Below are 57,671 nucleotides of genomic sequence, written 5' to 3'. Positions count from 1 at the left end.
TAAGCCTCTTTTTCAGAAAATGAATCAAAAACAGATTATTGCCTCGCGCAGGTGTTTTTAAGTACCGTAAGCGAAAGCAAGCTCTTCGGAAACGGGTTAGTACCCCAAGGCGGTATCATCTCCCCTGGGGTCGGCCCCTCCTTCCCAGGTGCCGTCTTTCAGTCTCAGAATACCGTCTACCGCGCCGTAGTTGCCTCTGTTTTGCAGGGCATGGCCTTTCTTCTGGAGCGCTTCCCTTACTTCTGGAGAAAGGGCCTTTGCTTCTGTCTCAATGCGGTCTGGTAACCATTGGTGGTGAAAACGCGGCGCGGCTACCGCCTGCTGCATGCCCATCCCGTGGTCTACCACGTTTAAGATGGCCTGGAAAACCGAGGTGATGATGGTAGAACCACCGGGGGTGCCTACTACCATGAAAAGCTCCCCGTCTTTCTCCAGAATGGTGGGGGTCATAGAACTTAGCATGCGTTTGCCGGGGGCAATGGCATTGGCTTCCCCTCCTATCAACCCAAACATGTTGGGCACCCCAGGCTTGGCGCTGAAATCATCCATCTCATTGTTCAGGATAAATCCGGCTCCTTCCACTACTACCCTAGAGCCGAAGTTACCGTTCAACGTGGTGGTCACTGAGGCCGCGTTGCCCCACTGGTCTACAATGGAATAATGGGTAGTCTGGTCGCTTTCCCGGGCCAGCAGTTTCCCCGCCAATACCTGCGCCGAGGGGGTGGCCCGCTCCATGTCAAAGGTGGCCATCCGGCTTTTCAGGTACTGGGTATTTAAAAGATCAGCAACGGGTACTTGAAAGAAATCTGGGTCTCCCAGGTAGGTAGCCCTATCGGCGTAGACTCTGCGTTGGGCTTCGGCCATGACATGCACGGTGGCAGGCTGCTGCCAGCCCCATTGCTTCAAGTCAAAAGGCTCCACCATGTTAAGCAACTGAAGCAGTGCTATTCCGCCGCTGGAGGGCGGTGGCATAGAGATCACTTTGTAGCCGCGGTAAGTACCGGTAATGGCAGGCCGCCACACAGATTGGTATTCTTGAAGGTCTTGATGGGAGATGATGCCCCCTCCCCGGCGCATTTCCTTCACCAACAGATCGGCGGTTTCGCCTGCATAGAACCCGTCCCGCCCTTTGTCCCGAATGCGCTCCAGTGTACTGGCTAATTCTGGCAACGGCAATACGTCTCCCTTTTGCCAGGGTGCATTTTTCACCACTGGCGGCGTAAATTTATTTACCTTAAGAAAGCTTTCTCTGGTATTGTTGAGCAGGCGGGCTTCACGCGCCGTTAGAACCACTCCATTGCGAGCCAGGTCAACGGCGGGTTGTACCACCTGCGCCCATGGCAAGCTGCCCAGTTTCTGGTGCATGGCCACCATGCCGTCTACTGCGCCGGGTACACCAACCGCCAAATGCCCCAGGGTGCTGGCATCGGCGATCACATTGCCCTGGGCGTCTAAGTACATGTCACGGGTGGCGGCTTTGGGGGCTTTCTCGCGGTAATCTAAGGCCCCTATTTCCCCATCTTGCTTGCGGTACACCAGAAAGCCGCCGCCGCCAATGTTGCCGGCTACGGGGTACGCCACCGCCAAAGCGAAACCGGTGGCAACGGCGGCATCATAGGCATTGCCGCCTTTCTGCAAAATCTCCAGACCAATGCGGGACGCCTCTGGGTGGGCGCTTACCACCATCCCTTTCTTACCCGTAGCCCCGGTTTCGGTTTGGGCGGAGGAACTAGGTTTCTCTGCTGGTTTGCAGCCGGTGAACTGCCAGAGGAGCCACAGACATATAAAGGAATAGGTAAAAAGTTTTTTCATAATGGTTTTACCGGAGTTTTGATGAAATCAGCCCTAAAACAGAACTTCACAGAAGGTGTAAGTAAGGAAATATATCGGCATAAAAAAAGCCTGCCAGAAAGGTTCTGGCAGGCTTTGAATTTGAAGCCTGGCAACCCAAACAATACCCGCTTTCTCAACCTGCCGCAAACCACCCAAAACAACTACTTTCAACACCTGCTAACAACCTTATAATTATTTCATAAATTACTGATTATCAATACAATATCAAACCAAAAATATTAGTAAACATGCAACTCAACCTCCTTCAAATATGTTTTAAAAACATGAAGAAGGTACTAGATGAAAACGTGATCCCGCTCTTCCAGGAGGAGCAAAAACCACAGGATTCTGCCTGGCGGAAATCTATTCCGGCCCAGGTATTCCTGAACTATTTTTTTGCCATCAACTACCACATCAGCCATAGTCCGGAAGAAGCGGGCCTGAGGAACAATGCCTTTTTCAGACAACATTCCGCCAACTTATCTGAGCAGGAGCTGGAGGCACTTGCCCGCATTTTGCACAATAGCTGGAGTACGGAGTATGCCTTGCGCGCCACCGCCGAGCTAGGCGATGAAACGTATCTGCGCAATGCCCTGCACTGGACGTTTCCGCAGGCGTATTACTCCATCTTTGCCGGCTTGCAGGCTTTCCTGTACACGCTGGGCACCAAAACCAACCATGAGGCCGCTATCAAAAGAGAAGCAGGCCGGTTGGTGGTGAAGAACGCTTACCCCAGGGCCATTGGGTATTATGCCGCCGGTGCGTACAATGATTTCAGCATACACCGGTTGCCATTGGCGGGCTATAAAGCGGGGTTGCAGATTGCCGGCAAAGAGATTGAGGCCCAGGCCCAGATTGGGCAGTTTCTGCGCACCACCAGAAAACTGACGGCCAATGCTATCCGGCAGCAGGTGCAGAAGAATCCGGCCACGGCTATCAAAAGCAGCAAAACCGGGAAAGTCTTAGACAAATGGTCTTCGCAGCACTGGCAGCAGATTACCTGGCGCATGGGCTACACCACGCTGTTTGATCTGCTGAGCCGTTTGCGCATTTCGTCTACGCAGAAAGAGATTGAGCGCTTTGTGGAAGCCCAGATAGACTTCAAACTCTTCCATGAGTGCCTACTCTCTATTGTCAGCTACATGAACGGACTGCACGAGAGCTACGTAGCGCAAGCGATTGGTTTGGAGAAATACCGCAAAGTGGTGGCCGAACTGCCGGAGCACTTACGCAGCAGCTTTGTAAAGAACCGCTTACACCAGATGGTAGAACCTCTCTTCCCTGCAGGAACTACTACCCTGCAACTCTCTGCCGCCGCTTAATGGAAGAAGTGCACGGAGAAATATATCAACTAGCTTTTCGGCCTGTTTTCATAAAAACAGGCCGAAATCACTTTAGGCCCGCCTGTCCATTCCCGTCTAATTCTGCACATCTTCAAATCTGCACATCTTCAAATTGAACCGCCTACTCATGGCTGAATTTCTCAATCTGCACCCCCTTGGCACCGGCAAGTTTCAGGGCTTCAATGGCGCAATGGTTTATCTGCCGCAGCTTCAGTTCATGTCCCTCAAAAAGCGCTAACACCTCTGGCTCAACCGATCCGGGGTCAGCGGCGGACTGCATGTGCCCGGCTTGCTCAATGGTAAAACAGATGGACTTGATTTTCTCGCCTTTCACCCGCACCTGCGCCGCATTGAACTTGATAAGGTTTTGTTTAAGGTAATCACGCACGAAATCGCCCTCGTCAATGTCTGTCTCGGCCAAACGGAGCACCTCCTGGTAGCTGCGCTTGTGCAGGAACTCCTTCAAGGTAGGCTGTAGCATCTTGCGTACCGGCGGCTCACTTATCTGGTGGGCGTAAATCAGAATATTAAAGATCCAACGGAGCGTGCCGTCGTTTTCCTCAAAGATTAGACTTAATTCACATTTCATAGCTTGGGGATATGTTTCACTCTTTAACGGCTAAAGCCGCTGAAGGATAAGCCTTCCCTTCTCCCCTTTCGGGAATAATCCAGAAAAGATAGGCTCCCCCGGGCAAAAAAAGCTGTTTTGCTCCTGGTTTGGTACGGCCTTGTACTTCTAGGGAAAAGGGTAGAGTGCACCTGCCATACCCACCGACCACAATGCCATTGTGGTGCCATTTTCCAAACGGCTTTCCCAGACGAGCCCCAGCCTCTCAGATGCCCTTTTTATAGAGATAAACTGAAACTACTGCACCAAGGCTTCATTTTCAGCAGTTTAAGACCTCCTATTGCGTTTCGGGGCTGTTCTTCTAAAAACAGCCCCGAAACACTTTTATGCTATGTCCAGACTAAAAGCTTGTTTACATTTGAGGTTTGCTGGCGAAAATGACCAGAGAAAGGTTCTGCGGAAGCGTTTTTTGAGCCGCGTAGCAGCGCTACGGGGCGAGGGAAAGGCGAACGCAGGTTCTTTTTATGGTCATTTGCAGCGCAAAGATGAAATTTAAACATGCTCTAACAGAATGAATACTTGGGAGATCGTGGAGCGCCAGAACCCACCCCTCCAAGGAGGGGAATACACTTTTACAGGAAAATACAGGCATTACAATCAATAGCTGCTAGTATTTACCTTCTTCCATTGGTTTCTGGCGCGAGCGTCCGCTTGTGTCCGCACACATTCCTAAACCTCTGTTTTAGAAAAACCTGTTTCCAGCCTCTTTTCTTAAAAATACACTAAAAACAGCGTTTCAATCAGATCAAATCCCTAATCAGCCATGCGTGCGGACAAAAGCGGATGCTTGCGCCAGGAGGCATCTCACCAGTGATGGAAGATGCTTTAGGTGATTGGGTTTAATATGCGCCACCTCCTTCCATTACTTACTTTCCCTGTTCCAGTCTTCCCTGGGCGCACGAAGGGAAACCATGCAACAATCCAGCATAAGGGCTCCGCAGAAAGCCGCCGCCACGCTAGCTATACCAAACTAAGAAAAACGAATTGCAAGGATTACTCCCGTACATCTCCATGTATGGGAATAATTTCCGAAATTCGCGCTTTGATTTTTAGAAAAACTGAAAGACCGTTTCCATGCATTTAAGCGAACAGGAACTACGCCGGCGCCATGAGCGCGAAGAGCTCCAGAAGATGGGCATCAACCCCTACCCTTCCGAACTTTTTGACGTGACCGCCACGGCCAAGGATATAAAGCAAAACTACGATCCGGAGCAGAACAACTACCAGGAAGTGAGTCTGGCGGGCCGATTGATGAGCCGCCGCGTCATGGGCAAGGCTTCGTTTGCCGAACTCATGGACAGCTCGGGCCGCATCCAGATCTACGTATCGCGTGATGACATCGCCCCCGGCGAAAACAAAGACCTCTACAACACCGTGTTCAAGAAAATGCTGGACATCGGGGACTTCATCGGCGTGAAAGGCTACGTGTTCAAAACGCAGGTGGGTGAAACCTCAGTGCACGTCACAGAACTCACGCTGTTGGCCAAGTCTTTGAAACCGCTGCCTATTGTAAAGCGGGAAGTAGACGAGAACGGCGTAGAGCACGTCTATGACGCGTTCACCGACCCTGAACTGCGCTACCGCCAGCGGTACGTAGACATGGTGGTAAACCCAGACGTGCGCGACACCTTCATCAAACGCACCAAGCTGGTGAACACCATGCGCGCGTACCTGAACGAGCGCGGCTACCTGGAGGTGGAAACCCCAATTCTGCAGCCTTTGTACGGTGGTGCCGCCGCCCGTCCGTTCAAGACGCACCACAACACCCTGGACATGACCTTGTACCTGCGCATTGCCAATGAACTGTACCTGAAGCGTCTGATTGTGGGTGGTTTTGACGGGGTATACGAGTTCTCCAAAGACTTCCGGAACGAAGGCATGAGCCGTTTCCACAACCCGGAGTTCACGCAGGTAGAACTGTACGTAGCCTACAAAGACTACTATTGGATGATGGATTTGGTAGAGGAAATGGTGGAGAAAGTGGCCTTGGCGCTGCACGGCACCACCGAGGTACAAGTGGGCGAGAACGTCATTAACTTCGCCCGCCCTTGGAAGCGTTTCACCATGTTTGAAGCCATTCAGCACTTCACCGGCATTGACATCTCGGTGATGGACGAAGCCCAACTGCGCGAAACCGCGACTGGCCTGGGCATCAAACTAGACCCGAACATCGGGAAAGGCAAGATCATTGACGAGATCTTCGGGGAGAAATGCGAAGGCCAACTGATCCAGCCCACCTTCATCACCGACTATCCGGTAGAGATGAGCCCGCTGGCCAAAAAGCACCGCAGCAAAGAAGGCCTGGTAGAGCGTTTTGAGGCGATCTGCAACGGCAAAGAAATCTGCAACTCCTTCTCTGAACTCAACGACCCGATTGACCAACGCGCCCGCTTTGAGGAGCAACTAGAGCTGGGCAAACGCGGCGACACGGAAGCCATGGTACTGGACGAAGACTTCCTGCGGGCGCTGGAGTACGGCATGCCGCCCACCGCTGGTTTGGGCATTGGGATTGACCGCCTGAGCATGATCATGACCAACTCCCAATCTATCCAGGACGTGTTGTTCTTCCCGCAAATGAAACCGGAGAATAATTAATGTGCTGATTGTTTCATGTGCTGATGCGCTAATTTACTTTCAGCCCTAAGCCAGGAAAGGCCGCTTCATGAAGCGGCCTTTCCTGGCTTAGGGCTGTTTTCACTCGGTATACGTTTGCCTGATTTGCAGAAAACAGGTTGGAAACGGCATCGGCGCAGACGCTCGCAAGTCTGAAGACGCTGTGAGGTCTTTGGAGTTGGCGGTGTTGCGTGGGAGACAGAACCCACCCCTCCCCCTCCCAGGAGGGGAATACGCCTTTGCGGTAGAATAGGGGCAATACAACCAGTAAACCCAATCACCAAAGTACCTTCCGCCACTGGTTAGATGCCTCCTGGCGCAAGCGTCCGCTTGTGTCCGCACGCATGGCAAATCAGGAATGCGTACGGACACAAGCGGACGCTTGCGCCAGAAAACCATAGGAAACGGGTAAATACTAGTTGATATAACTACCTTCTACTTCCTTTACTTACTTTCCCAGTTCCAGTCTTCCCAGAGCGCGCCTCGCTTTTGGCCATAGACAAACACCAACTAAGAGCAATAGACAGTTCAGGCCGAAAGGGCAGTGCGAGAGGGGAAAACGGGCCCCCGCGGCCGTGAGCGCTTACCGCCAAAGATGAAACAACAAAGTATTTGCACCCACGCAAGAAGCAGACAAGCCAAGGGAACAGCAAAAGCAAGATACATGCCTAAAAACAGAACAAAATAGATTGACCCCAAGGTAAAAGCTTTTGACTCATTATGGGCAAAACAGGCTATAAACGCAGAAAGCCTTCCCGTCTGGGAAGGCTTTCTTATATTGGTTAAATAACTTCTACTCGCTACTCCATGATGTGACTTTCATCTGTGTTACTAAGCTATTCTAGTATCCCTCAAAAAGTTTAACCATTCGGCCAATTTTATTTAAGTTTCAACGTCATCAAACAACTTCGCTTTACGGCATCTGTTTCGCGATTTCTTATTTAACCAATCATACTTTCTCTCTTTAACGGATCTACCTACGCAAGGTTACAGTCAAAGCCTGAAACTATAAATTAAGTAGTGGTAGAGGTGTCAGCCCCTGTACCGGTGTTGCCGCTTTTAGAGGCACCTTTCGCTTTACTGGCTCTTTTAGGCTTTGTAGTGGCACCAGTGGTAGTTCCGGCGGAAGTAGAGGTCGCATTTAGATCAGTATCGGTTCCCAGGGTACCAGCATCGGCTCCCAGAGCGCCGGCGTCAATTCCGGCACCTACGTCTGAAAGGGCTGTTCCGGTGGTGTTATCCCTAGGATCATCGCCCGTCATTGCCTCTACGTTTCCGCCCGTTGGGTTATTGTCCAGGTGGGAAGTTGCAGTGGTGTTAGAACCCAGGTTCACAATATCTGGATCTCCTCCACCTGCTGGCTTCCGGCCCAGTAGGGCACCAGCGCTGGAACCAATGCCAGACAGTGTAGATCCTAAACCTGAGCCCAGTTTTGAGGCTGATTTCTTCAGGTTGCCGCGGGTAGCTTCTCCGGCCTCGGGGGCCATTAATATACCTGCCACTAACCCCGCGCTAGCGCCGGCCAGCATGGCCAGAAGCACTCTTCCTTTATCGTCTTTCATGAGCTTTATTTTTAGAGGAACCACCGTTCCGTTATACTACGTCTGTTTCTTCTTAACGATAGCCAACACATTTGGTTATCCCTCCGTTTTACCTTATCTGGCGCTCAAAGAGGGTTAGGACTGCGAACCAGTGCTGGCAGCGTCGTTCGCGTTCTCACCGCCCGCTGACTGTGCACCAGCGTTTCCGCCTTCCGCTTTACTTAACAAGCTGGTTAAGCCACTCAGTTTTTCAAGGTACGGCGCAATCTGTCCGTTTACGCTTTCGGCCAGCTGGCCAGCGGCTTTCTTAAGGTCTTTACGAGAGTCTTTTCCGTTGCTTGGAGCCATCAAGATACCTGCAACCACACCAGCAGCGGCACCAGCGGCGGCGGCGATCAAAATTTTTGAATTGTCATTTTTCATAGTAAAAAAGGTAAAGGTTGAAATTTGATTTGGGTCATGTGCCCCGGTGTCTGTACAACGTACGCCAATGCACCCGCAATATGCTAAACAATAAATATATATTGTAATATATATTAAAGCGGTGTACGGATTTATCCGGAGCAGGTTAAGGCATTCCCCTCCTTTCTGAAAATAAAGGCAAAACCGGGGGTTGAAATCACCGGGGTGGCTAGCAGTTGGCATATTTGCGTATATTTCACCTGACTAGACTACCTATGAAAAGACAACTTATCATTTCGGCTTTTTTGCTTTGCACCGTGGCCATCAGCTGTAAAAGCAACCAGCAGCAGACGGCCTCGGCCTGCATTGATCCCGCCAAAATAGACAATGAGCGCGCCTGCACCATGCAATACGAGCCCGTGTGCGGCTGTGACGGCAAGACCTACGGAAACGCCTGTACCGCAGAAACCAAAGGGGTAACCTCTTACACCAAAGGCGAATGCCCCTCCAAAGGCACTAACAACTAAGCCCATGCGCGAGAAAAAATTCCATCTACAGACGGCTCCCTTCAGGGTGCCTACCCCCGACGGGAAACTGATTGAAGAACACTTTGGCCTGGCCAGCACCCGCACCGAAGCCTTCAGTGTAGCCCACATGGTAGCCCCGCCCCACTGGAGTGAGCCGCACCAGACCCCAGCCTTTGACGAGGTCACCATTCTCCTGCGCGGAAGAAAACAGATTGAAATAGACGGTGAAACCGTGGTGCTCTCTGCCGGACAAACCCTGCACATAAAAGCCGGAGCCCGCATCCGGTACTCCAATCCCTTTGACGAGGCGTGCGAATACTGGTCTATCTGTGTGCCTGCCTTTGATATCAATACCGTGAACAGAGAAGACGGGTAACGTACTTCTTTTTCTCAGAAAACAGCGGCGTCAGGGCCAGGCAGGCTTTCTGTTTTAGGCCTCTTTTTAAGAAAACAGACTCAAAACAAGAACAGGCTGAAAACGGAAAGCCCGCTGCTATTTGCCGCGGGCTTCCCGTGTATTAATTGATATTACGCAAAACTGTTGGTGGTTCCCGGCGAGTCTGGAGACTCGCTTCCTCCCATGTCACGAGACTGGAGTCTCGCGCCAGTTTACTTTAAACCTGTGAGGTCTTAAAGACCTCACAGGTTTTTGCGTTTTAAGCCTGTTTTCCGCAAAACAGCCTTAAAACGCATCCAAAGGGCTCCCTTCTCTGTGGGGGAGGCTCCCTTTTTGCGTTAAGTCAGCAAGTAAAATGTGTTTGGTAGTCCTTTGAAAGTAATGATTTCACTCGCGGGACGCGAGCGAGATCATTACTTTCAAAGGACTACCCTGTGTATGTTATCGCGTTTCAGGCCTTATTTGGCAAAAAGAGGCTCAAAACAAGAAAGCTCTACCCCCTAACCAGCTATCCATTCTTTGGAAAATTCCTCCTTCTTATCAGGCACTCAAGGCTAGCAGTTCCTTCGCACTCTGGAAAGCGTTTTCTGATGGATTGGCCCCGGCGATCATCTGCGCGATCTCCACTACGCGTTCCTCGTGGCTCAACTGCCGGACACGGCTGATGGTGCGGTCGGCGCGGTCTTCTTTGTAGACGAAGTAGTGCGTATCGCCCTGGGCTGCCATCTGGGGTAAGTGCGAGATACAGATCAATTGGTGCTTCTGGGACATCTGCTGCATCATTCTACCTACTTTCACGGCAATCTCCCCTGAGATACCGGTGTCAATCTCGTCAAAGATAATGGTGGGCAGGGCCGTTTTATCCGCGAGCAGGTACTTCACGCAGAGCATCAGGCGGGAGAACTCCCCCCCTGAGGCTGCTTTGCTCAGCGTCTGCGGCGCGGCACCCTTGTTCGCGCTGAACAGGATGTTCACTACGTCAACACCGGTAGCGGCCGGGGCCGAGGTTTTATGCTCCAGTACCACGCGGGCGTTCGGCATCCCTAGCTCGGAGAGCAAGCTGTGCAGTTCATCCTGGAAAACCGTGAACACGCCGGTGCGGCTTTGGGACAATGCTTGCGAACGGGTCTCTACTTCCTGCAGGGCGGCGGTCAACGCTTTTTTGGTGTTCTCAATGGCGGCATCCAGGTTATGGACACTGCTCACCTTGATCTCCAACTCGGCCTGAAGGGCTAACAGGTCTTCAACCGTGCGCACCTGGTGCTTGCGTTGCAGGGTATAGATCAAATCCAGACGCTCCTGCAGTTGCTCGGCGCGCTGCGGATCGGCCTCGGTTTTGCGTTCGGCGTCTTCCAGTTCGCCGGCAATATCATTCAGTTCAATGAAGCAGCTGTCCAGGCGCTGTTTCAAAGTCTGGAAATTCTCTCCGTACTCGGTTACCTGGCCTACCAAATGGCTGGCGTCTTTCAAAGCACCAGTGGCGTTGTACTCGCTCTCCGAAATGTATTGCAGGGCCTGGCTCAGCTTTAGCTTTATTTCCTCGGCGTGCTCCAGTTGCTTCAGTTCCGTTTCATGGCTTTCCTGTTCCTCGGCTTGCAGATTGGCCTCTACCAGCTCGTTCAGCAGGAAGCTGTTGTAGTCCAACTCTTTCTGGGACTGCGCTAATTGACCCTCCAGATCTTTGTATTCCCGCTCCAGCTTTTTATAGGTGCGGTACGCTGCGCCGTAAGGGGTGCGCAGCCCTTCATTCTGGGCATACAGATCCACAATGTTGAGTTGGTAGCTTTGGTCACCCAGCATGAGCGTATCATGCTGCGAGTGGATGTCCATGAGTTGCTCACCAATGCGGCGCAGTTGCTCCAGCGTAACCGGCGTGTCATTCACGAACGCCCGCGACTTGCCGCTCGGGCTGATTTCGCGGCGCAACAGGCTAATGGGTTCAAAGTCCAGGTCTTCCTCTTCAAAAAAAGGTTGCAACTGGTACTCTGAGATGTTGAAGGAGCCCTCAATGACGCACTTTTCGTTCTGGTTGAACAGCAGTTTGGAGTCGGCGCGGTTACCCAGCAGCAAGCCAATGGCCCCCAGCATAATGGATTTACCGGCACCTGTCTCACCGGTAATAATGTTCAGCAGCGGCGATGGTTGCAGCTCCAGCTGCTCAATAAGGGCGTAATTTTTTATCTTAAGGTCTACGAGCATAAGGTAGGATGCCTCTTTCGGTTTGGATGGTAGTGGTGTACTCCAAGAGACAAATATGCTAATTTATTTAGTCTCATAACTAATAAATATAGCCAATTTTATTTCTTTGGAGGTTCTTTTTAGAAATACAAGACAATAACTTTCCAGAACCTGACCTTGTTGTACGCGCGGCACAGGTAAAAGGACAGGCATTGGTTTCTGTGATAGAAACTTACAAGTTTTGCAGAGAGTTTCAAAAAGCCACCCCTTCTTCTGCCTTTCTTAAGGAGAAAGGCTGGGCTATTGGCGAAGGACACAGTTCTCCCTTGGGAAGAGATCAGCTTAAAGATAAAGGATGAACTCCGTTATCGTTTTAGAGCTGTTTTCCTGAAAACCCAGGCAAAACGGACGTTTAGCGTTGCACTAAGGTCTCGTACCTGGCGCGGTTGGTGGGGTCTATCTGGGTAAGGAGGTCAAAGGCCTGTTGCTTTTGGGCGGGCGTGGCCGAGGCAAAGGCATTGCTCAATTCGGTGGCTTTGGCTTCAAAGAAGGAACGCAGGGCCGCTGATCCGGAGCGGATGCGGGCTACCTGTTGGATGTTGCGCAACGCCTCCAGTATATTCTGACGCGCTTTCTCCGGGTCTTGCGCCATCAAGTCCAGGCCTTGCCGATGGTAGAGGTAAATGGCCGAACGAAGCGGCTCAAACTGGGGATCTTGCAGGTTATTGATGAGCCAATAGCGGTTACGGGTATCGGCGGTGGCGCTCCAGCCACCGCTGGCGGCCCCGGCCGAAGTCACCAGGTTGAGAATGTTGCTGGCCTCGGCCAAGGCATTAGCTCCTCCTAAGCGCGAAAAGCTGTCGTTGTCCATCCCAATAATGGTGTAGGCATAGAAAGACAGAATGGCGGTCAGGTTAGAGGTATAGGTGTTGGGCGCGTATTGCAGCGGCTGGGCCGGATTGTACTCAAACTCAAATTTGGTGTCTACAAAGGAAAGCACGGTGGTTTCATAGCCGGTACCGTAGGTTGGGCGGCTGGAGATAATCTGGGTGTTGGCCTCGTACACGCCTATCTGGGGCATGGCCCTAAGCGTGATGAACATCTTGCACCTAATGCGTTCTTCGTTCTGGTAGACATCACTTGTCCAGCGGGTGTTGTTCATGATCTCAGAGATGGCGTTCTGCATCTGCTGAAACACCTGACGGTCGGTGGCCTGTACCTGATCACTGTTCACGGTTACCTCACAGCGCAATTCCTGCGCCTGCGCCCAGAACGGAAACAGCAATCCCAGAACAACCCAACCTATTTTTTTTGCAAACATGCCCATTCAGCTTTAATGGATTCCAGAATATCTTGTGCTACTTCGTCTTTGGCCTTCAGGGCGTACTCCTCTACGGTAGACGGCTTGACAATGGTGATTTTATTGGTGTCATGCCTAAAGCCCGCCCCAGGATCACGCAGGGAGTTCAGCACCACCATGTCCAGGTTCTTTTTGAGGAGTTTACCGCGGGCATTCTCCAGTTCCTGATCGGTTTCCAGGGCAAAGCCTACCGCAAACTGATTTGCGCGCTTCTGTTTACCCAAAGTAGCTGCTATATCAACGTTCTTCACCAGTTCAATAGTAAAGGAGTCGTCATTTTTTTTTATTTTGGAAGTAGCAGGGTCCTTTGGTTTGTAATCGGCCACGGCCGCGGCAAAAATCCAGAGGTCGGCTTCTTCTGATTTCCGTTGGCAAGCGGCAAACATTTCATCGGCGGTCATCACGGGCATCACCTGCACCAGAGGGTGTGACAACGTCAGGCTGGTGGGCCCGGCAATGAGCGACACCGCCGCCCCTTCCTGGGCCAGGCACCGCGCCAAGGCGAAACCCATTTTCCCGGTAGAATGATTGCCAATGAAGCGTACCGGATCAAGGGGCTCATAGGTGGGCCCGGCGGTAATCAGGACTTTTTTGCCGTTAAACAAGGTTGCGTGCCGTAAAATGCTGTTGTAAAACCTGAACAATCTCCTCGGGCTCTGCCAGGCGCCCCTGCCCCACTAAACCGCTGGCCAGCTCTCCGTGTCCGGCTTCCATGATGTGGTTTCCGTAGGAGCGCAGCAGCCGGAAGTTCTCCTGCACGGCCGGGTGCTGGTACATGTCCAGATCCATGGCCGGGGCCACAAACACCGGGCAGCGGGCCGAGAGGTACGTTGCCGAAAGCAGGTTGTCACACAAACCACGGGCGAATTTCCCCACGGTGTTGGCACTGGCCGGGGCCACCACCAGCGCATCGGCCCACAGGCCCAGTTCCACGTGGTTGTGCCAGAGACCAGAGTTATCGCTCCGCACAAACTCGGTGAGCACCGGTCTTTTGGAGAGGGTGGCTAAGGTGACGGGGGTTATAAAAGCAGAAGCAGAAGTGGTCAGGATTACCTGCACTTCTGCTTCTGCTTTGATGAGGAGCCGCACCAGCAACGCCGCTTTGTAGGCCGCAATGCTTCCGCAAACCCCCAGGAGTATTTTCTTATGCCGAAGCATTCAGAAACGGGAGATTAAAACGCGGAAGAGGTTTGCTCTTCATCATCGGCGTTCCGGAAGTAAACTTTTCCTTCAATGAACTCCTCAATGGCCATGTTGGTAGGCTTAGGAAGACGCTCATAGTATTTAGAGATCTCAATCTGCTCGCGGTTTTCAAACACCTCTTCCAGGTTGTCAACCGTGGTGGCGAACTCGGCCAGTTTAGAGTTCAATTCTTCCTTCACCTTTACGGCAATTTGGTTTGCCCGCTTAGAGATGATGGAGATAGACTCATATACGTTACCGGTCTCAACCGCCAGGTCAGAAATGTTACGCGTTACGATGGATGCTGGTACTTGGGCCATATGTCTGGTGAATTGGGTTTTACAAAATTAATTATTGGTGGCCGTGGTAGCGGCCGCTGTGGTTTTGCTGAGTCTTTCCAACGCTTGTCGGCTAGAGTCATAGATATTCTCGGCAGTACGCAGGTATTTGCTTTGCGGATACGCATCCACAAACGTCTGGTACATGGTAACTACCTCGGCATAACGATCCCGCTGCTTTGATTCTATGCTTTCTCTGGCGTAGTTGTACTGGGCATCTATGCGCAGGTAAGCGGCTTCTTCATTGAAAGTGGAAGACGGAAAGCTCTTCCGGAAGTTCTCCAGGGCTACTACGGCCGCTTTGTAGTACTGCGGGTCATAGTTGGTGAGTTTGTAGTACTGCTTGGCTACGTCAAAGGCCTTTAACTCAATTTTACGGGAAAGCTCATCATAAATGGTGTTGGCTTCGGGCATGTATTTGCTTTGCGGGTAGCGGCGCATGAACTCCTGCAAGGCCGCCATGGCCTGCGCGGTGCTCTGCTGATCCAGGTTCACCGACGGGGACTCATTGGTCAGCGACTTGGCGTTCATGAAAGCGGCCTCTTCGGCGTACTGGCTGCGGGGGAACGTCTGCCCAAAAGAGGTGAAATGGAAAGAACTCTCCAGGTACAGTTGCTGGTGGTACTTGGTATAGGCGTACAGGAAATTAGCCCGCTCATACTCGCTACGCCCTTTCAACAACGGCATAAGGTCTTCCAATAAAGCACCGGCTTTGTCATACTCTTCCTTTTCATAGTAAGAGAGGGCCGCGGCGTATTTTTTATCTACGTCGTCGCTTTTCAGGATTTTATTGTATTGCCCACAGGCGCCCAATAGCACAACTAAGAGCAGAATAGGCAAATAAGAAAGAATGCGGTTGGTCATAATCGCGCAAAAATAACAAAATTCTTTTATAAATACACTTAACGAGGAGCAAAGCCCCCAAGTATAATAGGACTCTATTTTAGGAACCCTTCTTGAAACCAGACCCAAACCCAACCGCTCTTTTTTTAGCGGGCGGTGGCGAGGCGGGTTTAGGTGAACTTGGCTGGGTTTGAGGGCCTGTGGAACGGGGCTCCGGCTTGACCGAAGCTTCTGCGGAAGCTCTATTGCCCTTTGCCGCAGCTTTGGTTGTGGTGGCCGGAACTTGGGTGCCCGTGGCTTTGGCGGCAGCTTTCTTAGCCCCTCTTTTCGCCAGCACAAAGGCACGGGTAGGTTTTTCGTCACTGCGCCACACAAACCCTTTCAGGCGGGTATCTGGCTCCTCCAGTTCATGGGGCGGAATGAGTTTGGCGTCGGGCTGTTCCAGGAAAGTGATGGTCTGCACCTTGCCTTCCTCAAACATCAGGCGCATGTCACTGCATACGGCCCGGTTCATGCCCATGGTGGCAGTATCGCCCTGCAAGGCAAAGTAGAGGCTTTCGCCGTTTCCGTTTACGTCTATGCGCCTGATCTTTCCGTCGGCAAAGCGCGCGATCATATTGCGGCCTTTCACCTGGTTGTAGTTTTCCAGCGTATCTATAGAAATGGCGAACGAATTCCCGTACATGCGCATCTGATCCAGGGTGTTGCCGCGTAGTTGCAGAACCACGCTATCAGCCGTCATCTGGTTTTTATTCGCCCATAGACGCGGATTGCGGTTCATGTAGATAACAGAGTCATTCTGGTCGTAGGTAAGGGAATCGCACAGTCCCTGCAAATCAGACTTAAAGATGCGCACATCATGGTAGGCGTACAGTTTGCCTTTCTTGGTTTTGTCTTTCACGTTCTCCACCGAAACCAGCGTATCGGCCGACAGATACATGGTGTCGCGCTTTTCAATGGTACGCATCACGGGAGAACCAAAGACCTTTGCCCGACCTTGAGCGCGCCAGTACAAAGCGGTCTGTCCGGTAATAATGGCGGTATCTTTGATGGCCGTCATGGACACGTTGCGCGAAGCGGTGTAGTATTCCTTGGCTTTGTCGTAGGTCAGGGTCTCGCCTTTAATGAGGTAATCTGGGGTTTTGATGCTCGCATTGCCCCTAAAGTTAGACTCGCGGGTAACGGTGTTGTACGTGCCGCGGTTCGCGCGCAGCGTACCGTCCGGCGACTTGATGGTGGTAGGCCCAAAGAACTCCACCACCTTGGTCACCGTGTTATAAGACATGGTATCGCTCAGCACCTCGGCGTTTTGGCCTACGTATTTAATGTTCTTTTTAAACGTGAGCACCTTATCATCTGAGGTGTAGGTGCCCAACTGGCTGTTAATGGTGTAATCTGGGCCTACAATGTTACCGGTAGTGGTGTAATAGGCGCGTTTGGCGTTCAAATCATAGTCCAGCGAAGGCGTGGTCAAGGTCATCTGCTCATCGCGCAGCGTCACGTTGCCCCGCATGGTGGCAATGCGCCGGGTACCGTCATAGCTGGCGGTGGTACTGGTGGCATCCATGCCGGGCTGGGTAATGTGCACGTTGCTGAACACCTCCAGCTTGTTGCGGTCACTTACGTACTGGTACGCCGAGTCTGAGGTTAAGGTAGTCTGGCCCTGGCGCATCACCACGTTCCCCAGCAGCCGGCGCACTTCCTCGCCGTTGTATCGGCCGGATTGCAGCGTATTCGCTGATACTTCTACCGGTTGCCCGCCTCCCTGCGGGGCCGGGGTACCCTGGCCGAAAGCCAAAGTAACCGAGAACAGGGAGAAAAGAGATACTAAACCTATCTTTGTGAACTTCATCAATGCATGTAATAGAAACAAAATTACTAAAAATACCCTTCCTTCACTGATGCTCCAGAAAGTTTTACATTATATAGACACCCACCAACTCGCCACGTCTGAAACCAGGATTCTTGCCGCCGTCAGCGGAGGTCTGGATTCGGTGGTACTAGCCGACCTCCTGCACCGCGGCAAGTTCCCCTTTGCGGTGCTGCACTGCAACTTCGGGCTGCGGGGCGAGGAATCGGACGCCGATGAATTGTTCGTGCGCAAGCTGGCCAAACAATACGAAGCGCCTTTCTACAGTGAGCAGTTCCAAACCCAAGCCTTCGCCCAGCAGGAGGGTATCTCTACCCAAATGGCCGCCCGCACCCTGCGCTACCAATGGTTTGAGCAGATGCGCCAGCAACTGGGGTATGACGTCATCGCCACCGCCCACCACCAGTCTGATGCCTTGGAGACCGTGCTCCTGAACCTGGTGCGCGGCACTGGTTTAGCCGGACTTCACGGAATTCTGCCCAAAAGCGGCAACCTCATCCGTCCGCTCCTGGGCCTCACCAAAGATGATTTGTATGAGTGGCTGGTAGCCAAACGTTTGGCGTGGCGGGAAGATTCCAGCAATGAGAGCCGTAAATACAACCGCAATCTGGTGCGCCACGAAGTCATTCCGGTTCTGAGGAAACTCAATCCCAACCTGGAGGAAACCTTCACCCACACCTTGGAGCGGCTGCAAGGCGCCGAGGCCGTGTTTCTGGCCTCTTTTCAGGAAATCAAGGCAAAAACGCAGCGCCAGGAGAACGGCGCTATTTACCTATCCATTGCGCCGCTGCAAACCAGCCCGGCCCCGGAAGTCTTGCTGCATGAACTGCTAAAACCGTTCCAGTTTTCGTATAGCCAGGCGCAGGAAATTGCGGCGGCTTGGGACGGCCTTTCGGGCAAGACGTTCTCCTCCCCTACCCACGTGCTGGTGAAAGACCGGGAGGATTTGGTCATCACCGCCAAGCCGCTGGAGCAATTCGGCAGCATCACGGTTCCTCAAGAAACCACCGAACTCCAGTTTGGGCCTTATTTGGCCAAAATAGCCCGTAAACCCGCCGAAGGCTACAAAGTCCCCCGCTCCAAAGACGTGGCCGCCTTAGATGCAGACCTGGTGAAATTTCCGCTCAAACTTCGCCCCTGGAAGCAGGGCGATTGGTTCATCCCCCTGGGCATGAACGGCAAGAAGAAGGTAAGCGACCTGCTCATCGACCGTAAAATCCCCGCCAACCTGAAGCCCGATGTCTGGGTGCTGGTCTCTGACGCGTCGCTGACCTGGGTCATTGGCCAACAACTGGACAACCGCTTCAAAGTCACCGAGAACACCCAGGAAGTGCTGGAAATTACCGTCACTAGGAGGAGTTCTTAATCATTAATTGCTGATTGCTAACTCAACCTGGAAAACACTTCTTCTTAGCGGCGAGCCGTAGCTATTCTGCTCTTAGGGCTGTTTTTAGAAAACCAGGCTAAAAACAACAATCAGCAATTGACAGTCAACAATCCTCAATAACATAGATATTCCCGTGCTTTCAGATTTATCAATCTGAAAGCACTCGCTCGGGATTAGAAATCCTGAACAGCAACGTTGGTAAAGGTTCCCCTACCAGATGAGCTCCCAGGAGGAGAATTCCGCAAAGAAAGAAAAATTCCCCTCCTGGAGGAGGAGGCTGACTAGGGCTATCCGTTTGTTCAGCTTTTGCAAAGCGCAACTTGGGTTGATAAGTATAACAGGCTCTACCAACAGGCTGAATAGAAACCCGTTTTGGGGCTGTTTTCTTAAAAATGCGGCAGAAACAGGTAGGGAAGCAGGTACATGTTGTTTCCAGAGAGTACCGGAATACAACTCGCGCCAGCACTGCCCCCTATGGCCGAAGCATATTCTTGTAGAATAATGTGGCGCTGCGGTATTTTTTTAGTATACTTGGTATACGATGACTGCTGAAGAAGAGTACAAACAAAATTGGATAGCCATGTGCCAAGGCGATAAGCAGGCACTATTCAGCCTATACAACTCTTTCTACTTTCATCTGCTCAGGTTTGGGCTGAAGACCACCGCCGATGATGAGTTGGTCAAAGACTGCGTTAACCAGATCTTCCTCAACCTCTGGGACAAGAGAGCCCACCTTCACCCGGTAGACAACGTCAGGAATTACCTCTTTACCACCCTCAAGCATACCATCACAGATGAGGTGCGCCATCGTAGTCAGTTAGATGTAGCGGTGCAGAAAAAGCTTCTTGACGAAGAATGGGATGAGATGCCGTATGAGGAGATCATCATCAGGCTACAGCAGGACGTGGAGGTAAAACAAAAACTACAGCTTGCCCTGCAAAAACTCACTCCCCGGCAGATGGAGTTGATCCAGCTTAAATTCTTTGACGGGCTAAGCTATGAACAGATTGCCCAACGTACTTCCCAATCCGTAAAAACGGCCTACAACACCATTTATGATGCTATTAGGGTGCTGCGGAGAATTTTAAACTAATATTTTCATAAATATCTCACTATTTCCTTAGGAAAAAACCAAGCAAACGCCGTCTACTCTGTAAAAGCGATAGACAATGCTTGTATCTTCCCAGATTTCAGTTGAAGAATTAGTTTGCCTGGAAACCTTTCAGCATTACTGCCTGGGGGTGAACATGGCAGATCAATTATTCTGGGAAGATTGGATCAAGGCTAACCCGGCCCGGGCCGAAGATATAGAAGAAGCCAGAAAGCTGATTTATCTCCTGAGCGCCCGCCAGGGCAACCGTCTGGAGCAACTCAGCCAACTGCGGGCGGGCATTCTACAGTCTGAGCATTTTAAGCAACTTTTGGGGCAACCTGCACAACGTAACCGGGGGGAAAAGGAAAACCGGATTGCTCCTACTACCCATTTCTTCAGATACGCCGTAGGGCTTGCTGCCAGCCTGGCCGTTGTGGTACTAGCCTATCTATTCTTTTTCAAGCCTGCTCCCTCGTTGCTGGCGCAGCAACCATTCCCATCCAAAGAGAACCTACGCATTCAGGCGGGAACCGCGTCCCGCAAAACGGTGGTGTTGGCAGACGGGTCTGTGGTTACGCTCCGCCAAAGCAGCACCCTCACGCTCCAACCTGCCTTCAACCAGAAAAACCGGGAAGTCTGGCTCACCGGCGAGGCCTTCTTTGATGTAAGGCATGATCCAGCTCGCCCCTTCGTGGTTCATGCCTTGTTCACCCAAGTGAAGGTGTTGGGTACCGTTTTCAATTTAAGGGCCCATGCCGGAGATACTGCCACAGAGACGTCTCTGCTCACCGGCCGCGTAGAAGTTAGTTCTGCCGCCCAGCCCGGCAAACCCGTCATCCTCAAACCCAATCAAAAGCTCATCAGCAGTCTGTCCGGCAACCCTTCCCAAAAAACATCCGCCGTTTCATTCAATGTCCTGCCGCTTACATCCGCCAAAACCAACCCGCAAGAGACCGCCTGGGCTAGAACCAGGCTGGACATAGACAATGAACCTCTGTCACAAATTGCCCAAAAGCTGGAGACATGGTACGGCATCAACATTGAGTTTACAGACCAGGAAGTGAAGGAATACCGCTATTCTGGGGTTTTCGAGAATGAAAACGTAGTCCGGGCTCTGGAGGCATTACAGCTTTCCTACCCTTTCTCTTTCAAAGTGATGCAAGATAAAATCATGATAAGTAAATAAGAAAGCGGGGAAGTGCTGGCACACGTCCCCTTGTTCAGATCCTTCCAATTTAAAGGCAAACTCAAACAGTAACCACCTAAACTAACAACCCTACTTTATGGAAATCTTTGTGTTTTTGGAACACTTGGGCAAGCGCGCCTTGCCTGGGCGAATAGTACTTGCCATGAAACTAACTTCCTTTTTCCTACTTGTGCTGTGCCTGCAGGTAAGTGCGGGCAGTTTCGCGCAACAGAAAATTAGCCTGAAGCTCTCCAACGTCAGTATCAAAAAGTTACTGAAGGAGGTAGAGCACCAGAGCGATTACCGTTTCGTTTACAGCCACAATACGGTGCCGGCCGACAAAAAGCTCTCCATCAACGTGCAAGAGGCTTATCTGGACGAGATCATGCGAACGGTGCTGGCGAAAACCGCCCTTACCTATGAACTGAAGGAAAACAGTTTGGTGGTGATCTACCCGGCTGCGGCAGAGGCGGCGGCCCAAGATCTGGTGGTGCGCGGCCAGGTGCGGGACGAGGAAGGCTCTCCGTTGCCAGGTGTTTCAGTGCGGGTCTCCGGGTCTACCGTAGGAACCTCCACCGATGGCAACGGCAACTACAACCTCTCTGTCCCGTCTACCGCCAGCAGCCTGGAATTCACGTTTATTGGGTATATCACCCAAGTGATTCCCCTAGCCGGTAAAACCAATATCAACATTGCCTTAAAAGCAGACACTAAATTATTACAGGAAGTTACCGTTACCGGCTACACCAACTACGCCAGAGACCGCTCGCCTAGCGCAGCATCCGTAGTCACGTCAGAAAGCATCAACCAAGTGCCGGTGGCTTCGCTTGACCAGATTCTGCAGGGCCGCGTACCGGGCATGAGCGTGATTGCCTCTTCGGGCCAACCGGGCAGCAGTGCCACCGTCACCATTAGGGGAATAGGCACTATTAACGGCAGCTCTGCTCCTTTGTACGTGATGGATGGTATTCCTATTGAAGCCAGTTATTTCCAAAGCATCAACCCCAATGACATTGAGACGGTCACTGTTCTGCGGGATGCCTCTGCCAAAGCCTTGTACGGGTCAAGAGGTTCTAACGGAGTGGTGGTGATTACCACCAAGAAAGGGGATACGGGCAAGATAAGCGTCAACTACAATACCCAGTTTGGCTTCTCTGACCTCACCTCACCTAACTTTATTATGATGGATGCCGAGCAGCGCCTCCGTTTTGAGGAAGAGGTAGGCTTGGAAATTGGGAGGAACATAGGCCCTGGCTGGACTCACTCTTCCTTAAACCCGGCCTACGCCACAAAAACCCCAGAGCAGAGACTCCGCTCAGACTTTATCCTGGACAGCTTGAGGGGCATTAATACAGATTGGCGCGACCTTTTCTTCCAGCGGAGTAAGTTTCAGGAACACCAGGTAAGCATCAGCGGCGGGAACGACAACATCCGTTTCTACAACTCCCTCAACTATTATGACCAGGAAGGGATTGCCCGCCGTACGGGTCTGGAACGTTACACCTTGCGAAGCAACGTAGACTTCAACTCAGAGAAGTTTTCCGGGAACGTCAACCTTTCTCTGGGTTACTCCAGCTCAAGCTTTACCGAAGGGGAAGGCGGCACCGGGGTGGGTACTTCCATGGCTTCGGTGTATTATGCGCTGCCGTATGAATACCCCTATGCCCCCGACGGCACCATGATTCTGCCTGGCAACAAGGCGTTTCCCGTGTTAGATTTGAGGGAAGGCACGCTGGGTCTTGAGCGGCTGCAGAACTCCTCCAGCGAGACAGACCAGATCAAAACCATTCTGGGCGTGAACCTGAGGTACATCATTCTGCCAGGCCTGGTGGCTTCTACCCGGGCCGGGGTAGATTACCGCAGTTCCACTGATCAGGTGTACATCAACCCAGATTCCTACTATGGTTCCAGAAGCAACTCCAACACGCTGGGCGGGAAGGGGCGCTTTGAGGAGGGCCTGCGCCGAAACTTCGGCCTGATTTCCACCTCTGGCCTTACGTTCTCCAAGACCATAGACCGGCATGACTTTGAGACCTCGGGCTACTTTGAGTACGTGTATGACAACTACCGCGCTTTCAATTACACCGGCTTCGGGGTTGACGCCCGCCTACCGGAAACCCCGGCAGGGATAACCCGAGGCAGTGCAACGTTCCTGCCGGGTTTAGGCGGTGGCAGAACCGAAAGTGCCCTGATGTCTTTCATGGGCGTGGGCCGATATACCTTTAATGACAAATACACCCTCACTGCCAGCTACCGCTATGATGGTTCCACCAAAGTGCCAGAGAAAAACCGGTGGCACGGGTTCTACTCCGTAGGCGCCAACTGGAACGTGAAAGAAGAGAATTTCCTGAACACCGTTGCGCTGGTGAATGAATTGCGCCTGAGAGCCAGCTACGGAACCACCGCCAGCCCGTTTGGGGGCGACTTCCTTTACCTTGCCACTTTCGCGGCCAACACCACTTACGGCGGGCAGGCCGCTTTACGGCCCGTTGCCGCCGGAAACCCAGAGTTTGACTGGGAATATATTGATGAGTTCAACGTTGGCTTTGACCTGGGGCTTTTCCAGAACAGCCGCCTCCGCATCATGGCCGATTTCTACAACAAGATCACCCGTAACATGTTTGTGAACCAACCTTTGTCGGCTACCTCTGGATTTAGCTCCCTATCGCTAAGCACTGGTAAAATGAGAAACCGTGGGGTGGAAGTAGACGTGCGGGGCGAGGTCATCAGCAACGGGCCGTTCACCTGGACGTTGGGTGTCAATGGAGCATACAACAAAAACGTGATCCTTGACCTGGGCAACGGCCTGGACAACGTGCCAGACGGAGATACCCGTATCCTGAAAGTAGGGATGCCCTATGGCACGTACTACGCCCCCAAATGGGCAGGGGTGAATCCGGAGACGGGAGAAGCGCAGTACTATAACCCAGATGGCACCATTACCACCACCTATAATGTAAATACCCAAAGCGTAACCGGCCACGGTAGTCTGTACCCTACCCTCACCGGCGGGGTTACCTCAGGCTTTAGCTGGAAAGGCATTACCGCCGACATCCTGTTCACCTTTGTCTCTGACGTGATGCGGTGGAACAACGAGGACTTCTACAACGAGAACCAACGCTACATGACCAGTAACCAGTCTATCAGGATGCTGGAAGACCGTTGGAAGAAACCCGGCGACAACGCCACTCTGCAACGGATAGACGTTCCGCGCAACTTTACCTCCAAAGATATCCAGGACGCCTCTTTCGTGCGGCTGCGCCATGTGAACGTGGGCTATACGCTACCGGCTTCACTTATTGAGACTCTACGCGTGGTACGCGGGGTAAGAGTGCTGCTGCAAGCCCAGAACCTCTACACCTGGACTGATTGGCGCGGACTGGATCCGGAGAACAGCGGCGTTTCGGGCCGGTTCCAGTACCCGGCGGCCAGAACCTATACGGCAGGTCTTAACATCAACTTTTAACTTCCATGGCCATGTTTCCTACCTCTATTAAAAGATCCGTTTTTCTGCTCGCGTTAGCTACCTCTTCTTTAGCGTGTGACAAATTAGACCTTGCCCCCTCAGATAGCATTGACCCTTCCAAGGCCTTCCGTAACATCAATGACCTGAACATGGGTTTACTGGGAGCCTACGCGGTACTGGACTACACCCTTATTTCCAGCAACGCCACCGTTTCAGACGAGGTCATGCTGCCCACTGAGAATAACGTGAGCAACACAGACGCCCACCGTTGGCTGTATAACGCCGGTAGCGGCTCCGTGACCTCGGCCTGGGGCCAATATTATACCACCATTGATCGCGTAAACCGGGTATTAGCCGCTCTGGATCAGGTAACCGTTCCTGCCGCAGAACAAGCCTTGAAAGACCGCTATCAAGGTGAACTTCTTGCCCTTAGGGCCTACTCCCACTTTGAACTGCTGCGTGCCTATGCGGCTTCCTATGAACCAGAAGCGTTAGGGGTGCCTTATATGAAGGTTTCTGTCATTGGCACACCGGGCAGAGATACGTTCAAGGCGGTGATTGACAACGCGAAAGCGGATTTGATAGCGGCCAAGGCCCTGATCCCGGCTTCTTTCAATGACAAAACCAGAATCACCAAAACCGGGGTTGCGGCCATACAGGCCCGGGTGGCGTTGTACGAGAAGAACTGGCCCGATGCCATTACCTACTCCACGGAAGTGATCCAAGCGACTCCCCTGGCCACCCGCGCCCAGTTCCCCGGCATCTGGACAGATGCCAACGAAGCTGAGGTGATCTGGAAACTGAAACGGGTGGTGGGTGATGCCCGCATCGGGGATTTCTTCTTCCGCCAAAACGGGAGTATTGTCTTGTTTGCCCCGGCCTTCAAGCTCATCAACTCGTTTGACGCGGACAATGATGTACGCTATGCGCCCTATATCAAATCTGATGCGAACCGGGGTGCTGGTAAATCTACTTATTTAGTAAACAAATACATTGGAGGAACGGCATCTGCCCCAGGCCTGGCCGACATCAAATTATTCAGAACCGGTGAAATGTACCTTATAAGGGCAGAGGCCCGGGCAGAAACCGCCGGCGGATTAGCCGAAGGCGCCAATGACCTGAATGCCTTGCGCACAGCCAGAATTACCGGGTATACCCCTATGGCCTTTGCTTCCAAGGAGGCCTTGATCAGCGCAGTGTACACCGAGCGTTTTAAGGAACTGGCATTTGAAGGGCACCGCTTCTTTGACCTCAAGAGAAGAAATCTTCCGGTGGAAAGGCTGCCCGCTGATGCCATCAATACCTCGGGGGCGGTGCGCCTGGAGCCTACGCAGGCCCAGTACTCCTTCCCTATTCCAGCCCTGGAGATATCCGTAAACAAGAACATCATCCAAAACCCTAAATACTAAGCTATAGAACGCTGTCTTACCTGCGTAGGGCAGCGTTTTTACTTTCTGTATATGAAATATATTTTCTGGCTTTCATTCTCATTGAGTGCGCTGGGTCTCTGGGGCTGCAAAGCCACCCCCCTGCCACAACCAACACCGCTTCCTCCCACCCCTTCCAGCACAGTTAGACCAGCCTCCCTCGGGATAGTGGGCGACTCTACCGACGTCAAAACCCCGGTGACGGGGGGCTTGGTCTTAATGGGGGGCGGCAAAGATGTGGAATCTGCTTTTAAATGGATGATCCAGCGAAGCGGCGGCGGCAACGTAGTGGTGATTAGGGTGACCGGCACCAATGCCTATAACCCGTTCATTGCAGGCTTGGGCACCGTCAAATCCGTGGAAACCCTTAAGATTGACACCCGCGACCTGGCCAACAATGACACCGTGGCCCGCATTATCAGAAATGCCGAGATGCTGTTCATTGCCGGGGGTGACCAGTCTAAGTACATGAACCTGTGGCGGGGCACCAAAACCCAGGAGGCCATCAATTACTTACTGCAAACCAAGAAAGCACCCGTGGGCGGAACCAGCGCAGGCTGCGCCATTATGGGAGGCTTCTATTACAGCGGCGAAAGCGGGAGTTCTATCTCTACCACCGCCCTGGCCGACCCGTACCATAGTACCATCACGCTGTATAACAATGATTTTGTGCAGGCCCCTTTCCTCCGCAATATCATCACCGACCAGCACTACCTGGCCCGCACCCGCGAAGGTAGGCACGTGGCTTTTCTGGCAAGAATCAAGAAGGACTGGAACGTTGCCGCCCAGGGCATAGCCGCCGATGAGCGTACCGCCGTTTGTATTGACCAGCAAGGGATGGCGCAGGCATTTGGCAGCAGCAAAGCCTATTTCCTCCTCCCCAATGACGCCAAAGCTCCCGAACTGGTAGAAAAAGGGAAACCGTTACTCTGGAAACGCAACGAACAGGCGCTTGCCGTCTATGAGATTACCGCCTCTGACACGGGCAGCGGCCAGTTCAATGTTGATACGTTCCACCCAAGCTCCGCCGCCGGCGGCAAATGGTACTGGTGGTGGGTAGAAAACGGGCAATTACACAAAAAAGACCAATAATAACTTTAATCACACACATGCACTTCACTTTGAAAAACAGTTGGTGGGCAGCCTTGGCTTTCCTGTTGGCTACCTCCTGCACATCCAAAACCAACAACGAGCAAACTTCCACTGGCACTACGGCTGCCTCAGACACAACCAAGTACGTGCTGGTGATCCATGGCGGGGCAGGTACAATCCTGAAAAAGGACATGACCCCAGAGAAAGAGGCGGCGTACACCGCTGCGCTTACCCAAGCGCTGCAGGCAGGGTATAGCCTCTTGAAACAAGGAAAAAGCAGCTTGGACGCCATTGAAGCCACCATTCATGTGCTGGAAGACTCTCCCCTGTTTAATGCCGGAAAAGGAGCCGTTTTCACCCATGATGGCAAAAACGAGCTGGACGCCTCCATCATGGACGGGAAAACCCTGGGGGCCGGCGCGGTGGCGGGTGTCACAAATGTGCGTAACCCAATCAGTGCGGCCCGGGCGGTCATGGAAAAGTCTGAGCACGTGATGATGGTGGGGCCAGGGGCCGAGAAATTCGCCAAGGAAGCCGGGCTGGAAATTGTGGCCCCTGCCTATTTCTTTACCGAGTCGCGTTGGGAAGGACTGCAGAAAGCCATTCAGGAAGACTCCACCAAAAGTCAGCTGGACCATGACGGCAAAACGGCGCTTAAAATGGGCATTCTCAACAAAGACAACAAATTTGGAACCGTAGGTGCCGTGGCCCTTGACAACCGGGGCAACCTGGCGGCGGGCACCTCTACCGGCGGGATGACAAACAAAAAGTACGGCCGCGTAGGCGATGCCCCCATTATTGGCGCGGGCACGTACGCCAACAACCAGACCGTGGGCATTTCCTGCACGGGTTGGGGTGAGTTCTACATCAGAAGCGTGGTGGCCCATGACATCTCGGCCCTCATGGAATACAAGAACCTTTCCGTGGCCGATGCTTCCCAACAGGTGCTTGACAAAGTGGGCAAACTGGGTGGCGACGGCGGATTGATCGCCTTGGATAAAAATGGCCGGGTAGCCACTCCTTTCAACACCGAAGGCATGTACCGCGGCACCATCACGGCAGACGGCAAAATTGAGGTCAAAATTTACAAAGAGTAGCCTTCTTAAACGTTAGAGCCCAGTTTGAATGCTTAACCTTCCTGAATAGCTGTTTTAGGTCTGTTTATGGCAAAACAAGCCTAAAACGGCCATCTTGAAATACCATTCGGCCGCAAATCCCTTCCTCTGGTTTTCTCTGAAAGCTTCTAATCACAAGAGATCTAGGTCAACCTTAACCTCCCTATTATGAAACGATATTTGTTTTATTTCTTTCTGCTGCTGACGTCATCAGCGGCTTGGGCGCAACCTTCGTCCCCTAAGGGAAACCTCTTCATTATTGGGGGTGGCACACGCTCCCCGGCCCTGATCAAGGAAATGGTGGAAACCGCTGGGCTGCAGAAAAAAGATTACATAGTGGTACTCCCCATGGCCAGTGCAGAACCCGTGGAGTCATACGCAGCTATTCAGAAGCAACTACAGGCGGTCACCAAAAACAAAATAACCTGCTTCAACTTCACACCGGCCACTGTCCTAAACAAAAAATGGCTTGATTCCCTGCGGCAGGCCAAACTGATTTTTATTACCGGCGGCAGCCAGGACAGGTTCATGCAGGTAGTGCACAACTCGCCCGTCTATACTGCCATCCATGCGGCGTATGCAGGCGGGGCCACCATTGCCGGCACCAGTGCGGGGGCGGCCGTTATGAGTAAGTACATGATTACCGGTCAGCAGTTGGCGGGTGACACTACCTACAAAGAAACCTTTGATAAACTCTGGGACAAGAACATAGAATTCAAACCCGGCCTGGCCTTGCTGGATTCTGTCATCATAGACCAGCACTTCATCAAGCGGAGCCGCTACGCCCGGTTATTTTCTGCCTTGGCAGCTTTTCCTTCCTTTGACTGTGTGGGCATTGATGAAGGTACCGCGCTGGTAGTGCTCCCCGGCCGCATGAAAGTGGTAGGCGACAGCCAGGTTATCCATTTTTCAGAACCCAAGGGTTTGCAGACCACTCCCCAGGGATTGATCAAAGTGCAGGACATGAAGATCAGCATCTATGCAGACGGAGATTATTTCTCTTTTTAAGCAATTCAGCTTGCCTGCTTACTTTCATTTTAGCGGTGTTTTCCTCAAAACAGGTCAAAAGCTTCTTGGCGGCAGAACCTAAGGTTCAAAAGAATACATTCACCTATTACCCCTACCCTATTAGATCTCAGTTTATGGCTTCTTTTCTGAAAACAGGCCATAAACTGAAATCCCTATTGATACCTTTCTGCGGTTTAGCTTCTTGGAAATGGTTTCATTGGAGGGGTTTGTAGGTGCACGTCTTTTGCTATTCCACTGGCGGGGCCGCTTTTTGCGTGGGTGCAAGTACTGTATTGTTTCATAGTTTCCGCTAAGCGCTCACGGCCGCGGGGCCCCGTCTTCCCCTCTCGCACTGCCCTTTCGGCCTGTGAGGTCTGCCTCTCTTAGTTGGTGTTTATCTATGGCCAAAAGCGAGGCGCGCTCGGGGAAGACTGGAACTGGGGAAAGGAGCAGAAGTAACGGAGCAGAAACAGTGATGATGGAATGCGTAGAGACCAGGCATGCCTGGTCTCTACGCATTCCTTTCATTAGCAAAGGCGTATTCCCCTCCTGGGAGGGGTAGGGGTGGGTTCTGGCTTCCCATCAACTCCTTCCAAGGCGCACCAATCGTTCAATTATGATATTAGATGACAACGGTTCTACCAGAAGTTCTTCCCTTCGCGGAAACCAAGAGATTACAGGGACAATAACAGCGGAATAATAACGGTTGGTGTGCTACTTCTACTAACCTGGCGCACAAGATATTCCCGAAATAATTTTCCGGTGACGGCCTTTTTCCTAATTTCACCGCGTAGTAAGTAATTGGACAGAAATAACTATATCTTCTTCTCTCTTGTCATCCTGAAAGGATCTCGGTGGCGAACTAGAAAAGCTCTTATTGAAAGTAATTGCCGTTCGTGGCCAAGATCCTTTCAGGAAAACAAAATAGATAGTTTAATTTGTCCTGCTACTTATATCATCTAACCAAACCTAAACAAATGAAAGTAACCGTAGTTGGAGCCGGTAACGTAGGGGCCACCTGTGCCGACGTGTTGGCGTACCGCGAGATTGCCAATGAAGTAGTGTTAGTGGATATCAAAGAAGGCTTCGCCGAAGGCAAGGCCCTGGATATCTGGCAGAAATCGCCGATTAACCTGTATGACACCCGCACCGTGGGCGTTACCAATGATTATACCCGTACCGCCAACTCAGACGTGGTGGTGATTACTTCCGGACTGCCCCGCAAGCCCGGCATGACCCGTGACGACCTCATCAGCACCAACGCCGGTATCGTTCGTTCTGTCACCGAAAACGTGATCAAGCATTCGCCGGAGGCCATCATCATTGTGGTATCTAACCCGCTGGATGTGATGACCTACGCCGCGCACGTAACCTCTAAACTGCCCCGCACCAAAGTGATGGGCATGGCCGGCATCCTGGACACCGCCCGCTACCGCGCGTTCTTAGCCGAAGAACTGAATGTGTCTCCTAAGGACATTCAGGCGGTCTTGATGGGCGGCCACGGCGACACCATGGTGCCGCTTCCGCGCTACACCACCGTAGGCGGTATTCCCGTAACCGAGCTGATTGACGCTGCCAAACTGGATGCCATTGTTGACCGCACCAAAAACGGCGGCGGTGAGCTGGTGAAACTGATGGGCACCTCGGCCTGGTATGCGCCGGGTTCAGCCGCTGCGCAGATGGTGGAAGCCATTGTGCGTGACCAGAAACGCGTGTTCCCGGTGTGTATCAAACTGGAAGGCGAGTACGGCATTACCGGCACGTACCTGGGTGTACCGGTAGTGCTGGGTAAAAACGGAATTGAGAAAGTAATTGAGCTGCAACTAAACGAGGACGAAATGGCCTTGTTGAAGGCCTCTGAGAAAGCCGTGCGTGAAGTGATGGACGTGTTAGACAACATGCCTGCCAACGCGTAGGCACTTGTTAGAGCTTGTTTACATTTGAGGTTTGCTGGCTCAACTAGCCAGAGAAAGGTTCTGCGGAAGCGTTTTTTGAGCCGCGTAGCAGCGCTGTGGGGCGACGCAACCGCTTCCGCAGGTTCTTTTTATGGTAGTTTGCAGCGCAAAGATGAAATTTAGACAAGCTCTTTATGAACCTGTTTAGAGTTTTCCATTAACCGGCATTTAAAGCAATTCCTCTAGGCAAGTATTCGGTTATGCCTCTGGTTTTCAGGTTACTTTTATGAAAACAGGCCAAAAACAAGAGGCCGTTATTGGCCTACTGCCGCAAACATCCGCTTGTACCGCCGTTTTCAGGGTGTTTTTAGGAAAACAGGCGCAAAACTCTAAACAGCTTTGATTATAAAATTGGAGAGCCTGGCCTGTTGGTCAGGCTTTTTTATTTCCGTTTTGGGCTTCATTTCCAGAAACGAGCTCCAAAACGCATTCTTCTGTACGGGCAGGTCACGACCTGTCCTAAACGGCAGCCGAAGCAAATGGCCAACAAGAAAACAGTGCCGGTGCCAACGCAAAACTTCCAAAGCCACCAGCTAAAGAAGGCAATGCCTGGTTGGCCAGGGCAAGCCCTGTCCGCACCCTAGGAATCCCGCCGCCTTGCACAAACGCTTTATTTTCACTATATTACTGACATAACATTCAAGAATATGGAATTTGAGCTTTGGTGGCTTTGGCTTATAGCAGGCATCCTACTTTTGGTAGCGGAGATGGTCACAGGTACCTTTTATCTGCTGTGGCTGGGTATTGCTGCGTTGGTAGCCGCCGTGCTGGCGTACCTTTCCCCCCAGAACCTGTGGCTGCCTCCCCTGGGGGCCAGCGTTACGGGGCTGCTGCTTACCCTGCTAACCAAGCGCTTAACGGCCCGCCTGCACAAAGTCCGGGGGTTTCATGACCCGGTTTACCAACTGGTCAACAAGCAAGGCGAAGTGGTGGAACCCATTATGCCCGGCCGTTTGGGCATTGTGCGCATAGGAAGCGAGGTTTGGTCGGCGAAAGCGCAGGAAGAGCTGCCGCCCGGCCAGCGGGTGCTGGTGGTAAGCCAGAGCAGTACGGTTCTACAAGTGGTCCCTATCAAATAAAGATTTTACGGAGGGTTATTCGTTTGTCTCTCATTTACGCATTCACTTACGCACTAAAACTATGACCACCTCTCTTATTATCCTTGCCGCCGTTATTGTGCTCATGGCACTCTCTATCCGCATTATTCCGCAGCAGCGGGTGGGGGTGGTAGAGCGGTTGGGTAAGTTCCAGCGCCTCATGCACCCGGGGCTGAACCTGTTCATTCCTATTGTAGACCGGGTGCGCGTGTACCACGATTTGCGTATCCAGCAGACGAACGTGCCGCCGCAGTCAGTGATTACGCGCGACAACGTACAGGTGCTCATTGACACCATTGTGTTCTACCAGGTAGTAGGGCCGGAGCAGGCCACCTACGGCATCTTTGACTACGTGCTGGGGGTACGGAACATCACCACGGCTACCATGCGGCAGATCATCGGGAACCTGGAACTGGATGAAACCCTATCGGGCCGCGAGCGGATTTCTGCCGAGATCAGGACTGCCCTGGACGAAGCCACCGAGAAATGGGGCGTGCGCATTGAGCGCGTGGAGGTCATCGACATCAAACCACCTTTAGATATTCAGGAAGCCATGGACAAGCAGATGAAAGCCGAGCGGAACCGCCGCGCCACCATTCTGGAAGCCGAGGCGGCCAAGCAAGACATGATCCTTCGGGCCGAGGGCGACCGGGCCAGTAAAATCCTGCGGGCGGAGGGTGATCGCGCTGCCGTGGAGTTAGATGCCCTAGGCCAGGCCAAAGCCATCACCGACATCGCGGAGGCGGAGAAAGCCCGTATCCGGTTACTGATTGAGGCCGGCCTGGATGAGCGGGTGCTTACCTATCGTTCTTTTGAGGCGCTTGAGAAATTAGCCATGGGGCCAGCCAACAAGATTTTCATGCCATCGGCAGCCGTAGAGACCTTGGGCAACATAGGCGCCATTGGCGATATGCTGAACAGCAGCAAAAGTTAAGCTGTTTTAAGGCTATTTTTTAGAAAAAAGCCTTAAAACAGGCACCTAAAATAAAAGGCCCCGCAGATTAGATTTGCGGGGCCTTCTATTTTAGGTTTTCTTCTTCCCCTCCTTTTTGTCCTCCTGAAAGGATCTTGTGGACGAACTAGAAAGGCTTTTAGTAAAGGTCAATTGCACAGAATTCCCGTTTTTGCTGCTGACGCAGCGAGGATAGTCAGAGACTATCCCTTATCCATAGGCACGGGTCTGTAGACTAGCGCCAACTACGCTTCTTAAAATTTTAGAGACCAAAAACTGCTTTGGAATTTATGCGTTTTAGGCCTCTTTTCCGAAAATGGGGCCTAAAACTAACAACCAGCAACTCACAACTACTTCTGGCTGGCCTTGAACAGCTTCTGCTTCTCTTCTTTGGTCAGGCTTTCATACCCCGAGACGGAAATCTTGTCCAGAATCTGGTCAATCTCCAGTTGTGAGGGGTTCGCGGCGGTATTGGCCGCGGCAGAAACGGGAGAGGCCGATGAGGAGGTGAAAGGCCGGTTTGGGTTTTTATAGGCCACTTTCAACGGAGAACGGCGCTGGAACAGGCCACTGAAAAAGCCTAGTACTGCTTGCACGGGCCTTCCCCAGTCTGTGCCTTTTTGCAGTTGCCGTACGTAGAAGAAGCCTAAAAGGGCACCGCCTAAGTGAGCAATGTTTCCGCCTGCGTTGCCGCCGGTGGCCCCAGAAATGGAAAGCAGCACCATCACTAGGGCAATGTATTTGATCCGGATGGGGCCAATAAGAATCAGGTTGAAGGTGTAGTTGGGCAACAAGGTAGCGGCGGCCACCATAATCGCGATCACGCTGCCAGAGGCCCCCATCATGAAAGAACCTTCGGCGCGTAGTTGCAGGTACGGAATGGTGTTGTAGCTGATCAGATAGATCAAGCCACCGGCCAGACCACCTAGCACATACAGGCTCACCAACCGCTTGTCGCCCAGGTACTCCCTAATCAGCATCCCAAACCAGTAGAGATTGAGCATGTTGAAGAGAATGTGGAAGAACTCCAGGTGGGTGAAGAAGTAGGTAAGAATAGTCCAGAAGCGGTAAGGAAAAGACGGCAGTTCGGAAGGTATGCTCAAGTTGGAAGGCACGCTCAGGAAGGTCATCAGGTAAGCGAAGGTGCCGCCCGAGCCGCTTAGCGTCATGACCGTGCGCAGGATGATCAGCACCGCAAACACCACCACATTGATGAAAATGAGCTGGTGCAGGGAATTGTTGCCCCTGCTGAACGCCGAACGGATATCGTCAAAAATACTGGTCATAGTTTAGTAAAAGTTGTTACGTTGTCGTTCCCAAAGTTTCAGTAAAATATACGCAAAAAGCATTCCGCCCAAATGCGCGAAATGCGCCACATTGTCACCCGGCATCCGGTTCAACCCAGAGTAAATCTCAAACGCGCCGTACATGAGCACAAAGTACTTGGCTTTGATGGGAACCGGGAAAAACAGCAGCATGAGTTCTGTGTTGGGGAACAGCATCCCGAAAGCCATCAGAATCCCGAACACCGCACCAGAGGCGCCCAGCATGGGGCTGTTGACCATCACATCAGACAACCGGGCCGCAAACGCCTTGGCTTCCGTGATCATCTGCGCATTGGTAGGGTTCCGGTTGAAATCAACCAGGAAAGATTCCATGCCCCGCACGTCAATGCCCCCTTTCTCCAGCAGGTTTTTGAAGTCTATAGGGTCTGGGTTCTGCATAAACGCCACAACGCCTTCCATGACCTGGGTAATCTCATAGTAACGCACCGCCGAGTAAAGCAGACTGGCCCCCAAACCGGTAATCAGGAAAAAGATGAGGAAGCGCTTTTCACCCCAGTACCGCTCCAGCATGGGCCCGAAGATAAACAAACTGAACATGTTGCTGAACAGGTGCATGAGGTTCCCGTGCATGAACATGTGGGTGACAAACTGAAAAGGCCGGAAATAGTCTGACCGGATATCATGCAAAGCAAACAATTGCGTTGGGAACAGCCTGTCGCTTAAAATGAACATCAGCACGTTCAAAATAAGCAGGTTACGCACCATGGGCGTGATGGGTGACATAGAAGGAGGTTAAGTAAATGTACAGTTAAAAGGAAACAAAAAAGCCGACCAAAACCCTGCAGCCGCTTTTTCCTACCTATGGTAACAGGTCACGAAGGTAATAGTTCTGCTCCACACAGTACGGAGGAATGCCTGCTAATGGTACTCCTACCGGCTTAAACTATCGGCTTGCCGCATATTTCCTGCCACAATTACGTCACCTGCCAAAAAGCTAGTTCCGCAGGAACAAATCCTGAAGTTGCTCGGTCTGCAAAATCACCAATGTTTTCTGCCCACTTGGCGTATAATTAGGCACCTGGCAACCAAACAAGCGGTCTACCAACGCATTCATTTCCTGATCATTTAAGCGCCCTGTGAGGCGGGAAGCCACGCGCTTGGCCATAGCCCGGGCCAGATTCTCCTGCCGGTCTACCTTTAACGCCGAGAGGTTGCTTTTATATTGCTCCAGCAATCCCTCAATCAGTTCCCGCTCATCGCGCAGCGGAATCTCGGCCGGAATGCCGTTTACCACCAGCGTATTGTTCCCGAAATCATTGAACACGAAGCCCAGGGCACTGAACTCCTCGGCCAATTCCATCACCAACGAAAAATCGGCGGCCGAGAGTTGTAGCGTTTGCGGGAAAAGCAGTTGCTGAGACGCCCCGGTACGCTTGCCTAAGGACTGGCTGTATTTTTCGTACAGAATCCGCTCTTGGGCGGCTTGCTGGTCTACCACCATCAGGCCAGATTTCACCTGCACCATCAGGTACTTCTGGTGCACCTGCAGGGTTTTGGAGCCGCCCGTCATGCCGGTTGTCACCGGGGCAAATGAATCTTCTTCCGGAAAAAGGTTGCTGTCCTCAGAGGTGGCACGGGAAACTTCCCGGGTTGGGGTAGAATCAAAAGAAGCATTTCCCCTTCCCCCCCCAGAGGCGCGGGAAGTAAAGGTGGTAGGTTGGTTCATTTTAGACGAAGCTCGGGGGGCTTGGGCGGGGGCGGTCTCAAAATCCATGGAGGCCGGAAATTTCATGGGCTGGAGCGGCATATAGTTCACATCGGCCCCAAAGTCCAGCGACGGGGCAATGTTGTGCAGGCCCAGGCTTTGCTTCACGGCTGCCCGCACAATGGCGTAGACCGTTTTCTCGTCCTCAAACTTGATCTCGGTCTTGGTGGGGTGCACGTTGATGTCAATCGTTTCCGGGGCGATTTCCAGAAACAAGACGTAAAACGGGAAACTGTCTTTGGGCAGCAGCCCTTCAAAGGCCGTGAGCACCGCGTGGTTCAGGTATTGGCTTTTGATGTAGCGGTTGTTCACGAAGAAGAACTGCTCGCCCCGGCTCTTTTTGGCGAACTCCGGCTTGCCGATATAGCCCTTCACGGTGAGAAAGGGCGTGGTCTCTTCGCAGGCGGCCATCTGTTCTTTGTACTCTTTCCCGAAAATGCTCACAATGCGCTGGCTCAGTTTCCCGGCGGGCAGGTTCATCACCTCCACCTCGTTCTGGTACAGGGCAAAGGCAATCTCGGGGTTGGCCAAAGCTACCCGCTGGAACTCGTCCAGAATGTGGCGCATCTCCACGGGGTTGCTTTTCAGGAAGTTTCGGCGGGCGGGCACGTTAAAAAACAAGTTCTTCACGCTCACCACCGTTCCTTCGCCCATGGCCACCGGCTCCTGTTTGATGACCTCGTTGCCTTCAATGCTCAGGCAGGTACCCAGTTCAGAGCCCCGGGCGCGGGTCTTCAGCTCCACTTGTGCCACGGCGGCAATGGAGGCCATCGCCTCACCCCTGAACCCCATGGTCTTGATGCGGAACAGGTCTTCGGTAGATTTGATCTTGGAGGTGGCGTGGCGCTCAAAGCACATGCGGGCATCGGTCTCGGTCATGCCTACGCCGTCGTCCACCACCTGAATCAACTGCTTTCCGGCATCTTTGATAATCAAGGTAACGCTGCTGCTGCGCGCGTCTACGCTATTCTCCAACAACTCCTTTACCACGGAGGCCGGGCGCTGCACCACCTCGCCGGCGGCGATCTGGTTGGCCAGGTACTCGGGTAATAAACGGATAATATCTGCCATCCTTACTTAGTTCTGTAAATTTTGAGTTCAACAACAAGGCATAGCGGGCAGCAAAGGAAAACCCTCTTTGCCCAGTACGTTCCGTGGCTGCCCGTCTTTCTTCGGCTTCCCCCGCAAAAGAGAATGGCGGAAGCAGCCCCAGCCCTTGCCAGGAGGTACCCCTTTCAGTCAACCGTCACTACCCGCCAGACCGCCCTGAACGTCTTTCTCTCTGCTTGCGGGCACAGCAAGGCCCCAACGGCAGCAAGGGGAAAGGCTGCTGGGTGGCGAAGTTCAACATTGGCGGCCTGAAAGGCAAATTAGCCAGCTCATTAACACGCGGCAGAGGCAGCAGATTCAAGTAAAGGCGGGATTTGTGCACTCTGTTGAAACCCACCCTGCCCCAGAAAAGGAATTCTCCTCCCGGGCCTACCTGGTTGGGGAAGACCGAAAACACTCCTGCAAATGCGTTTTAAGGCTGTTTTGTGGAAAACAGCCTTAAAACGCAGGTACCGCTCTGCCTGGTTGCCACTCCGGGCTGCAAGCCAACTCCTGAACGCCCAGAAAGATTTTTCCCTACGGGATCTCCCCCCAAGCGGGGAATTTTGCTTTATTTTGCAGGATTCTCTCTCCTGGAAAGGGCAAGGGTGGTTGAGCAGGGCTGTACATCCACCCAGCGTTTGTACATCAACGCCCGCCGAACCTTTTTCTGGCCATTTTCGCTTGCAACCCTTACCTTTAAACAAGCCCTAAGATTTTAAAAGAACCTGGTGCCATCCCTTTTGTAGCTTTCAGGCGTATCAGGAAACAATGAAATGAAGCATTCTAGCATATTCTGGCTGATAGTAGGGATAGTTTTGTGGGCAACCCCTGGTTCCAAAGCACAACCAAGCAAAGACCTCAGCTTCCCGCTCATCCAGAACTACCCCAAGAGCCTGTACCAAGCCGGAAACCAGAACTGGTCGGTGGCCCAGGGCAGAGACCGGGTCATGTATCTGGGGAATTCTGAGGGGCTGCTGGCCTATGACGGGCAAGCCTGGCAGTTGTACCGCATGCCCAACAAAGTCATTGTGCGGGCCGTGGCCGCTGACCCTAAAACCAACCGGGTATACGCCGGGGGCTTCGGCGAGTTGGGCTATTGGGCCTATAACAGGCAAGGCCGCTTCGTGTACACCTCTCTTGCCCACCTAATCCCCGCTGAGAATGCCCTCAAGGGCGAAATCTGGAAGATCTACGTAGAGCCGGGCCGGGTCATCTTCCAGTCCTTCTCGGCCATCTACATTTACCAACAAGGCAAGATGCAGGTTGTGAAAGGCGAGCACACCCTCTTGTTTCTGCTGAAAGCCCGCAACCGGTACTTTGTGGAGGTGATTGAAAAGGGACTCTACGAGCTGAAGGATTCTGCCCTGGTGCTCATCAAGGGCAGTGAGGCCATGGGCAACACGGGAGTACTGTCTGTGCTGCCTTTCCAGGGCAATTCCTTTCTGATTGGCACCGCCAAGAGCGGGCTGTTTCTGTTTGACGGCACTTCCATTTCGCCGTGGGGCTCCCCTGCCGCCAATGATTTCCTGAAAACCAACCAGCTGAACAACGGGGTGGTCTTGCAGAACCAAACGGTGGCGTACGGCACCATCCTCAACGGCTTGGTGATCCTAAACCAGGAAGGAAAGATCCTGCACCGCATGAACAAAGCCGGCGGCCTGCAAAACAACACCGTCCTCAGCCTGTTCACCGACCGGGAAAACAACCTCTGGGCGGGTTTAGACAACGGCGTTGACCGCATTGAGGTCAATTCCCCGCTGTACTTCTACTTTGACAAAACCGGAACCTTCGGCACGGTTTATTCCAGCATCATTCACCAAGGCAAAATCTATCTGGGCACCAACCAGGGGCTTTTTTACAGCGACTGGGCCCCAAACCACGCCCAGCAGTACCAATCCCTGGATTTCAGGATCATTGAAGGCAGCCAGGGGCAGGTGTGGGAACTCACGCTGCAAGACGGCCAGCTGCTGTGCGGGCATAACGAGGGCACCTTCAGGGTAGAGGGCGACCGGCTTCAGAAACTGTCGGGGTTCAAAGGGGGCTGGACGCTCAAGAAACTCACCTCCCCAGCGCCAACCCTTCTACAGGGCACCTACACGGGCCTGGTGGTCTATAAAAAGGACGCGGGCGGCAAGTGGGTGGTCTCCCATAGGATAGAGGGCTTTGGGGAGCCGTCCCGGTTTGTGGAGCAGGACAACACGGGCCACATCTGGGTGAGCCACGCCTACCGCGGCCTGTACAAACTGACCCTGAGCGCCGACATGACTAGGGCCGAGTCCGTTACGTACTACAACCAGGAGCAAGGCCTTCCGGCCGATGACCAGATCAACGTGTTTCGGTTAAACGGCCGCGCCGTTTTCACCTCAGAGGACGGTTTCTACGGGTACGACGCCGTGAGCGACAGCTTCTCCAAATACACTGAGCTCAACAAGAAACTGGGGGCTTTCGCGTCCTCCAACCGCATCATTCAGGCGGCGGGCACCCAGTACTGGTTTATAAACCATGGCCGGCTGGCCTTGGTAGACATGCCCCAGGCGGGCACCGTTCGCGTAAGCTCCACCCCTTTCAACCTGCTCAGCGGCCACATGGTGCAGTACTATGAAAACATCAGCCGCATCAGCAAGTCCAGCTACCTTATCAGTATTGATGATGGCTTTGCGGTGTACAACACCGAAGTAGCCCCTCCCCCCAAAAAGACCCTTCCGCCGGTGCTCATCAGAAAAGTGCAGCACCATTCAGAAGCCCGCTACCCCCTGGCCGAGACGAATTCTGTTCACCTGGAGATTCCTTACAAGAGAAACAGCCTCAGCATTGCTTTCTCCTTGCCCTATTACAGCCAGATGAAACCCAAATTCCAGTATTTTCTGGAAGGCTATTCCAAAGAATGGTCAGACTGGGCGTACGCTTCCCAAAAGGAATTCCTTAACCTGGCCCAGGGCAACTACCGTTTTCTGGTGCGGGCCAAGATTGAGAACGAGGCCACCTCACCCGTCACTGCGTTTAGGTTTACCGTGGGGCCGCCGTGGTATGCCACGTACTGGGCCTACCTGGGGTACGTGGTGGTGGGCCTGCTGCTACTGCTGCTTTTCAGGCATCTGTACCACGCCCGGCTGCACCAAGACAAGGAAAGGATACGGCTGAAGCTGGAGCAGGAAAAGGAAGAGCACCTCCGCCGCGAGGCCATTGTCAATGAACAGAAGCTGGTGAAGCTCCGCAATGAGCAGCTGGAGTCTGAACTGGCCGTAAAAAGCCGCGAGTTGGCCAACTCGGCCCTCAACATTGTCTCTAAGAATGAGCTGCTGGAAGGCATCCGCCAAGAAATCCTGCTTCTGAAAGACGCCAGCGGCAAAAAACTCTCTCCCGAGCAACTGAAAAAGCTGCAGAAAGTGATTGACGAAGGCATAGACAAAGGGTATGACTGGAACCTGTTTGAGAGCAGTTTCAACGAGGCCCACGAAAACTATTTCAAGAAACTCAAGACCCTTCACCCCGAGCTCACCCCCAAAGACCTGAAGCTTTGCGCCTACCTGCGCCTGAACATGAACAGCAAGGAAATTGCCTCCCTGTTGAACATTACCGTCCGGAGCGTGGAGATAAGCCGCTACCGCCTCCGCAAAAAGCTGAACCTGGACCACGAGAAAAACCTGGTGGAGTTCTTGATGGAAGTATAGGCCCGCCGGGAGATTACCCTGCCCACTACAAAGCGCGTTTACGGCCTGTTTTTCTAAAAACAGGCCGTAAACGCGCTTTGTAGTGGGCAAGGTCTCAGAAAGTGAGCAGCAAGCGTTATTCCCAACCGGCTTTTTAGGGAGGGTCTCACGCCAAGCAAAGACGGCTTGCTGCTGTTTGAGATCTAAGCCGGGAAACCGCAGCAAAACCAGCTCTCCCCAGGTGCTTCAGCCCTACCCCTCCTTCCGTTAACGGGAAACCCCAGAGTCAACTTGCGGCAATTCATTTCATTCCAGCCACTCTCCGCCAGAGATAAGAGCCGCTCAGGCGTTTACGTCCTGTTTTTCTAAAAACGGGCTGGAAACAGCCGCACGGCCTCTTCAGTTAGGGAGCACCACGTTGGCATGGGCTTCTAATTCACCTGGCCTGGGGCATATTTCACCTCAACATTACCACACAAAGCTTTAAAAGCCAGCCAGACAGGCAAATGCTAATTTGTTAAATAAGACCCTATATTTTGGCTTAAAACTACTTTTAAGCCGATTTATTCAACTTATTTTAACATTTTTTCACCTGATGTAGCCATGTATAGGTGCTTTTTTGGGTTCACACCGGATAAGTAAAGACATTTGAATCAGATTCAAAGCAAACTGAGCTTCCATTCCCTAACCTATTCTACTATGCGTAAAACCTTACTGACTATTTTGCTTTCCCTCTTCCTAATCCCAGCCTTGCACGCGCAGGAGCTGCTTACGGTAAGAGGAAAAATCACAAGCGGCACTCCCCCCGAAAACCTGATTGGGGCCAGCGTTCAACTAAAAGGCTCCACTCTGGGCACCCAAACGGATGTGAATGGAGACTATACCCTCGCCAATGTGCCCTCTACTGGTGTGCTGGTTTTCAGCTATCTGGGGTACAGCCCCCAGGAGGTAGCGGTGAACGGCAGAACCACCGTCAATGTGCAGCTGCAAAGCACTTCCAATGAATTGGAACAGGTTGTGGTGATTGGTTACGGCACCCAGCAGAAGCGCGATGTGACAGGTTCCATTGTGTCTTTGAAAGCCGAGGAATTTGAAGACGTACCCGTGCCAAATCCCTTGAACGCCCTCCAGGGAAAGGCGGCCGGGGTGCTGATCACCAACAACGGCTCGCCGGGTTCTTCCCCCAGCATCCGTATCAGAGGTGTGGGTTCTATCAACGGGGTCTCCCCGCTGTATGTAGTAGACGGCATCTTCACCAATAACATTGATTTTGTAAACCCCAATGACATTGCCTCCATGGAGATTCTGAAGGATGCCTCCTCGCTGGCCATCTTTGGTCTGCAGGGTGCCAACGGGGTGATCATCATCACTACCAAACGCGCCAAACAGGGCGAGACCAACATCAACGTGAACAGCTACGCGGGTATTCAGCGGGTTGGGCAGAAGATTGAGGTGGCCAACGCGGCCCAGTTCAAGCAACTCTACAATGAGCAGCTCACCAACTTGGGCCAGTCTCCCTATGACTTTGAGTTCAACGGCTACACCGCCAACACGGACTGGCAAGACCAGATTCTCCGGCAAAACGCCTTCATCAACAACAACAGCGTCAGCATTTCCACCGCCTCGGAGCGCAACTCGGCCAGCCTAAGCCTTAGTTACTTCAACCAGGAGGGCCTGGTGAAATACGACTCTTACAAAAGATACACCGCCCACTTGCGCGATGAGTTCACCGTGAATAAGCACGTGAAGGTAGGCGCCGACCTGAGCCTGTTCCGTTGGGACCGCACCCCCGCCACGGGCAGCATTTCAGGTTCGCTTTGGGCTGCCCCCGTGTACAACCCGTACCATGAAACGGGGGCCTACAACTCTGGGCCCGCTTTCCAGCGGGCGCAGGTGGCCAACCCGGTCGCCTTCATGGAAATAAACAAGGGAACCAACGTCAGCAACGGCTACCGCTTGGTAGGGTCTGCCTTCGCTGAGGTGAAGTTCCTGCAGAACTTCACCTGGCGCTCCACCTTCTTCACAGATCTGGGCTTTAACCAAAGCAGGGGCTATACCCCCATCTATTCCATTGGGTACGGTGACCAGCGGGCCCAGTTCAATGACGTGAGCGGGGTTAACCAATCCAAAAGCACTTTCACCGCCTGGCAGCAAGACCACCTTCTCACTTACAGCAAAACCTTCCAGGAGAAACATGATGTAACTGTGCTGGTGGGCGCCACCATGCAGTACAGCGGCAATGACAACGTGAGTGGTTCTGTGCAGGGCCTCACTACCCCCATCCCCAACAACCCAGATTTCTGGTACCTGGGCATCAGCAATGACCGGGAAACCCAGCGCAACGGTGGCGGGGCCAGCGAAAACGCCCTGGCAGCCACGTTTATCCGGGTGAATTACGCGTTCGCCAGCAAATATTTGCTGAATGCGTCCCTGCGCCGCGACGGAACCTCTCGGTTTGGCCCCGTGAACCAGTACGACAACTTTCCTGCGGTAGGTGCCGGCTGGGTCATCAGTGAGGAGAACTTCATGCAGAGCCAGAGTTTCGTCAACTTCCTCAAACTGAAAACGTCTTGGGGCCAGCAGGGAAACCAACAGGGCGACTACGTCATCTACCCTACGCTAAACACCGGGGTCTCGGCAGTGTTCGGGGAGCAGATCTACCCAGCCGCCGTGCCCGCCTACGTGCCTAACCCCGGCATTAGGTGGGAAAAGATTGAAGGCTTTGATGCGGGCGTAGAGCTCGTAACGCTCAACAACAAACTCAGCATTGAGGTAGATTACTACAACCGCAAAACAAAAGACATCTTAACCACCATAGAACGCCAAGCCACCGTGGGCGTTCCCACCACCTTAGTGAACGCCGGCACTGTTCTGAACCGGGGATTTGAGTTCTCAGGCACTTTGAACGACCAGAAAGGGGATTTCGGCTACAGCGTGAGCGCCAACCTGACCACCATCCATAACGAGGTGCTGGCCCTGGGGGAAAACGAAGGATTTAACATCTTTGCGGGTAACTTTTCCAGAACGTCCGTCAATTACCCAATCGGTCACTTTTACGGCTACGTGCATGACGGTATCTTCCAAACCCCCGAAGAGGTAGCCGGCTCTTTACAGGCCACCACCGCCAAACCAGGTGACATCCGTTTCAAAGACGTAAACGGCGACGGCATCTTTAATGACAAAGACCGTACGTATATTGGCTCGCCCACCCCAGAGTTAACCTACGGAGCTTCCGTAAACTTAACCTTTAAAGGGTTTGAACTGGGGGTAGATGTACAAGGCGTAGCCGGAAACCACATTTACAACAACCGCATTGCCCAAAATTTCTCCATCCTGAACTACGAAGCCCGCCGGTTTAACCGCTGGACCGGCCCAGGCACCTCTACCTTTGAGCCCATCTTAGACAACACCCGCGCCCAGAACTTCCTGCCCTCCGACTACTTTCTGGAGAAAGGAGACTATTTCCGGATCAGAAACCTTACCCTGGGCTATAACCTGCGGGGAGGTGTGCTGGAGAAACTCCGCATGAAAGGGGCAAAAATCTACGTGAACGCCCAGAACCTCAAGACCTTCACCAAGGCCACCGGGTACTCGCCAGAGGTTGGCGGGGGGCCATTGAGCTCTGGCGTTGACAACGGCACCTATCCGGTACCGTCCATCTTTACCGGAGGCATCAACATTAATTTCTAAGTCTGTATGAAAAAGCTATCTAAATATACCTCCATCGCCCTGCTGGGGTCACTTTCCCTTACCGGCCTCTCCTGCAACGATTTCTTGGACCGGGAGCCGCTGGGCAGATTCACCACCGAGACGTACCCTGCCGGGGGGCTTACCCAGTACGTGTACGGCATGTATTCAGACCTGCGGTCTTGGGGCGTGCACGCGTTCGCGTTCGTGGGCATCACCAGCATTACCTCAGACGACGCCGACAAAGGCAGCACCCCGGCCGACGGAGCCGACCAACTGGCCCTGGACAACTTCACTATCCTGCCCGCCAACGGCCTCATCACAGATTTTTACCGGGCGCACTACACGGCTATCAGCAAATGCAACATTGTGCTCCAACAGGCCGAGGCCCTCAGAAGCACCATCACCCCAGAAGATTACACCACTTCGCAGGCCGAGGCCCGGTTCATCAGGGCGTATCTGTACTTTAACCTGGTAAGAACCTACGGCCGGGTACCCATTGTAGACAAAGTCTTCGCCGAAGGCGATAACTTCAACATCCCGCAGTCTTCCAAGGCCCAGCTTTACGCCTTTATTGAGCAAGACCTCCAGTTTGCGGCCGCCAGCCTGCCTTCGTCCTGGGGAACCGGTTTTGCCGGCCGGCCCACCAGTTGGACGGCCCAGGCCATGCTGGCCAAAGTGTATCTCTACCAGCAGAAATGGGGGGCGGCCTTGTCCAGCGCCCAGGCAGTGATGGGCTCGGGCATGTATGACTTGAGCGTGCCGTACAACCAGATTTTCACTGAAACCCGGGAAAACAGCCGCGAATCTGTGTTTGAGGTGCAGGCGGTCTACACCCGCACCAACCAGTTTGGCACCCAGTATGCCGAGGTGCAGGGTTTCCGGGGCTCCGGCGCGCAAGACTTGGGCTGGGGCTTCAACTCGCCGTCGCTTCTCCTGCACAATGCCTATGAGCCGAACGACCCGCGCCGGGAGGCCACCATCCTGTACCGGGGCGAAACCACGCCTTACGGGGAAACCATGCAGACCACCCCGCCTAACGAGCGCTACAACCAGAAGGTGTACACCAACCCCAGCGTACGCACCACCGTGGGCAACCAGAAAGGGTACTGGATGAACATCCGCCTTCTCCGCTACGCGGATGTGGTGCTCATGGCCGCCGAGGCCGCCAATGAACTGGGTGGCACGGCCAACACAGACATCGCCTTGGCCAACCTGGAGATGGTGCGCGCCCGCGCCCGGGGCAACAACGCGGCCATCTTACCCAGAATCACGGAACGCAACCAGGCCGCCCTCCGCACCTTGATCCGCCAGGAGCGGCGCATTGAGCTGGCCATGGAGCACGAGCGTTTTTATGACCTGGTGCGCTGGGGCATTGCCGGCGATGTGTTACGCGCCGCCGGTAAAAACTTTGTGACCGGCAAACATGAAGTGATGCCTATTCCACAAAGCGAGATAGACAAATCTGCCGGAGTCCTTACCCAGAACCCCAATTACTAACCCGTACAGGGGCAGGGAGGCGGGTGCTTCCCTGCCCCTGTACTTTACACTCCTAAGCGACACCGGCGTTTTAGGCCTGCTTTTGGGGAACCACCCTTGAAACGGCTTCAGGCTACGGGCGGGGCGCCTTGCTCGGCGGGGACGGGAAGTGTTTTTAGGCCTGTTTCTGAAAAAAGAGCCCTAAAACGCTTCCTACCTGAGCAAGGCGAAAGTTGAATTCCCATTTAGTAGCCAACGGCCTTAGAGCTTACCGGCTAAGAACAAACACAAACAGACATATGCTGAATTTTGCAAAGCAACTCCCTCTGGTACTCATCGCCCTTCTTTGTTTGGGCGGTAGTACCCAGGGCTGCAAAGAGAACGACGCCCCCCTCCCGGACCAACCGCAGACCCTGGCCCCGTCTTCCACGGCCGAAGACAAACAGCTCCTGGACCAGGTACAGCGCGAAACGTTCAAGTATTTCTGGGATTTTGCCCACCCGGCCTCAGGCATGGCCCGGGAACGCACCACCTCCGGCGACATGGTCACCAGCGGCGGTTCGGGCTTTGGGGTGCAGGCCCTTGTGGTAGGGGCAGACCGTGGTTTTGTCACCCGCGCCCAGGCCGTAGACCGCCTGCACAAGATATGCGATTTCCTGGCCTCGGCCGACAGGTTCCACGGGGTCTGGAGCCACTGGATCAACGGCAACACCGGGAAAGTCATGAGTTTCAGCCAGAAAGACAACGGCGGCGACGTGATAGAGACCGCCTTTCTGGTAAACGGTCTGTTAACCGCGCGGGCCTACTTCAACGGCGCAGATGCCAGGGAGGCCGCCCTCCGCACCAAAATCACCCAGCTCTGGGAAACCGTGGAGTGGGACTGGTACGCCTCCCGCGGCGACAACCTGCTCTACTGGCACTGGAGCCCAACCTACGGCTGGGACATGAACATGCCCATCAGAGGCTGGAACGAAGGCCTCATTGCCCATGTCCTGGCCTTGTCCTCCCCTACCCACCCGGTTAGCGCCACCGTTTACCGCAACACCTGGACCAGCGGCGGGCCTTTCCGGAACGGCAACACCTATGAAGGCTATACCCTTGATCTGGGGGAACGGCTGGGAGGCCCTCTGTTCTTTTCCCATTACTCCTTTATAAGCCTAGACCCCAGGCAGCTGCAGGATCAGTACACCAACTACTGGCGGCAGAATGTGACGCATACGCTCATCAACCGGTCTTACAGCCTTCACACGGCCCCTAAGCACTACGGTTACTCCGCCAGCCTTTGGGGGCTTACGGCCTCAGACACCTACAACGGCTACACGGCGCACAGCCCCACCAATGACAACGGCACCGTGTCGCCCACGGCCGCCCTGTCTTCTTTTCCGTACACCCCCTATTATTCCATGCAGGTGCTGCGGCACCTCTACAAAGACCTGAATACCACCATGATAGGCCCCTACGGCCCTTATGATGCGTACAACAAATCCAGGAACTGGGTGGGCACCCAGAACCTGGCCATTGACCAGGGGCCCATTGTGACCATGATTGAGAACTACCGTAGCGGGCTTTTATGGTCGCTCTTCACCAACCTGCCGGAGATTCAGGCGGGGCTCGCCAAAGCCAACCTCTCCAAGCCTGTCTATGAGACCGGTTTCCCGCTGGCCGTGCCGGAGGTACAGGCAAATCTGGTAGACCTCCTGAAGCACCCAGACGCCGATGCCTACCAACTGGAAGTAGCCGTCAACAATGCCCCTGGCCTTACGCTCACGGTAGAAAAAGGCGACGGTACCGTGGTGGAAACCATCTGGACCAACGAAACCAAAGCCAACGGCCTGCACACCGTCCGTTTCGGGAAGACCCTGCCCCCGGCCACCTACCGCTTACGGCTCAAGAACGCTTCCGTCAACAAAACCCTTACGGTCTTTCTCCATTAACAATACCATTGCTTCTGTCCCGGCAAACGTCTCCGTTTACCGGGGCAGATGAAGAGGCTCCTTTCCGGCACAGAGCCAAACAAGCAAGGTAAATCTTCCATGAAACCCTGTTTCTGGGGTAAACCGGCCCTAACGGGGAGAAAACGCTTTCAGGTCAGATTCTTCTTATACATCCACCCATACAATCAAAAACAAACATCTGCATGAAAAATCAATTAAACCGCTGGAAACTATGGCTGGCAGCCATCACCTTTCTCTGTTTTACCGCCTGTGGCGAAGATGATGCCCCAGAGCCAACCAAGTTTGTGCTTCAGTCACTGATGGTCGGCACAGTAGACCTCAACACTTCTGCCGCCGCCACCAACGTACCTACTGATGCCCCAATCAAAGCCACTTTCTCTACCAACGTAGACCCCGCCAGTGCCACTAACACCACCGTAACGCTCACAAAGCAAGGCCAAACCGCCAACGTGCCCGCCAACGTGACGGTGACTGGGGCAGAGGTTACCCTTACCCCGTCTGCCACCCTCACGGCCGGAACCGCCTACACCCTAAGCGTTGGGGCCATGAAATCTGCTGACGGGCAAACCCTGCCGGCCATGACCAAAAGCTTCACCACGGCCGGTACGGCCCCAATGCCCGGCGTTATTGCGCATTGGTCGTTCAACGGCAACGCCGCTGATGCCTTAGGCTCCTTCTCGGCCCCGTCCAGCGGCATGGTGGGCATCACGTACGGCCCAGACCGGAAAAACCAGGCCAACGCCGCGGCCGTTTTCAACGGAACCACCTCCATCATTGAAATCCCCGACGGCGCGCAACTCATCAACGCCACTAATTTCACCATGAGTTTCTGGATGAAGGCGGTCTCCACAGACCATGTAGATGCCAGCGGCAAACCTAAGGCGCACTTTGTGTTTGGGCTGGGTGCTTTCCACGGGCTTTCCATGGAGGTGGCCGGCGACTATGGCTCCATTAAAATGGGGAACAGGTTTGAGTGGGCAGACGGAACCACTGGCTCCAACGACTTCTTCTTCAACGGCGACGGGAAAAACGCCGCCAACGGCGGATGGGCGGCGGTTGAAACCCGCAAAGACCTTACCGGCTCTGGCGGGGTGGCCGCTTTGCTAAAAGACAAATGGGCCCACATCACCTTCGTGTTCAACAGCGCCACTAAATCAAGGTACCTGTACATCAACGGCGAGCTGATGGAGAAAGACAATTTCACCTTGTTGCCAGACACCGAAAAACTGAAAACGGTGAAGGGAATAAAATTCAACGCCAATACTGAAGTGGAAAATAAGTTGGCCCTTGGCTTCAACCAGTCCAGGGGAGGCACGCTGTGGGCCGCAGAGCCTTGGGGAGGCTATAATTTCACCACCGCCAACCACTTCAGAGGCAGCTTGGATGAAGTAAGGATTTTCCACACCGCCTTAACCGGGGCCGAGGTATTGGCCATGTACAACACTGAAAAATAACCACCTGCCCAGTTGAGGGTGCGTTTCTGGGCTGTTTCACTAAAAACAGCCCAGAAACGCCCTTCTACTTCTAAGGCCCGGGTTCTTAGCCCCTGCCCGTCACCAGTTCTTTCATGGGGGAGTCTAACCGCGCCAGGAACGCTTTGCCCGGCGGCACTCCCCTCTTTACCCTTTACCCGGGAGGCAAACGTACCGCAGCCACTGCTTTACCTTCCTTCCCATCAGCCTTTACCACCTATGAAGAAACTTTCCGTCTTCCTCCTTATCTGCCTGCTCGTAGGCAACCTGGCTACTGGCCAACGTAAAAACAGTACCCCCCCCAAAAAAGCCCTGCAACGCCCCCAGAACCTATCCGATGAGCAACTCCTGGACTTGGTGCAGAAACAGACCTTTAAATATTTCTGGGATTTTGGGCACCCCGTGAGCGGCATGGCCCGGGAACGCAGCAACACCTCCTTTGACTACGGCAACGAGGTAGTGACCACGGGCGGTACCGGCTTTGGGGTCATGGCCATCATAGTAGCCGCCGAGCGCGGTTGGATTACCCGGCAACAGGCCGCCGAGCGGACGCTCAAAATCGTAAACTTCCTCTGGAAGGCCGACATGTTCCACGGTGTGTTCCCACACTGGCTAAACGGCGAGACCGGCAAAGTGATCCGCTTCAGCCCCAAAGACGACGGCGGCGATCTGGTGGAGACGTCCCTCCTGTTCCAGGGCCTTATCTGCGCCAAGCAATATTTCACCGGCAACACCCCCGCCGAAAACCAGCTCCGCAGCAAAATCCAGGGAATGTGGGACGGCATTGAGTGGAACTGGTACACCCAAGGGGGGCAGAACGTACTGTACTGGCACTGGAGCCCCAACAACGGCTGGAGCATGAACCACCAGATACGGGGGTTTAACGAATGCCTGATCACCTACGTGCTGGCGGCGGCATCTCCCAGATATTCAATCAGCCCGCAGGTCTACCACCAGGGCTGGGCCAATAGCAACCACTTCCGCAACGGGCGGGAGTACCTGGGCATCAAGCTCCCGCTGGGCTATGATTACGGCGGCCCTCTGTTCTTCAGCCACTACTCCTTCCTGGGCCTGGACCCGCGCGGCCTCAAAGACCACTACGCCGACTACTGGGAGCAGAACAGAAACCACACCCTCATCAACCGCGCCTACGTGATCCAGAACCCCAAGCAATACAAGGGCTACAGTGCCAACAGCTGGGGGCTAACCGCCTCTGACAGCCACCGGGGCTACGCCGCCCACTCCCCCACTGAAGACCTGGGCGTCATTACGCCTACCGCAGCCCTGTCTGCGTTCCCTTACACGCCTGAGTATTCCATGCAGGCCCTCAAGCATTTCTACTACACCCTGGGCGACAGAATCTGGGGCGAGTACGGTTTTGTGGACGCCTTCAGTGAACACCACAACTGGTACGCCAACTCCCACCTGGCCATTGACCAGGGCCCCATTATCGTCATGGTTGAGAACCACCGCACCGGCCTGCTCTGGAAACTGTTCATGGCCGACAAAGACGTGCAGAGCGGGTTGAGGAAACTGGGCTTTGAAAGCCCGCAACTACCAACAGCGCCCGCCAAATGAGAATTCTCTGCCTCATAGCCGCCCTACTTTGGGTGGGGGGTACCGGACAGGCGCTGGGGCAGCAAAAGCCCCTGACCTACTGCAACCCCATGAACCTGGACTACGGCTACACGCCCATCCCAGAGTTCACCGCGTCTGGCAAGCACCGTGCCACCGCAGATCCCGTCATTGTCACCTACCAAGGCGACTACTACCTCTTCTCCACCAACCAGTGGGGCTACTGGTGGAGCCCAGACCTGGCGCAATGGAATTTCGTGTCCAAGTCTTTCCTTAAACCGCACCACAAAGTCTATGACGACTTGTGCGCCCCCGCCGTGTTTGTGCTGGGCGACACCATGCTGGTCTTCGGGTCTACCCATGAGAAGAACTTCCCGCTCTGGATGAGCACCAACCCCAAGGGCAATGAGTGGAAAGAAGCCGTGGAGCCCTTCCAGGTAGGAGCCTGGGACCCCGCTTTCTTCCTGGACGACGACGGCCGCCTCTACCTCTACTGGGGCAGCAGCAATGAGTTACCGCTGTACGGCATTGAAATCAACCGGAAAACCTTCCAGCCCATTGGCGAGAAGAAAGCGCTCATCCACCTCAACCACGAGAAATTCGGCTGGCAGCGCTTCGGTGAGTATTTAGACAACACCTTTCTGGATCCGTTTATGGAAGGGGCCTGGGTTACCAAGCATAACGGCAAGTACTACCTCCAATACGGCGCCCCCGGCACTGAATTCAGCGGCTACGCCGATGGCGTGCAGGTGAGCGACCATCCGCTGGGGCCGTTTACCCCCCAACCGCACAACCCCTTCGCCTACAAGCCCGGCGGTTTCGCGCGCGGGGCCGGGCACGGCAATACCTTCCAGGACAGATGGAACAACTGGTGGCACGTGTCTACCATGGTTGTCTCCGTGAAGAATAACTTTGAGCGCCGCCTGGGCCTGTGGCCCGCCGGGTTTGACAAAGACGGGGTGCTCTACAGCAACACCGCCTTCGGCGATTACCCGCACTACCTGCCCGGGGGCCCCGCCGACCACCTCAAAAGCCGCTTCACCGGTTGGATGCTCCTCAACTACAACAAACCGGTCACGGTGTCTTCCACCTTGGCCGCCTATGCGCCCAACTATGCCGTAGACGAAAGCATCAAAACCTACTGGAGCGCCGCCACCGGAGACAAAGGCGAATGGATCCAGACCGATCTGGGCGCTCTGAGCACCGTGCGGGCCATCCAGCTCAACTACGCCGACCAGGACGCCGAATTCCTGGGCAAACAAACCGGCACGTACCACCAATACAAAATCCTCCACTCCCGGGACGGCAAGAAATGGAACGTGCTGGTGGATAAAAGCAGGAACAAGACCGATGTTCCCCACGACTACCTGGAACTACCCCAACCCGTGAAGACCCGGTTCCTGAAGCTGGAGAACCTGCACATGCCCACCGGCAAATTCGCGATCAGCGGGTTCAGGGTGTTTGGCACCGGAACTGGCGCCAAGCCCCGGCCCGTGAACAACCTGGTGGTCTTGCGCACCCAGAAAGACAAGCGCAGCGCCTGGCTCAAGTGGTCTCAGTCGGCAGACGCCTACGCCTACAACATTTACGTGGGCATTGCCCCAGACAAGCTCTACAACTGCATTATGGTGCACGGCAGCGGCGAGTATTACTACAAAGGCATGGACAAAGACCTGCCCTACTATTTCCAGATAGAGGCCATCAACGAAAACGGGGTCTCGGAACGAAGCCCGGTGCTGGAGTCAAAATAAGTGCGGTGTTTTGGGCTTGTTTTCCGGAAAACGAGCCCAAAACAGGTTTGCCTCGCGGCGAACAGAGGCCTTTAGAGAATGAGCAAAAGAGAAAGAAAGAGTACAGATTTAAGCGTTTAACACTACAGAGAATGAGAAAAATAAGCCTTGCCCTTGCGTTGTCCCTCGGTTTGGTATGCCCTCCGCTGCACGCCCAGAAAGCGAAAACCAAGAAAGCCGCCCCGGCGGCCGTCCAGCAAAAGCATACGCCCACCAACCCGGCCCAGATGAAGAAATTCATAGATGAGCTCATGGCCAAAATGACGCTGGAGGAAAAGATAGGCCAGCTGAACCTGGTCTCGGTGGGGTTCACGGTGACCGGCCCGGTGGTGAGCGAGAACGTGGACGAGAAAATCAGCAAGGGGCTGGTGGGCGGCGTGTTCAACACGTTCACCCCCATCGCGGTACGCAAACTGCAGGAGAAAGCCCTGAGCCAGTCGCGGCTCAAGATCCCGCTTATCTTCGGCTATGACGTCATCCACGGGCACCGCACCATTTTCCCCATGCCCATCGGGCTGGCCGCCAGCTGGGACCTGGCCGCCATTGAGCGCAGTGCCCGCATCTCGGCAGATGAGGCCTCGGCCGATGGCCTAAACTGGGTTTTCTCGCCCATGGTAGACGTAGCCCGCGACCCGCGCTGGGGGCGGGTTTCGGAAGGCTCCGGCGAAGACACCTGGCTCACCTCCCAGATCGCCATGGCGATGGTGCGCGGGTACCAGGGCACCGACCTGGCCGCCTACAACACCGTGATGGCCTGCGTGAAGCACTTCGCCCTGTACGGGGCCGCCGAGGCCGGCCGCGACTACAATACCACCGACATGAGCGACCGCCGCATGCTGGACGAATACCTGCCGCCCTACAAGGCCGCCCTGGATGCTGGGGCCGCCAGCGTCATGTCCTCCTTCAACGACATCAACGGCGTACCCGCCACCGGCAACAAATGGCTCATGACCGACCTGCTCCGCACCAAATGGGGGTTTGACGGGTTCGTGGTCACGGATTACACCGCCATCAACGAGCTGATTCCGCACGGCATGGGCAAGAACGAGTACGAGGTGGCCAAGGTGGCCCTGGACGCCGGCATTGACATGGACATGGTGGGCGAGGTGTTCCTCAACCACCTGGGCCAACTGGTAAAGGACGGCAAAGTCACCCCGGCCCAGATAGACGTCGCCTGCCGCCGTATTCTGGAAGGCAAGTACAAGCTGGGCCTTTTTGAGGACCCCTACCGCTACGCCAACGAACAGCGCGCCAAAGAAACCCTGCTCAAGAAGGAATACCGAGAGGCGGCCCGTGACATCGCCCGCCGCACCCTGGTCTTGCTCAAAAACCAGAACCAGGCCCTACCACTTAAGAAAACGGCCTCCATTGCCCTGGTAGGCCCCCTGGTGAAAAGCCAGATTGACCAGCTGGGCAATTGGAACGGCGCCGGCGACTGGAAACAGGCCATCAGCGTGGAGCAGGGCATCCGCAACGTGGCCGGCCCCAACGTGAAAATCACCTACGCCAAGGGAGCCAACATTGCCGCAGACACCCTTATGCTGCAACGGCTCAACGCCCACGGCGGCATGCTGGAGATTGACCCCAGAACGCCGCAGGAGATGATCCGGGAAGCTGTGCAGGTGGCCCAGCGGGCCGAGGTGGTGGTAGCCGTAGTGGGCGAGTCGCAGGGCATGACCGGCGAGGCCTCCAGCCGGGCCGACATCACCCTGCCCGGCCACCAGCTGGACTTGCTCAAGGCCCTCAAAGCCACCGGCAAGCCGCTGGTGGTGGTCTTGATGAACGGCCGGCCGCTGGCCCTGAAGTGGGAAAACGACCACGCCGATGCTATCCTGGAAACCTGGTTTGCCGGCACCGAGGGCGGGAACGCCATTGCCGACGTGCTGTTCGGGAACTACAACCCCTCCGGTAAGATCACGGCCACCTTTCCGCAGGCGGTGGGCCAGGTGCCCATTTACTACAACCACAAAGCCACCGGCCGCCCCTATGCTGGCCAACTGCTGGACAAATACAAGTCCCGGTACCTGGATGTCCCCAATGAACCGCTGTATCCGTTCGGGTACGGCTTGAGTTATACCACTTTCTCTTACGCTGCCCCTACCCTGAGCAGCAAGACGCTGCAGGCGGGCGGCACCGTGAACGTCACCGTGCAGGTGAAAAACACCGGCAACCTAGACGGCGAGGAAGTGGTGCAGCTGTACGTGCAGGACGTGGTGGGCTCCGTGACCAGACCCGTGAAAGAGCTGAAGAACTTCCAGAAGATTTTCCTGAAGAAAGGCGAAACCAAAACCGTCACCTTCACGCTTCGCGAGGAAGACCTGAAGTTCCACGACCTCAACCTGAACTACGTGGCCGAGCCCGGCGATTTCAACGTGTACGTGGGCACCAACTCCCGTGATGTGCAGGCGGCTTCGTTTACCCTAGTGAAATAACGGAGCATGTTTTTATCCTGGGTTTTGGGGCCGTTTTCGGGAAAACGGCCCCAAAACCCAGGATTCTTTTTACAGTAAGCCAAAGAAGTAAAGCCTGTTCAGAGTTATTTGAAATGGGCATTCCTAGCAGTCTTGCCTGGCGCAAGCGTCTGCTTGGGCCAACGTTTTTCAGGTTGATTCCGGAAAACAGCCGGAAAACAGAACGCCCCGCCAGTCTGGGCCCAAGCGAACGCTTGCGCCAGAACCAAAATGGAAAACGCTGACCAGTATCGTCCTTACGCCTTGCTTTCACCCCAAACCCCAAATCTTATGAAAACGAAAAAACACCGGTGGCTCTGCCTGCTTCTGACACTTCTCTCCTACCCGGGCCAGGCGCAGGATTTCCCCGAGTATGCACACAGACAGTTCATTTCCAAATCTGACACGCTGCGGTACCGCATTCTGTACCCCGCAGACTTCAACCCCGCCCAGAAGTACCCCGTTTTATTTTTCCTGCACGGTGCCGGGGAGCGGGGCGACAACAATGAAGCGCAGTTGGTGCACGGGGGCAGGCTCTTTCTGCAGGATAGCGTAAGGCAGAACTTCCCGGCCATTGTCATCTTCCCGCAGTGCCCCCAAGACAGTTACTGGTCAAACGTGAACATCGTGACCGAGCCCGGCGGCAAGCGGCACTTCAATTTCCTGACCGGCTGCGCCCCCATGCCCCCCCTGCGCCTGCTGCTGGACTTGGTGAAGCAAACCCGTTCTGAGAAACACGTGGACAAGAAGCGCCTCTACGTGGGTGGCCTGTCTATGGGCGGCATGGGCACGTTTGAGGTGCTTAGGCGGGAGCCCAGGTACTTCGCGGCGGCCTTTGCCATCTGCGGCGGCGACAACGTGGCCAACGCCCGAAAATACCGGAAGGTGCCCCTGTGGGTTTTCCACGGCGGCAAGGATGACGTGGTGGCCCCGCACCTCTCGGGGCGGGTAGTCGCCCAACTCAAAGCCCTGGGTGCCAAAGAGGTGAAGCACACCGTTTATCCCAACGCCAACCACAACAGTTGGGACGCCGCTTTCGCGGAGCCGGGCTTGCTGCCGTGGCTGTTTTCGCAGGAGCGGTAACTGATCTCCCCAAAGCCTGCTGTGCCCGTATTGAAGTGGCAGAGCTTCTGGGGCTGTTTTCCGCAGAACACACCTTACACCGCTGGCTTCCGGAAAAGAAATGCCCCGTGGTGGTGGTACGTCAATAATGCTTCGGGCAGCCGTTTGCCGCACAAGTCCCAAAATCCAAACAGGCGCGAAACCCGTTTTGGGGCTGTTTTTGGGGAAACGGCCCCAAAACAGATTTACCAAGTTCACCTAGTACTTCCCAGCTCCCTGCAAAAGGAAAAAATGGGGCATGTGTGCCTACATCGCCCTAGTTTTCCTTCCCATCTACCGAAGCCCAACCCAACCGGAGCCTTCCTCTGGAGATTTTTACGGCACTAAAGCAAATTTTTGAGTAATATTACGAGCTTAAACGGCGGCCTAACCTCCCTCGCCTTCTGGCTTTTCGCTCTTTTCTGCCCCTTTACATGACCTTGTTGGTCACTAGTTTTGAGGGATAGACTTAAAGGCAAAATTTAGGGAGGGTGGTTCTGAACAAATCCCGTTTTAAGCCGTTTTCTGAAAATCCGGCGCAAAACGCTTCAGAGCCTACTCAGCCGCGGCTAGTTTTCCTCTGCGAAAGTAGCCCTATGAAAACTTTATTCAAATTAAATTACGCGTTGCGAAATGCTAAAGCGATATAGCCTGTGGCTGCTGCTGGTAGTGATGGGCACCTGGGTGGCTTTGTCGGGGTTTGCCCCTAAAGGCCGGGGCAACATTACCGTACAGGAGCAACGTTGGGTAGACAGTGTGTACCAGACCCTTACCCCGGACCAGCGCCTGGGCCAGCTCTTCATGGTGGCCGCTTACTCCAACAAACCGCAAAGCCATATACGGGGAATAGAAAACCTTATTACCCAGTATGGCATAGGCGGCGTGATGTTCATGCAAGGCGGCCCGGTGCGGCAAGCCAAACTGACCAACCGGTACCAAAGCATTTCCAAAGTTCCTCTGTTGGTAGCCATTGACGCCGAGTGGGGCTTAGACATGCGCCTGGACAGCAGCATGCACTTCGCCAAACAAATGACCTTGGGGGCGCTGCCCGATGACCACTACGTGTACCTCATGGGCCGCGAAATCGCTTTGAAATTGAAGCGTCTGGGCATTCACGTGAATTTTTCGCCGGTGGTGGACGTGAACAGCAACCCCAAGAACCCGGTCATCGGGAACCGCTCGTTTGGCGAAAGCAAAGAAAAAGTGACTGCCCGCAGCATTGCCTACATCAAAGGCCTGCAAGACCACGGCATCATTGCGGTCGCCAAACACTTCCCCGGCCACGGCGACACTGATGCCGATTCGCACCTTTCCCTGCCCGTACTCTCGCACGACATGGCCCGCCTGGATGATGTAGAGCTATATCCATTCAAGCGTTCCTTTGATGCCGGGGTGATGGGGGTGATGGTGGCGCACCTGCACGTGCCCAAGCTAGACTCCATCGCCAACCGTGCCGCTACCCTATCGCCTTACCTGGTGAACGACCTGCTCAAAGGCAAAATGCAGTATGAAGGCCTGGTCTTTACCGATGCCCTG

General features: G+C 53.9%; 39 protein-coding genes (1 of these 39 cut by a window edge). 25 read left to right on the top strand and 14 right to left on the bottom strand.

The features are described from left to right. Nucleotides 1-96 precede the first annotated feature (96 nt). On the bottom strand, nt 97-1,812 hold the full coding sequence (ggt, locus tag HHO50_RS09720) for a gamma-glutamyltransferase (RefSeq protein ID WP_370457563.1): 1,716 nt from the start codon (nt 1,810-1,812) through the stop codon (nt 97-99). Between the two features lie 305 nt (nt 1,813-2,117). On the opposite strand from ggt, the gene HHO50_RS09715 reads away from it, so the two are divergent. Further along, nucleotides 2,118-3,155: a hypothetical protein gene (locus HHO50_RS09715; RefSeq protein ID WP_181305817.1), complete on the top strand. Its 1,038-nt coding sequence runs from the start codon at nt 2,118-2,120 to the stop codon at nt 3,153-3,155. A gap of 142 nt (nt 3,156-3,297) precedes the next feature. Here the strand turns inward: HHO50_RS09715 and HHO50_RS09710 are convergent, their stop codons facing one another. Beyond that, the gene (locus tag HHO50_RS09710; RefSeq protein WP_181305816.1) at nt 3,298-3,765 is read right to left on the bottom strand and encodes a hypothetical protein; all 468 of its coding nucleotides are present in this window, start codon (nt 3,763-3,765) and stop codon (nt 3,298-3,300) included. Between the two features lie 1,113 nt (nt 3,766-4,878). Between HHO50_RS09710 and lysS the strand changes: the two genes are divergently transcribed. Beyond that, on the top strand, nt 4,879-6,399 hold the full coding sequence (lysS, locus tag HHO50_RS09705) for a lysine--tRNA ligase (RefSeq protein WP_181305815.1): 1,521 nt from the start codon (nt 4,879-4,881) through the stop codon (nt 6,397-6,399). A 1,031-nt stretch (nt 6,400-7,430) separates the two neighbouring features. Here the strand turns inward: lysS and HHO50_RS09700 are convergent. Together HHO50_RS09700 and HHO50_RS09695 are read right to left on the bottom strand one after the other, a co-directional pair. After that, on the bottom strand, nt 7,431-7,979 hold the full coding sequence (locus HHO50_RS09700; protein WP_181305814.1) for a YtxH domain-containing protein: 549 nt from the start codon (nt 7,977-7,979) through the stop codon (nt 7,431-7,433). A gap of 114 nt (nt 7,980-8,093) precedes the next feature. Beyond that, entirely contained in the window at nt 8,094-8,381 is a 288-nt protein-coding gene (locus HHO50_RS09695) for a YtxH domain-containing protein (protein ID WP_181305813.1), read from the bottom strand. A 254-nt stretch (nt 8,382-8,635) separates the two neighbouring features. Between HHO50_RS09695 and HHO50_RS09690 the strand changes: the two genes are divergently transcribed. Both HHO50_RS09690 and HHO50_RS09685 read left to right on the top strand, forming a co-directional pair. Then, complete coding sequence (locus HHO50_RS09690) at nt 8,636-8,887, top strand: Kazal-type serine protease inhibitor domain-containing protein (protein ID WP_181305812.1); 252 nt, start codon at nt 8,636-8,638, stop codon at nt 8,885-8,887. Nucleotides 8,888-8,891: 4 nt separating this feature from the next. Then, entirely contained in the window at nt 8,892-9,263 is a 372-nt protein-coding gene (locus HHO50_RS09685; protein WP_181305811.1) for a cupin domain-containing protein, read from the top strand. Nucleotides 9,264-9,824: 561 nt separating this feature from the next. On the opposite strand, the gene recN is transcribed toward HHO50_RS09685, so the two are convergent. The 7 genes from recN to HHO50_RS09655 all read right to left on the bottom strand — a co-directional run bounded on the left by recN (nt 9,825) and on the right by HHO50_RS09655 (nt 17,037). Then, a complete protein-coding gene (recN, locus tag HHO50_RS09680; RefSeq protein WP_181305810.1) occupies nt 9,825-11,483 on the bottom strand; it encodes a DNA repair protein RecN in 1,659 nt (552 codons plus the stop codon). Nucleotides 11,484-11,874: 391 nt separating this feature from the next. Next, on the bottom strand, nt 11,875-12,783 hold the full coding sequence (locus tag HHO50_RS09675) for a DUF4835 family protein (RefSeq protein ID WP_181305809.1): 909 nt from the start codon (nt 12,781-12,783) through the stop codon (nt 11,875-11,877). After that, entirely contained in the window at nt 12,765-13,466 is a 702-nt protein-coding gene (gene coaBC, locus HHO50_RS21545; RefSeq protein WP_370457562.1) for a bifunctional phosphopantothenoylcysteine decarboxylase/phosphopantothenate--cysteine ligase CoaBC, read from the bottom strand. The genes HHO50_RS09675 and coaBC overlap by 19 nt, the downstream gene beginning before the upstream one ends. Next, nucleotides 13,420-13,980: a flavoprotein gene (locus tag HHO50_RS21540; protein WP_370457561.1), complete on the bottom strand. Its 561-nt coding sequence runs from the start codon at nt 13,978-13,980 to the stop codon at nt 13,420-13,422. The genes coaBC and HHO50_RS21540 overlap by 47 nt, the downstream gene beginning before the upstream one ends. Nucleotides 13,981-13,994: 14 nt before the next feature. Further along, entirely contained in the window at nt 13,995-14,324 is a 330-nt protein-coding gene (locus HHO50_RS09665) for a DNA-directed RNA polymerase subunit omega (RefSeq protein ID WP_149088940.1), read from the bottom strand. Between the two features lie 27 nt (nt 14,325-14,351). Then, the gene (locus tag HHO50_RS09660) at nt 14,352-15,206 is read right to left on the bottom strand and encodes an outer membrane protein assembly factor BamD (protein ID WP_181305808.1); all 855 of its coding nucleotides are present in this window, start codon (nt 15,204-15,206) and stop codon (nt 14,352-14,354) included. A gap of 79 nt (nt 15,207-15,285) precedes the next feature. Next, on the bottom strand, nt 15,286-17,037 hold the full coding sequence (locus HHO50_RS09655; RefSeq protein WP_181305807.1) for an OstA-like protein: 1,752 nt from the start codon (nt 17,035-17,037) through the stop codon (nt 15,286-15,288). 49 nt (nt 17,038-17,086) lie between these two features. On the opposite strand from HHO50_RS09655, the gene tilS reads away from it, so the two are divergent. The 11 genes from tilS (at nt 17,087) to HHO50_RS09600 (ending at nt 32,815) form a co-directional block, all read left to right on the top strand. Further along, nucleotides 17,087-18,421, top strand: a complete 1,335-nt coding sequence (gene tilS, locus HHO50_RS09650; RefSeq protein ID WP_181305806.1) for a tRNA lysidine(34) synthetase TilS — start codon at nt 17,087-17,089, stop codon at nt 18,419-18,421. A 562-nt stretch (nt 18,422-18,983) separates the two neighbouring features. After that, nucleotides 18,984-19,535, top strand: coding sequence for an RNA polymerase sigma factor (locus HHO50_RS09645; protein WP_181305805.1), 552 nt, complete (start codon nt 18,984-18,986; stop codon nt 19,533-19,535). Nucleotides 19,536-19,611: 76 nt separating this feature from the next. Next, entirely contained in the window at nt 19,612-20,721 is a 1,110-nt protein-coding gene (locus HHO50_RS09640; RefSeq protein ID WP_181305804.1) for a FecR family protein, read from the top strand. Nucleotides 20,722-20,818: 97 nt separating this feature from the next. Next, nucleotides 20,819-24,187 (top strand): SusC/RagA family TonB-linked outer membrane protein, encoded by a 3,369-nt coding sequence (locus HHO50_RS09635; RefSeq protein WP_219921502.1) that lies wholly within the window; start codon nt 20,819-20,821, stop codon nt 24,185-24,187. Between the two features lie 11 nt (nt 24,188-24,198). Continuing rightward, nucleotides 24,199-25,596 carry a RagB/SusD family nutrient uptake outer membrane protein gene (locus tag HHO50_RS09630; RefSeq protein WP_181305803.1) on the top strand — a complete coding sequence of 466 codons (1,398 nt, stop codon included), beginning with the start codon at nt 24,199-24,201 and terminating at the stop codon, nt 25,594-25,596. Between the two features lie 51 nt (nt 25,597-25,647). Then, complete coding sequence (locus HHO50_RS09625) at nt 25,648-26,706, top strand: cyanophycinase (RefSeq protein ID WP_181305802.1); 1,059 nt, start codon at nt 25,648-25,650, stop codon at nt 26,704-26,706. 17 nt (nt 26,707-26,723) lie between these two features. After that, nucleotides 26,724-27,803 carry an isoaspartyl peptidase/L-asparaginase family protein gene (locus tag HHO50_RS09620; protein WP_181305801.1) on the top strand — a complete coding sequence of 360 codons (1,080 nt, stop codon included), beginning with the start codon at nt 26,724-26,726 and terminating at the stop codon, nt 27,801-27,803. A gap of 186 nt (nt 27,804-27,989) precedes the next feature. Beyond that, nucleotides 27,990-28,829 carry a cyanophycinase gene (locus HHO50_RS09615; protein WP_181305800.1) on the top strand — a complete coding sequence of 280 codons (840 nt, stop codon included), beginning with the start codon at nt 27,990-27,992 and terminating at the stop codon, nt 28,827-28,829. A gap of 977 nt (nt 28,830-29,806) precedes the next feature. Further along, nucleotides 29,807-30,745 (top strand): malate dehydrogenase, encoded by a 939-nt coding sequence (gene mdh / locus HHO50_RS09610; protein ID WP_181305799.1) that lies wholly within the window; start codon nt 29,807-29,809, stop codon nt 30,743-30,745. 686 nt (nt 30,746-31,431) lie between these two features. Further along, complete coding sequence (locus HHO50_RS09605; RefSeq protein WP_181305798.1) at nt 31,432-31,863, top strand: NfeD family protein; 432 nt, start codon at nt 31,432-31,434, stop codon at nt 31,861-31,863. Nucleotides 31,864-31,924: 61 nt separating this feature from the next. After that, the gene (locus HHO50_RS09600) at nt 31,925-32,815 is read left to right on the top strand and encodes an SPFH domain-containing protein (protein ID WP_181305797.1); all 891 of its coding nucleotides are present in this window, start codon (nt 31,925-31,927) and stop codon (nt 32,813-32,815) included. A 368-nt stretch (nt 32,816-33,183) separates the two neighbouring features. On the opposite strand, the gene HHO50_RS09595 is transcribed toward HHO50_RS09600, so the two are convergent. The 3 genes from HHO50_RS09595 to mutL form a co-directional block, all read right to left on the bottom strand. Beyond that, nucleotides 33,184-34,119 carry a rhomboid family intramembrane serine protease gene (locus tag HHO50_RS09595; protein ID WP_181305796.1) on the bottom strand — a complete coding sequence of 312 codons (936 nt, stop codon included), beginning with the start codon at nt 34,117-34,119 and terminating at the stop codon, nt 33,184-33,186. A gap of 3 nt (nt 34,120-34,122) precedes the next feature. Next, nucleotides 34,123-34,902: a rhomboid family intramembrane serine protease gene (locus tag HHO50_RS09590; protein ID WP_181305795.1), complete on the bottom strand. Its 780-nt coding sequence runs from the start codon at nt 34,900-34,902 to the stop codon at nt 34,123-34,125. Nucleotides 34,903-35,113: 211 nt separating this feature from the next. Further along, nucleotides 35,114-36,955 (bottom strand): DNA mismatch repair endonuclease MutL, encoded by a 1,842-nt coding sequence (gene mutL / locus HHO50_RS09585; RefSeq protein WP_181305794.1) that lies wholly within the window; start codon nt 36,953-36,955, stop codon nt 35,114-35,116. A 794-nt stretch (nt 36,956-37,749) separates the two neighbouring features. Between mutL and HHO50_RS09580 the strand changes: the two genes are divergently transcribed. From HHO50_RS09580 to HHO50_RS09535, 10 genes are all read left to right on the top strand, one after another. Next, nucleotides 37,750-40,647 (top strand): triple tyrosine motif-containing protein, encoded by a 2,898-nt coding sequence (locus tag HHO50_RS09580; RefSeq protein WP_181305793.1) that lies wholly within the window; start codon nt 37,750-37,752, stop codon nt 40,645-40,647. A gap of 678 nt (nt 40,648-41,325) precedes the next feature. Continuing rightward, the gene (locus HHO50_RS09575) at nt 41,326-44,316 is read left to right on the top strand and encodes a TonB-dependent receptor (RefSeq protein WP_181305792.1); all 2,991 of its coding nucleotides are present in this window, start codon (nt 41,326-41,328) and stop codon (nt 44,314-44,316) included. Between the two features lie 6 nt (nt 44,317-44,322). Then, nucleotides 44,323-45,813 (top strand): RagB/SusD family nutrient uptake outer membrane protein, encoded by a 1,491-nt coding sequence (locus HHO50_RS09570; RefSeq protein ID WP_181305791.1) that lies wholly within the window; start codon nt 44,323-44,325, stop codon nt 45,811-45,813. Between the two features lie 278 nt (nt 45,814-46,091). Continuing rightward, nucleotides 46,092-47,726 carry a glucoamylase family protein gene (locus HHO50_RS09565; RefSeq protein WP_181305790.1) on the top strand — a complete coding sequence of 545 codons (1,635 nt, stop codon included), beginning with the start codon at nt 46,092-46,094 and terminating at the stop codon, nt 47,724-47,726. Between the two features lie 203 nt (nt 47,727-47,929). After that, on the top strand, nt 47,930-49,201 hold the full coding sequence (locus HHO50_RS09560) for a LamG-like jellyroll fold domain-containing protein (RefSeq protein ID WP_181305789.1): 1,272 nt from the start codon (nt 47,930-47,932) through the stop codon (nt 49,199-49,201). Between the two features lie 237 nt (nt 49,202-49,438). After that, nucleotides 49,439-50,797: a glucoamylase family protein gene (locus HHO50_RS09555; RefSeq protein WP_181305788.1), complete on the top strand. Its 1,359-nt coding sequence runs from the start codon at nt 49,439-49,441 to the stop codon at nt 50,795-50,797. Then, complete coding sequence (locus HHO50_RS09550) at nt 50,794-52,545, top strand: family 43 glycosylhydrolase (RefSeq protein WP_181305787.1); 1,752 nt, start codon at nt 50,794-50,796, stop codon at nt 52,543-52,545. Before HHO50_RS09555 ends, HHO50_RS09550 begins: the two co-directional genes overlap by 4 nt. 131 nt (nt 52,546-52,676) lie before the next feature. After that, entirely contained in the window at nt 52,677-55,016 is a 2,340-nt protein-coding gene (gene bglX, locus HHO50_RS09545) for a beta-glucosidase BglX (RefSeq protein WP_181305786.1), read from the top strand. A gap of 309 nt (nt 55,017-55,325) precedes the next feature. Continuing rightward, the gene (locus HHO50_RS09540) at nt 55,326-56,117 is read left to right on the top strand and encodes a dienelactone hydrolase family protein (protein WP_181305785.1); all 792 of its coding nucleotides are present in this window, start codon (nt 55,326-55,328) and stop codon (nt 56,115-56,117) included. Between the two features lie 651 nt (nt 56,118-56,768). Further along, on the top strand, nt 56,769-57,671 hold the 5' portion of the coding sequence (locus tag HHO50_RS09535) for a glycoside hydrolase family 3 N-terminal domain-containing protein (protein ID WP_181305784.1). 2,052 nt of this gene lie beyond the right edge of the window; 903 of the gene's 2,955 nt are visible here — the first part of the coding sequence; its start codon is at nt 56,769-56,771; the stop codon falls past the right edge of the window.

This window comes from Rufibacter sp. XAAS-G3-1, assembly GCF_013623775.1.
Taxonomy (GTDB): Bacteria; Bacteroidota; Bacteroidia; order Cytophagales; family Hymenobacteraceae; genus Nibribacter.
Note: the sequence above shows the minus strand (reverse complement) of the source record. Positions and strands in the feature narration are given on the sequence as shown.

What these genes read in the sequence shown, in the direction of transcription:
- ggt (WP_370457563.1), bottom strand. Translation starts at nt 1,812, where the DNA reads ATGAAAAAACTTTTTACCTATTCCTTTATATGTCTGTGGCTCCTCTGG.
- HHO50_RS09715 (WP_181305817.1), top strand. Translation starts at nt 2,118, where the DNA reads ATGAAGAAGGTACTAGATGAAAACGTGATCCCGCTCTTCCAGGAGGAG.
- HHO50_RS09710 (WP_181305816.1), bottom strand. Translation starts at nt 3,765, where the DNA reads ATGAAATGTGAATTAAGTCTAATCTTTGAGGAAAACGACGGCACGCTC.
- lysS (WP_181305815.1), top strand. Translation starts at nt 4,879, where the DNA reads ATGCATTTAAGCGAACAGGAACTACGCCGGCGCCATGAGCGCGAAGAG.
- HHO50_RS09700 (WP_181305814.1), bottom strand. Translation starts at nt 7,979, where the DNA reads ATGAAAGACGATAAAGGAAGAGTGCTTCTGGCCATGCTGGCCGGCGCT.
- HHO50_RS09695 (WP_181305813.1), bottom strand. Translation starts at nt 8,381, where the DNA reads ATGAAAAATGACAATTCAAAAATTTTGATCGCCGCCGCCGCTGGTGCC.
- HHO50_RS09690 (WP_181305812.1), top strand. Translation starts at nt 8,636, where the DNA reads ATGAAAAGACAACTTATCATTTCGGCTTTTTTGCTTTGCACCGTGGCC.
- HHO50_RS09685 (WP_181305811.1), top strand. Translation starts at nt 8,892, where the DNA reads ATGCGCGAGAAAAAATTCCATCTACAGACGGCTCCCTTCAGGGTGCCT.
- recN (WP_181305810.1), bottom strand. Translation starts at nt 11,483, where the DNA reads ATGCTCGTAGACCTTAAGATAAAAAATTACGCCCTTATTGAGCAGCTG.
- HHO50_RS09675 (WP_181305809.1), bottom strand. Translation starts at nt 12,783, where the DNA reads ATGTTTGCAAAAAAAATAGGTTGGGTTGTTCTGGGATTGCTGTTTCCG.
- HHO50_RS21540 (WP_370457561.1), bottom strand. Translation starts at nt 13,980, where the DNA reads ATGCTTCGGCATAAGAAAATACTCCTGGGGGTTTGCGGAAGCATTGCG.
- HHO50_RS09665 (WP_149088940.1), bottom strand. Translation starts at nt 14,324, where the DNA reads ATGGCCCAAGTACCAGCATCCATCGTAACGCGTAACATTTCTGACCTG.
- HHO50_RS09660 (WP_181305808.1), bottom strand. Translation starts at nt 15,206, where the DNA reads ATGACCAACCGCATTCTTTCTTATTTGCCTATTCTGCTCTTAGTTGTG.
- HHO50_RS09655 (WP_181305807.1), bottom strand. Translation starts at nt 17,037, where the DNA reads ATGAAGTTCACAAAGATAGGTTTAGTATCTCTTTTCTCCCTGTTCTCG.
- tilS (WP_181305806.1), top strand. Translation starts at nt 17,087, where the DNA reads ATGCTCCAGAAAGTTTTACATTATATAGACACCCACCAACTCGCCACG.
- HHO50_RS09645 (WP_181305805.1), top strand. Translation starts at nt 18,984, where the DNA reads ATGACTGCTGAAGAAGAGTACAAACAAAATTGGATAGCCATGTGCCAA.
- HHO50_RS09640 (WP_181305804.1), top strand. Translation starts at nt 19,612, where the DNA reads ATGCTTGTATCTTCCCAGATTTCAGTTGAAGAATTAGTTTGCCTGGAA.
- HHO50_RS09635 (WP_219921502.1), top strand. Translation starts at nt 20,819, where the DNA reads ATGGAAATCTTTGTGTTTTTGGAACACTTGGGCAAGCGCGCCTTGCCT.
- HHO50_RS09630 (WP_181305803.1), top strand. Translation starts at nt 24,199, where the DNA reads ATGTTTCCTACCTCTATTAAAAGATCCGTTTTTCTGCTCGCGTTAGCT.
- HHO50_RS09625 (WP_181305802.1), top strand. Translation starts at nt 25,648, where the DNA reads ATGAAATATATTTTCTGGCTTTCATTCTCATTGAGTGCGCTGGGTCTC.
- HHO50_RS09620 (WP_181305801.1), top strand. Translation starts at nt 26,724, where the DNA reads ATGCACTTCACTTTGAAAAACAGTTGGTGGGCAGCCTTGGCTTTCCTG.
- HHO50_RS09615 (WP_181305800.1), top strand. Translation starts at nt 27,990, where the DNA reads ATGAAACGATATTTGTTTTATTTCTTTCTGCTGCTGACGTCATCAGCG.
- mdh (WP_181305799.1), top strand. Translation starts at nt 29,807, where the DNA reads ATGAAAGTAACCGTAGTTGGAGCCGGTAACGTAGGGGCCACCTGTGCC.
- HHO50_RS09605 (WP_181305798.1), top strand. Translation starts at nt 31,432, where the DNA reads ATGGAATTTGAGCTTTGGTGGCTTTGGCTTATAGCAGGCATCCTACTT.
- HHO50_RS09600 (WP_181305797.1), top strand. Translation starts at nt 31,925, where the DNA reads ATGACCACCTCTCTTATTATCCTTGCCGCCGTTATTGTGCTCATGGCA.
- HHO50_RS09595 (WP_181305796.1), bottom strand. Translation starts at nt 34,119, where the DNA reads ATGACCAGTATTTTTGACGATATCCGTTCGGCGTTCAGCAGGGGCAAC.
- HHO50_RS09590 (WP_181305795.1), bottom strand. Translation starts at nt 34,902, where the DNA reads ATGTCACCCATCACGCCCATGGTGCGTAACCTGCTTATTTTGAACGTG.
- mutL (WP_181305794.1), bottom strand. Translation starts at nt 36,955, where the DNA reads ATGGCAGATATTATCCGTTTATTACCCGAGTACCTGGCCAACCAGATC.
- HHO50_RS09580 (WP_181305793.1), top strand. Translation starts at nt 37,750, where the DNA reads ATGAAGCATTCTAGCATATTCTGGCTGATAGTAGGGATAGTTTTGTGG.
- HHO50_RS09575 (WP_181305792.1), top strand. Translation starts at nt 41,326, where the DNA reads ATGCGTAAAACCTTACTGACTATTTTGCTTTCCCTCTTCCTAATCCCA.
- HHO50_RS09570 (WP_181305791.1), top strand. Translation starts at nt 44,323, where the DNA reads ATGAAAAAGCTATCTAAATATACCTCCATCGCCCTGCTGGGGTCACTT.
- HHO50_RS09565 (WP_181305790.1), top strand. Translation starts at nt 46,092, where the DNA reads ATGCTGAATTTTGCAAAGCAACTCCCTCTGGTACTCATCGCCCTTCTT.
- HHO50_RS09560 (WP_181305789.1), top strand. Translation starts at nt 47,930, where the DNA reads ATGAAAAATCAATTAAACCGCTGGAAACTATGGCTGGCAGCCATCACC.
- HHO50_RS09555 (WP_181305788.1), top strand. Translation starts at nt 49,439, where the DNA reads ATGAAGAAACTTTCCGTCTTCCTCCTTATCTGCCTGCTCGTAGGCAAC.
- HHO50_RS09550 (WP_181305787.1), top strand. Translation starts at nt 50,794, where the DNA reads ATGAGAATTCTCTGCCTCATAGCCGCCCTACTTTGGGTGGGGGGTACC.
- bglX (WP_181305786.1), top strand. Translation starts at nt 52,677, where the DNA reads ATGAGAAAAATAAGCCTTGCCCTTGCGTTGTCCCTCGGTTTGGTATGC.
- HHO50_RS09540 (WP_181305785.1), top strand. Translation starts at nt 55,326, where the DNA reads ATGAAAACGAAAAAACACCGGTGGCTCTGCCTGCTTCTGACACTTCTC.